The sequence below is a fragment of the Chloracidobacterium sp. D genome (assembly GCF_018304685.1).
In the GTDB taxonomy this organism is placed as follows: domain Bacteria; phylum Acidobacteriota; class Blastocatellia; order Chloracidobacteriales; family Chloracidobacteriaceae; genus Chloracidobacterium; species Chloracidobacterium thermophilum.
Window position 1 is genome coordinate 57672 of sequence record NZ_CP072634.1, and the last position, 42329, is coordinate 100000.

General features: G+C 61.4%; 36 protein-coding genes (2 of these 36 cut by a window edge). 25 read left to right on the top strand and 11 right to left on the bottom strand.

The genetic code is table 11. From position 1 onward, the window contains the following. The 6 genes in view from cas10 to J8C01_RS00245 are tightly spaced (at most 8 nt apart) and all read left to right on the top strand, a layout consistent with a single transcriptional unit that may run on beyond the window. Positions 1 to 358, top strand: the final stretch of a protein-coding gene (cas10, locus tag J8C01_RS00220) for a type III-B CRISPR-associated protein Cas10/Cmr2 (protein ID WP_211431987.1). It extends 2267 nt beyond the left edge of the window; the window shows 358 of its 2625 coding nt (coding positions 2268-2625); its start codon lies beyond the left edge, outside the window; it ends in the stop codon at positions 356 to 358. An 8-nt stretch (positions 359 to 366) separates the two neighbouring features. After that, positions 367 to 1485: a type III-B CRISPR module-associated protein Cmr3 gene (cmr3, locus tag J8C01_RS00225; RefSeq protein ID WP_211431988.1), complete on the top strand. Its 1119-nt coding sequence runs from the start codon at positions 367 to 369 to the stop codon at positions 1483 to 1485. Then, positions 1478 to 2404, top strand: coding sequence for a type III-B CRISPR module RAMP protein Cmr4 (cmr4, locus tag J8C01_RS00230; RefSeq protein WP_211431989.1), 927 nt, complete (start codon positions 1478 to 1480; stop codon positions 2402 to 2404). The genes cmr3 and cmr4 overlap by 8 nt, the downstream gene beginning before the upstream one ends. A gap of 5 nt (positions 2405 to 2409) precedes the next feature. Next, positions 2410 to 2811: a type III-B CRISPR module-associated protein Cmr5 gene (gene cmr5 / locus J8C01_RS00235; RefSeq protein WP_211431990.1), complete on the top strand. Its 402-nt coding sequence runs from the start codon at positions 2410 to 2412 to the stop codon at positions 2809 to 2811. Beyond that, entirely contained in the window at positions 2808 to 5192 is a 2385-nt protein-coding gene (gene cmr6, locus J8C01_RS00240; protein WP_211431991.1) for a type III-B CRISPR module RAMP protein Cmr6, read from the top strand. The genes cmr5 and cmr6 overlap by 4 nt, the downstream gene beginning before the upstream one ends. Continuing rightward, a complete protein-coding gene (locus J8C01_RS00245; protein ID WP_211431992.1) occupies positions 5189 to 6337 on the top strand; it encodes a putative CRISPR-associated protein in 1149 nt (382 codons plus the stop codon). The genes cmr6 and J8C01_RS00245 overlap by 4 nt, the downstream gene beginning before the upstream one ends. A gap of 96 nt (positions 6338 to 6433) precedes the next feature. On the opposite strand, the gene J8C01_RS00250 is transcribed toward J8C01_RS00245, so the two are convergent. Then, complete coding sequence (locus J8C01_RS00250) at positions 6434 to 7582, bottom strand: collagen-like protein (protein ID WP_211431993.1); 1149 nt, start codon at positions 7580 to 7582, stop codon at positions 6434 to 6436. A 276-nt stretch (positions 7583 to 7858) separates the two neighbouring features. Between J8C01_RS00250 and J8C01_RS00255 the strand changes: the two genes are divergently transcribed. The 7 genes from J8C01_RS00255 to J8C01_RS00285 all read left to right on the top strand — a co-directional run bounded on the left by J8C01_RS00255 (position 7859) and on the right by J8C01_RS00285 (position 17008). Further along, entirely contained in the window at positions 7859 to 8809 is a 951-nt protein-coding gene (locus tag J8C01_RS00255) for a hypothetical protein (RefSeq protein ID WP_211431994.1), read from the top strand. After that, complete coding sequence (gene alr, locus J8C01_RS00260) at positions 8793 to 10022, top strand: alanine racemase (protein ID WP_211431995.1); 1230 nt, start codon at positions 8793 to 8795, stop codon at positions 10020 to 10022. The genes J8C01_RS00255 and alr overlap by 17 nt, the downstream gene beginning before the upstream one ends. Before the next feature lie 15 nt (positions 10023 to 10037). Further along, positions 10038 to 13028 carry a POTRA domain-containing protein gene (locus J8C01_RS00265; RefSeq protein ID WP_081464606.1) on the top strand — a complete coding sequence of 997 codons (2991 nt, stop codon included), beginning with the start codon at positions 10038 to 10040 and terminating at the stop codon, positions 13026 to 13028. Between the two features lie 508 nt (positions 13029 to 13536). After that, positions 13537 to 14070, top strand: a complete 534-nt coding sequence (locus J8C01_RS00270) for a hypothetical protein (protein ID WP_211431996.1) — start codon at positions 13537 to 13539, stop codon at positions 14068 to 14070. A gap of 105 nt (positions 14071 to 14175) precedes the next feature. Next, complete coding sequence (yvcK, locus tag J8C01_RS00275) at positions 14176 to 15306, top strand: gluconeogenesis factor YvcK family protein (protein ID WP_211431997.1); 1131 nt, start codon at positions 14176 to 14178, stop codon at positions 15304 to 15306. A 169-nt stretch (positions 15307 to 15475) separates the two neighbouring features. Beyond that, entirely contained in the window at positions 15476 to 16549 is a 1074-nt protein-coding gene (locus J8C01_RS00280; protein ID WP_148263864.1) for a dipeptidase, read from the top strand. Between the two features lie 39 nt (positions 16550 to 16588). Next, positions 16589 to 17008 (top strand): cobalamin B12-binding domain-containing protein, encoded by a 420-nt coding sequence (locus J8C01_RS00285; RefSeq protein WP_014098577.1) that lies wholly within the window; start codon positions 16589 to 16591, stop codon positions 17006 to 17008. A 25-nt stretch (positions 17009 to 17033) separates the two neighbouring features. Here J8C01_RS00285 and aroB read toward each other — a convergent pair whose 3' ends face one another. From aroB to J8C01_RS00305, 4 genes are all read right to left on the bottom strand, one after another. Continuing rightward, positions 17034 to 18221: a 3-dehydroquinate synthase gene (gene aroB, locus J8C01_RS00290; protein WP_211431998.1), complete on the bottom strand. Its 1188-nt coding sequence runs from the start codon at positions 18219 to 18221 to the stop codon at positions 17034 to 17036. Beyond that, the gene (locus J8C01_RS00295; protein ID WP_211431999.1) at positions 18221 to 19102 is read right to left on the bottom strand and encodes a hypothetical protein; all 882 of its coding nucleotides are present in this window, start codon (positions 19100 to 19102) and stop codon (positions 18221 to 18223) included. Before J8C01_RS00295 ends, aroB begins: the two co-directional genes overlap by 1 nt. Positions 19103 to 19113: 11 nt before the next feature. Next, positions 19114 to 21168, bottom strand: a complete 2055-nt coding sequence (locus tag J8C01_RS00300) for an alpha/beta hydrolase family protein (protein WP_211432000.1) — start codon at positions 21166 to 21168, stop codon at positions 19114 to 19116. Positions 21169 to 21530: 362 nt separating this feature from the next. Further along, entirely contained in the window at positions 21531 to 21797 is a 267-nt protein-coding gene (locus J8C01_RS00305) for a hypothetical protein (RefSeq protein ID WP_014098581.1), read from the bottom strand. Between the two features lie 66 nt (positions 21798 to 21863). Between J8C01_RS00305 and mqnB the strand changes: the two genes are divergently transcribed. Continuing rightward, positions 21864 to 22595: a futalosine hydrolase gene (mqnB, locus tag J8C01_RS00310; RefSeq protein WP_211432001.1), complete on the top strand. Its 732-nt coding sequence runs from the start codon at positions 21864 to 21866 to the stop codon at positions 22593 to 22595. Here the strand turns inward: mqnB and J8C01_RS00315 are convergent. Further along, positions 22549 to 23538: a glycerophosphodiester phosphodiesterase family protein gene (locus J8C01_RS00315; protein ID WP_187288387.1), complete on the bottom strand. Its 990-nt coding sequence runs from the start codon at positions 23536 to 23538 to the stop codon at positions 22549 to 22551. The genes mqnB and J8C01_RS00315 overlap by 47 nt on opposite strands. Positions 23539 to 23788: 250 nt before the next feature. Between J8C01_RS00315 and phoU the strand changes: the two genes are divergently transcribed. The 3 genes from phoU (at position 23789) to J8C01_RS00330 (ending at position 26412) form a co-directional block, all read left to right on the top strand. Beyond that, positions 23789 to 24532, top strand: a complete 744-nt coding sequence (phoU, locus tag J8C01_RS00320; protein WP_014098584.1) for a phosphate signaling complex protein PhoU — start codon at positions 23789 to 23791, stop codon at positions 24530 to 24532. Then, complete coding sequence (locus J8C01_RS00325; protein ID WP_014098585.1) at positions 24532 to 25251, top strand: response regulator transcription factor; 720 nt, start codon at positions 24532 to 24534, stop codon at positions 25249 to 25251. The genes phoU and J8C01_RS00325 overlap by 1 nt, the downstream gene beginning before the upstream one ends. 66 nt (positions 25252 to 25317) lie before the next feature. Then, entirely contained in the window at positions 25318 to 26412 is a 1095-nt protein-coding gene (locus J8C01_RS00330) for a sensor histidine kinase (protein WP_211432002.1), read from the top strand. Positions 26413 to 26461: 49 nt separating this feature from the next. Here the strand turns inward: J8C01_RS00330 and J8C01_RS00335 are convergent, their stop codons facing one another. The 4 genes from J8C01_RS00335 to pyrR form a co-directional block, all read right to left on the bottom strand. After that, positions 26462 to 27652, bottom strand: a complete 1191-nt coding sequence (locus J8C01_RS00335) for a type IV pilus twitching motility protein PilT (RefSeq protein WP_211432003.1) — start codon at positions 27650 to 27652, stop codon at positions 26462 to 26464. Between the two features lie 30 nt (positions 27653 to 27682). Next, the gene (locus J8C01_RS00340; protein ID WP_014098588.1) at positions 27683 to 28606 is read right to left on the bottom strand and encodes a PfkB family carbohydrate kinase; all 924 of its coding nucleotides are present in this window, start codon (positions 28604 to 28606) and stop codon (positions 27683 to 27685) included. A 177-nt stretch (positions 28607 to 28783) separates the two neighbouring features. Continuing rightward, the gene (locus J8C01_RS00345) at positions 28784 to 29707 is read right to left on the bottom strand and encodes an aspartate carbamoyltransferase catalytic subunit (RefSeq protein WP_014098589.1); all 924 of its coding nucleotides are present in this window, start codon (positions 29705 to 29707) and stop codon (positions 28784 to 28786) included. A 9-nt stretch (positions 29708 to 29716) separates the two neighbouring features. Beyond that, a complete protein-coding gene (gene pyrR, locus J8C01_RS00350) occupies positions 29717 to 30289 on the bottom strand; it encodes a bifunctional pyr operon transcriptional regulator/uracil phosphoribosyltransferase PyrR (RefSeq protein ID WP_211422280.1) in 573 nt (190 codons plus the stop codon). A gap of 159 nt (positions 30290 to 30448) precedes the next feature. Between pyrR and hisS the strand changes: the two genes are divergently transcribed. The 8 genes from hisS (at position 30449) to J8C01_RS00390 (ending at position 41044) form a co-directional block, all read left to right on the top strand. Further along, on the top strand, positions 30449 to 31753 hold the full coding sequence (gene hisS / locus J8C01_RS00355; RefSeq protein WP_211432004.1) for a histidine--tRNA ligase: 1305 nt from the start codon (positions 30449 to 30451) through the stop codon (positions 31751 to 31753). A gap of 18 nt (positions 31754 to 31771) precedes the next feature. Further along, complete coding sequence (locus J8C01_RS00360; protein WP_211432005.1) at positions 31772 to 33784, top strand: monovalent cation:proton antiporter family protein; 2013 nt, start codon at positions 31772 to 31774, stop codon at positions 33782 to 33784. Beyond that, positions 33781 to 34392, top strand: a complete 612-nt coding sequence (locus tag J8C01_RS00365; RefSeq protein ID WP_211432006.1) for a CDP-alcohol phosphatidyltransferase family protein — start codon at positions 33781 to 33783, stop codon at positions 34390 to 34392. Before J8C01_RS00360 ends, J8C01_RS00365 begins: the two co-directional genes overlap by 4 nt. Beyond that, positions 34389 to 35681: an AI-2E family transporter gene (locus tag J8C01_RS00370; protein WP_211432007.1), complete on the top strand. Its 1293-nt coding sequence runs from the start codon at positions 34389 to 34391 to the stop codon at positions 35679 to 35681. The genes J8C01_RS00365 and J8C01_RS00370 overlap by 4 nt, the downstream gene beginning before the upstream one ends. A gap of 90 nt (positions 35682 to 35771) precedes the next feature. Beyond that, positions 35772 to 36311, top strand: coding sequence for a DUF4149 domain-containing protein (locus J8C01_RS00375; protein WP_211432008.1), 540 nt, complete (start codon positions 35772 to 35774; stop codon positions 36309 to 36311). A gap of 39 nt (positions 36312 to 36350) precedes the next feature. Beyond that, positions 36351 to 39410, top strand: coding sequence for an FHA domain-containing protein (locus J8C01_RS00380; RefSeq protein WP_211432009.1), 3060 nt, complete (start codon positions 36351 to 36353; stop codon positions 39408 to 39410). Beyond that, positions 39407 to 40033 carry a hypothetical protein gene (locus J8C01_RS00385; protein WP_211432010.1) on the top strand — a complete coding sequence of 209 codons (627 nt, stop codon included), beginning with the start codon at positions 39407 to 39409 and terminating at the stop codon, positions 40031 to 40033. The genes J8C01_RS00380 and J8C01_RS00385 overlap by 4 nt, the downstream gene beginning before the upstream one ends. A gap of 294 nt (positions 40034 to 40327) precedes the next feature. Further along, positions 40328 to 41044, top strand: coding sequence for a hypothetical protein (locus J8C01_RS00390; protein ID WP_211432011.1), 717 nt, complete (start codon positions 40328 to 40330; stop codon positions 41042 to 41044). Here J8C01_RS00390 and bshC read toward each other — a convergent pair. Next, on the bottom strand, positions 40962 to 42329 hold the 3' portion of the coding sequence (gene bshC / locus J8C01_RS00395; RefSeq protein ID WP_211432012.1) for a bacillithiol biosynthesis cysteine-adding enzyme BshC. Its footprint extends 219 nt past the window's final position; the window shows 1368 of its 1587 coding nt (coding positions 220-1587); its start codon lies beyond the right edge, outside the window; the stop codon is at positions 40962 to 40964. The genes J8C01_RS00390 and bshC overlap by 83 nt on opposite strands.

Sequence of the window (42329 nt, forward strand, 5' to 3'; positions counted from 1 at the left end):
GTCGGGCGAGCACACAACAGCCATCTGTCCGTGGGGCTTTGTCCCGGTGGTGACGAAGTGGAAACAGGCGTTTCTTGCCGGGGCTTCGGATCGGTGGGCCTATCACCTGTACGCCGGGCGGCATACGCTGGCCGCCCTTCCCAGGGAAGCCATCCAGGCGGAGATACGGCGGCAGTTGGGGCGGGCGGAAAAGCCAATTCTCCCGCCTGATGCGCTCGTTGCGGATTTTGAGGCCTTCACGAATGCAAAGGTCGCTTCAGGGAGCCGCCCGCGTTTTGCTTCGGTCGGAGAGGCGCTCGGGCATTTTCTCACGCTCTGCCATACGGCGTCGTTTATGGCGCGTGGGGGAAGGGAATGAACGGGGCGATGAAGACCGTCGGCTTGTGCCTAGAAGCACTTGATGTGCTTTTTTTCCGCGACGGGCGGCCCTTCATGGACGGCACCGAGCAGATGCTCAGCGGTTTGCCGCTCCCGCAAACCCTGGCCGGAGCCATCTGCACGGCGCTCATGCAGGCTGCCAGCTGCGACTTCGGCCGGTTACGGCACGCGCTGGAAGAAGGAAAGCCGTTTGCCGAAGCCGTACGCGAAGCTTGCAGCGCGGAGGCGCACTGGATCGGTGCGTTGGCCGTACGTGGCCCCTGGCTGGCCCGGTGGGACAAAAACCCCGCCACGCCATGCGAAGTGCTCGTGCCGGCGCCGGCAACGCTGCACCGGGCCAAAGGGAAAGCCGGCGGCCAACAGCTTTTTGCCCTGGCCCCTCTGCAGGAAGAACTCCCCGGCTGGCACCCTGTGCCGGAAGAGCAACGGCGTCCGCTGTGGCTCAAAGAAGCGGTCGTCACCGAGCCGGTCGAAGGCTATCTGACGCCCGCTGGGCTGTTCCACTTTCTCGAAGGCAAACCGGTTTCTGCTACGGAAGTTGTCCCGGCAGGCGATTTGTTCGGACTGGATTACCGCATCGGCATCGGCATTTCGCCCGAACGCCTGGTCAGTGAGGAGTCGCAAATTTACGGGCGTGGTTTTCTGGCGCTGAAGCAGGGTGTGTTTCTCTATGCCGAAGTGTGCCTGCCGGACGACGCGCCGGCGGGCGCGCTGGATACGTTGACAACCCTGGCTTTTGGGGGCGAAAGCCGCCACGTGCTGTGCCACCGGCTGAAAGAACCCTTTGCCTGGCCGCGTGAAGTCCCTTCCACAGAAGGGCAGAAGCCGCTGGTACTGCTGACGACCCCGTGTGTGTTTGCGCACGGCTGGAAGCCAGAGGCGTTCACCGGCCGCCTGGCGGCCGCTGCCGTGTCCGGTTCAGTCGCGTTTTCCGGCTGGGACCTGGCGCGCGGCGGGCCCAAACCTACGCGCTTTGCCGTCCCGGCCGGAAGTGTCTATTTCCTGAATGACCCGCTGGGCCAGGGGCCGCCCTCGCTGGCTGAAACGGACGACGACCGCCGGCAGGGGTGGGGATGTTATGTGACAGGAGTGTGGGAGTATGTCTGAACCCGTAGCTGCCAACGCGAACGCCACTTTGCAGCGCGCCGCCGCCCTGCTGTTTATCCATGCCCAGACGAGCCTGCATCCCGGCTCGGGCACCGCTCTGGGCACTGTGGATTTGCCCGTGCAACGCGAACGCCACACGCAGTGGCCGGTCATTCCTGGCTCCACGCTCAAGGGCATTGTGCGCGATGCCTGCCGCCGGGCTGCCGGCAACAACGGCGATCTGTTCGCCGTCTTTGGCCCGGAAACGGCTGAGGCCGGCAAGCACGCCGGGGCGCTGAGCCTGACCGATGCGCGCATCCTGGCTTTTCCGGTACGTTCCCTGCGGGGCGTCTTTGCCTGGGTGACGTGCCCGGCCGTACTCGAACGGCTTCAGCGCGATCTGAAACTGGCTGACCTGGGCAACGCCGGCTTCAGGCTGCCGGCTGAACCGGGGAAAGACAAAGCCCTGTGCCATGCCGACAGCCCCCTGCTGGTTGGCGGCAAACAGTTGGTGCTGGAAGAGTTCGAGTTTGAACGCACGGGCGATGCCAATGATCTGACGGACTGGCTTGCCGTGCGGGCCGTAGCTGACGAGGCAACGCAAAAGCGGCTGCGAAGCCATCTGGTCGTGCTGCACGACGACGACTTCACGCATTTTGTCCGCCATGCCACCGAGGTCGTGGCCCGCGTCGGCCTCGATTACGAACGCAAGACGGTCAAGGAAGGCGCGCTGTTTTACGAGGAGTTCCTGCCGGCAGAAACGCTGTTTTATGCCGTGGTGCTGGCCAGCGCCAGTCGCCGCAACGGCCACAGCCAGTCAGCCGGCGACGTTCTGGCGTACGTACAGCGCCATACCCCGCCCTACCTGCAAATCGGGGGCGATGAAACCATTGGCAAGGGACTCTGCGCCGTGCGGCTGGTCAACGGAAAGGAGGCGTGAGGCTTATGGCAAGTCAACCAACACTTGACCAGCGCCGCGCCAGCCACGCCTGGGAAGCTGTGCAGCGCGCAAAGCAGAAGCAGGGGCCGCACCAAAAGCAGGAACCCAAAAAGTTCGGCGGACAGGCCAAAAAACTGCCCGTCCGCATCATGACGGCCGGGTTGGGGCAGGCGCTGGCGTTTCTGAAAGCCAAAGGTTATGCGCCGGGACTGCTCGCCGAACTCACCGACTGGGTCAACCAGCGGATGCCACCCCAGGCAAACGAACCAAAAGACCTGCTGGAGCGCATCATCGAAGGCAATGCCGATGTTCTGCGGCGGGCAACCGATGAAGTGCTCGCCTATCTCCTGTGGCTCAACCGCTTTGCCGAAGCCGAAGGACTGACAGAAGAAACAGAAGCGTCATGACCCAGCAGCTTGTTTTGCCCAAAAGCACATTCGAGCTATTCAAGCTTATCACGAGCACCCAGGTTCAGCATCCGGGCCTGCAACTCGACAAGTACAGCGTTCCGGGCAATCAGGAGGCACAAAAAAGCGCTCTGGAGGGGGTATGCCGTGTTCCCGGTGATTCGTCACTGCTCACAGAGCTGCTGGCGCGTCGGCAGGCTATGTTGAAGGCTCTGCCGGGCGGAAGCTGGTTTGACTGTACGACAACGGGCCCTTTGACGCTGCATCTGGCGCGGGCGGCGGCGCTGGAAAACGCCGGTATCTGTCTGCATCCGATCTACGGCTTTGCCTACCTGCCCGGCAGCGGCCTCAAAGGGCTGGCGCGCGCCTACGCTGAAACCGTCTGGTTGCCGGCGCAGTCTGACCAGCCGGCTGCCTGGCGGCAGATTGAGGATGTCTTTGGCTGGGCCCCCAACCCGGACCGTCGCCAACAGATTGCGAACAGCCATCATCCGGCCGCCGTCCGGCATCAGGACGACACCGACCCGGACTCCCCGGAGGTCAAGGCCGCATGTGGCAACGTTGTTTTTCACGACGCCTGGCCGGAATGCTGGCCCAGGCTGGTGGTGGACATCGTCAACAACCACCATTCCGGGTACTACCAGGAAACTCATCAACATCCGCCGGGCGACTGGGAAGACCCGGTACCCGTGTACTTTCTGGCGGTTGCGCCGGGTGTGACGTTTACCTTTCCGTTGAGCAAGCGCCACCACAATGTTTCGGATGACCTTCTGGAACTGGCTCGGACGTGGCTCCTAGGCGGGCTGTGTCATCTTGGTGCCGGTGCCAAGACCAACACCGGCTACGGGGCATTCAAGCCGGTGGAAGATGCATTGCTGTCGCTTCCGGGTGACAGGCTGGCCACCTTTGAGACCGAGCTGAAACTAACCTCGCCGGCCTTTCTGGCCGGAGCCAATCAGCAGCGCGAAGATTGTGACCTTCGCCCGGCGACGCTACGCGGCCTGCTCCGCTGGTGGTGGCGCACCATGCACGCCGGCGTGGTGGATGTCGCCACCCTGCGCACTCTGGAAGCTGCCATCTGGGGGGATACCAAAGGCGGTGCAGCGGTGCGGCTGGTTGTGGAGCGGGTTGCCAGCCCCAATCCACAGCTTTACAACAAGAGAGACCTAGCAAACTTCGACAACCGGAAAAAGGAATCTGAGTACGGTATTCCCGAAGCCAACCCGGAAAAGACCACGCAGGGCCTGTGGTATCTCTCCTATGGAATGGACGAGTCCAGCCGCGAAGGGGAGAGAAAGCAGCGCCACTGGCTTGAACCGGGTGCAACCTGGCGGTTGCGGCTGGTAGCCCGTCCAACCCACTTTGTTGAGCCGGTGAAAACAGGGCAGAAAGCAAACCGCCAGGCAGACAAAGCCCAGCCGGTCAAGCACACAGCCAGGCCCATAACGGCCGACGAGGCACTGGAGCAGGCCAAAGCGGCCCTGTGGCTGCTGTGCCACTTTGGTGGCGTCGGCTCAAAGGCACGCAAGGGATTTGGCTCGCTTCAGGCAACCCAACTGGCCGATGGATACAGGCTGGAAACCTGCCAACAAGCTGCAAAACGCTTGCGCGAAAAGTTAGGCCTGGTAGCCAGGCTTAACCCGGATGCCATTGACCTGGGCCAAATGCTGGGCCCGGTTGAAGTTGATTTTTCCTGGCCGGATGTCTGGAGCGTACTCGACCAGGTGGGGTTTGCCTGTCAGGCGTTTGCCAAAAAGTACAAGCATAAGCTGGAGAAGAAAGCCCTGGGGTTGCCCCGCCGGATTGGCCCACCCGTGCAGGGGAGCTTCACCCCCCGCCCGCCCGTCAAAGATCGGCATGCTTCGCCGGTGCACATTCACCTTGCCCCCCGTAAGGACGGCAAGGAAGGCTGGACGGTGCGCATCGTGGCCTTTCCATCGGCATACCTCCCAGACCTCAAGACCAGCCGGGAATTCCTGACAGAGTTTCTCAAAGATGTTGAAAGTGACCTGAGACGGCGCGCCGGCTTGTCACCACCAGGGGTACAGAGGCCAGCATCTTCCAGTCCGGCAGTGGGGATCACGTCTGCACCGAGCGTGCCCAAGTCGAAAGAAAGGGTCAAAGCGGTTCTTCTGGAGGAGAAGACCAAGAAAGGTGGCTGGAAGGCACGCCATGAAGACAGCGGCCGCTCCGGCTACATTGTCAACAGTCAAGACGTGCCAAGTGACAAGCAGCCCGGTGACGTTGTGGAGTTGCTCGTGTACTCACCTGAAGAACCAAGTTTTCTTTGGCCGACTGAAGAAGAAGAACAACGCGCCCAAAAGGCCAAGGATAAAAAGAAACAACTCCCCGGCAGTCAGCCCAAAGGAGGTCGTCGGTGAACAAGCCAAGCATTCTGATCTGTACCGTCGGCACGAGTCTGTTTCAGCCCAACCTGGAAGCCTTGAAGAGGGAACTGGCCAACAACGGCATCAAGCCAGAATACCGGCCCCTGGCCGAAGCCTACCAACGCGGTGACTGGCCGGGAGTTGCCAAAGCCCTGCGCCCTTTGCCGGCCAGTGACCGGGTGTGCGGCGCCGAAATCAACTCCATTGCCAGCCTGGTTGAGAAGGAATACATCCCGGCGGACTGTGGGCTGTTTTTTCTTCACTCCAGCACGGACAAGGGGCGCGACATCGCAGCTATTCTCAAGGATTACTACCTGGACAAGGGGCATGCGCCGGTGGAGACCGTCGAAGTGGAAGACTTGCAGGACGAAGACCCCAAGCGGTTCCGTACCAAGGGGTTGCGCAACCTGGCGCGGAGCGTCTGCCGCATCGTCCGGGAACGTTCAGCCGCAGCCTGCGCCATCAATGCCACCGGCGGCTACAAGGCGCAGATAGCCGTTGCCGTACTGCTCGGCCAGGCTCTGGGCATTCCGGTGTTTTACAAGCACGAACTCTTCAGCGAAATCATCGCCTTTCCGCCCCTGCCCGTGGCCTTTGACTTCGAGGTGTGGATGCGTGCCAGCGGCATGCTGTACGACCTGGAACGGACATCCGATCCCGTTCCGGCATCCACCTATGCCGAGGAATGGCAGGAAACATACGAGAGCCTGGTTGAACGGGTCCCGATTGACGGGCAGGACTACTTGGAGCTGTCGCCGGTCGGGCAGATTTTTCACGAGACCTTTCGCGAACGCTTCCGTACCGACCGCAGCCAAGTGCTGCCCCCCAAGGCGTTGCAAAAGCATCCGCCCCGGCTGGAAAAAGGTGCCGGCTGGCCCGGGGAGCACCCGGAAGTGGAAGCCTTCATGAAGAAGGTGACGGATGAAGTTGAGCAGGTCGTACAGTGTGCAACCTTCTACTTCGACCCCGACCTGCCCCAGCGCACGCGCTTTCGCTGCGGCGCGAAGGGCATCGAAGGGATATATTCCGACGGACGGTTTACGGTCAAATTCCGCGTCGAGAGCACGGCCAAAACCCCCGGCGAGCAGGCGGCGGTTGTCGCCAGCCTCAACGAATGGCTGAGTCGCAGGCAGACTTGATGCACTGGTGGTTCGTGGTTGGCTGCGATGCCCAGTCACGATGGGACTGAGCGGCGGAGACGAAACAGCAGGTTGTAACGGGTTCATGCGCCGCGATTACCAGCAGCCGGCATCGGCCGTGGAGACCAATATCCAGGTCAACCCGCCATCATACGAAGCATAAAAAGCCCAGTAATACTCGGTGCAGCCGCCGCCGTCACCGCCATTGGTGCGGAACACATAGGCATTGCCGGGCTGCGCATTGCACGGTGTTGTGTACGTAAGTTCTTGGGTGGCATCACCACCTCGCTTTCCGTCGCCACCGCCCACCCCATCTGTGCCATCCTGGCCTTTTGCCCCGTTTACTCCTGGCTTCCCGTTCGGACCATTTGTACAGTTACCAGCGTCTCCATCTGCCCCGGCCTGGCCATTATCGCCTGTTTTCCCTGGCTTGCTGGCCGGTTCAGAATCTCCCGGCCTACCACTTCGGTCATCACCCTGTTGTTCCCGTCGAACGCTGTCCCGCCCCTGCTGCGCTTGCTCGGCGGGCCTGTCTTGGTACCCCTGTCCGCTGGTGTCAAACACGACGCGCCCGACGGACGCCTCGGTAAAGCAAATCGGTGTTGCATGGAAAAGGAAGACAGGGTGGTTCATCCGAATGACGAGTGTTTTTCCTTCCACAACAACAGACCGTGCGATGATGACGGTCTCTTCGTCAACTTCCACCCGCTCTGGCGCCACCACGGTATCAGCGACATACACCCCTCCAATCCGATTACCCAGCCGCACCGTTGCCCGAAAGTGGGACGTTCTCATCAACTCCTGGTGCAGAGCCGGATACCAGAGATTCTGCTGAAGCAGCAAAAAAGGCCGAGATGTCACCCCCTCTCGCTGAAGGCGAGCCGCGACCCTTTGAAAGATGACGGCCTGATGGGCTTTGACCGCCTGATAACTCATTCTCCCGCTGGTTTTCCAGAACTCCGCAACTTCAGTTGGCGTTGGTGGTAGCCCCTGTTCTGCCTGACGGCGCAGGACGGCCATGTACTTGACCGGCGGAGATGATTCCGGCGACGCTTGAGACTGCCGCATGCTGTCGGGCGCTTGTCCGAAAGCAAAGTTGAAAGCCGTACCAAAAAGCACCAGGGCCATCCACGCCCAACGGTGACGCAGGCAAAAGCCGGCAGACCACATGGCAAAACCTCCTTGAATAAAATGTGGCGGCTGCGTAGCACAGCTTTGCGAAAAAAGGCAAAATGCTTTTCCCACAAGACCTGTGGTGTTTGTTGAACGTCAGTTTGTCGCTGCCGGTGAGGCCAGGATTCCGTATGGAGCGCGCCGCGCCGTCCCCGGCCAGGAGGCGGCAGTCGTGGTGACGCTCAATGAGTGGCTGCATCGAGTCCGCAGTTGACGCCCGGCCGTCATTTCTGCTAACTCGTAGCGTACATTACAAACTAATGTGCTTGTTCCAGGTCGAGTCCATCGGTTCACCGCCCCGCTACCCTTCAACCGTTGGTGAGCCGAAATTTCACAGAAGGTGCTGACATGTCACTTACCTCCCTTCGCCTGGCATCGGTCCGCTCCCTGACCGGTCTTGCCCTTACCGCCGTCGTGGCCGTCAGCGGCCTTGCCCGTGCACAGAATCCGGCTGAAACCACAGTGCCGCGCTTGGTAATGTCTGAAGCCATGCGCGTGTGCGCCGGCTACATCGGCGAGCCTGCCCCAGAAGACCTCCAAATTGTTGGAAGTGAAAAAGAAGCCTACGTCCGTGAGTTCTCGCAGGGTGATCTGGTGTATATCAACCGGGGACGTGATGCGAACCTGCAAACCGGCGCTGAGTACCAGATTGTACGCAACATCGGTCCGGTTTACGACCCTGCTGACCGGCGGCGCAAGCTGGGAACACTCGTGCAGGAGTTGGGGGTGCTCCGCATCACTGAAGTACGCGACACCTCGGCAACCGGGGAAATCACGTTGATCTGCACCGGCACGGTCAACCTGGGGGATGTCCTCATCCCCTACGAGCGGCGGCCGATTCCAACCGTGCGTCCATACCGTCCGCTCTCGGTTGTTGGCGCCCCGACCGGACGCGCAACAGGGCAGATTCTGGCCGGGCAGCTTGGTCGGGAACAGCTCGCGCGCAACGATGTGGTGTACATCAACCTTGGAGCGGACAACGGCATCAAGGTTGGCGACTACCTGACGGTCTATCGCCCACTGGGTAGTGACCCGATTACACGTTTTCGGGATGACAAGATTGGACAGTCTCGCAGTAATGGTTTTTCGAGCGAGCGTTTCCGTACCCGTGACAACTCGTCGCTGGCTTCTTCACAGAAGGGCTACCCGCAGGTAGCAGAACGGACGCCCCGCAATGAACTGCCACGGACACTCGTGGGTGAGATTGTGATTGTCCGTACGGAGGCCAATACTGCAGTCGGGGTGCTGACCCGTACGACCCGTGAAGCTGTTGTCGGAGACCGTGTCGAGCTGCAATGAAGGGGAGCTGGGTATCACGGATGCCTCGTCTCCCCACCTTTCAGCCTGGGCTGAAATAGACCTCGCGCGGCTTCTACAAAACTACCGGTGGCTCAGGCGGCGCGCTGGCGTGCCAGTTATGGCCATGGTCAAAGCCAATGCCTACGGCCATGGCCTGCTGCCGGTGGCAACCTTTCTTCAGGACGTTGTCCGGGCTGACTGGTTCGGCGTGGCCACAACGGAAGAGGGCGTGGCTCTGCGCCGGGCTGGGATTACCCGCCCCATTCTCGTCCTGGGCGGTTTCTGGTTTGGGCAGGAAGCCGCCATTGTTCACTATGATCTGGCCACAACGCTGCCTGACCCGGACTACCTGCCGGTCCTGGAACAGGCCGCTTCCCAAGCCGGGCGGACGGTGGCCGTCCATCTCGAAATAGACACCGGAATTGGTCGTCTGGGGCTGTCGCCTGACCAGTTCACCACCGTCTTGGAGCGCCTCAAAGCCTGCCCGCACCTCCGCTTGGACGGCCTGATGACACACTTTGCTTCGGCTGACCTTCCGGAGCATGCCGATTTCACACGCGACCAGATACGACGCCACGCACTGGCGGTGCAGCAGGCGCGGGCGGCCGGATGGACGCCGCGCTACATCCACCTGGCCAACAGCGCTGGTTTGCATGCTTTTCTGCCGGAGGCGGCAGGGAATTTGGTCCGCTTGGGCGGATTGCTGTACGGTATTGCTGGAGATGCTCTGTCTCCGGCGTTTCCGCCGCCGCCAACCCAGCCGGTACTGTCGCTCCACGCGCGCATTCTGGGGCTGAAGACCGTTCCGCCCGGCACACCGCTTGGTTACGGCTGCACCTTTGTCACGCGCCGTCCCACGCGGGTGGCCACCGTCCCGCTGGGCTACGGCGATGGACTGCACCGCATCCAGTCCAACCGCGGCCAGGTGATTGTGCGCGGCCGGAAAGTGCCTATCATCGGGCGCGTCAGCATGGATGTGACTATGCTGGATGTCACCGACGTGCCGGATGTGGCCTTAGGCAACGTGGCGACATTCATTGGCAGCCAAGGGGAGACAACCATCACGGCGGAGGAATACGCAGCCGTGATGGGCAGTATTGCCCTTGAAGCCACAACGGCGCTGACGGCGCGCGTGCCCCGCTGCTATCGTGCGGCAGCCATGTCTTCCGCGCCGGGCGGGCGTGAAGATACACCGGCGTCTGCCTGCAAGTAGCGCGGCACGGAAACCATGACCCATAATCGCACCCCGATGTTGGCGTGGGAACGAAAGACAGAAGCCGGTCCGTACCTGACCGGGATAGTGCCACCTTGGAGGCAACGCCAACCAAACCCAACCAAACTGGAGCTGTGGCGGCTGCATTGGCTGGTTGTGGGGCTGTGGTTTGCCCTTGCCGGTATAGCGGCTGGCGCGCAGAACATACTGCCCTCGGTACAGAGCGCTAGTGTTCTCGATCCGCTGCGTCCCCCGGTCGGCCGTCTGGATGGACGTACCATCACCCGCCTCACCATTGAGGTCGAGGCGGGGTTTACCCCGGAGCCGTCCCTGGTGGAAATCGTCGGTTTGCAGGTCGGTGAACTCTTGACTGCAGCCCGGCTGCGGTCAGCGCTCGTGCGGTTACACCGTTCGGGGCGCGTCGCCAATGCCGAGGTGTTCACAACCCCCGAAGGAGCCGATGGGGTTTGGGTCCGGTTTGTCATTGCCCGCCAGCTCCGGGTTGCCGAAGTTGTCTTCGAGGGCGATACCATCTTTCCTGTGGAAGAACTCCTGCCACGGCTGCCGGCCCTGGAACGGGGGAGCAAAATCACAGCGCGCGTCCTCAGCGAGAGTGAGGAAATTCTGCGCCGGTTGTACCGCGAGCGCGGCTATTTCCAGGCTTCCATCCGGGCGCGCCTCTCGCCGCCAAACGATGCGGCCCGGGTGCGCGTCACCTTTGTCGTTACGCCGGGGCCGCGGGCCCTTATTGGTGCTTGGCAGATTGACGGAAACCTGAAAATTCCACCTGGTGACTTTGACGCCAAAATCATCCAGCACCCGGTGGGGACGCCCTACGCGATAGATTTTGTCCAGTCCGACCTCCAACGCATTCGCGCTTTGCACGTGGCGCGTGGCTACCTTGATCCGCGCATCAGCGAACCGCGCATCACCTATGATCCGGCCACTAACCGGGTTGCGGTTGCGGTCACAATCACCTCGGGTCCGGCCGTCACGGTCAATGTCACCGGGTTTGAGCTGCGCCGTGAAGAACAGCGCCGCATCCTGCCGGTGCTCCGTGATGGTGGTCTTGATGACTTCACCCTGGAAGACGGGGCCCGCCAGTTGCTCCTCACCCTGCAAAGGCGGGGCTATTTCTTTGCCGAAGTCGAGTGGTCGCGGCAGCGCCGGGTGGATGAAGACCGGGTTATTGTGACCTACACCATCGAGCCGAATCGCCGCTACCGCGTGCAGGAGGTGCGCATTGTGGGGACGGATATTCTGGCGTACCGCGATGTTGCCGGCGACTTCCAGACCCGCCCGGCATCCATTATTCCACCTTCGCGCGGCCTGGTCACCGAAGACACCTTGGCGCGGGATGCCGAGGTAATTCTGCGCGACCTGCGCAACGCCGGATATTTGCAGGCTCAGGTGGTGGAACGGCGGATTGGCACCGGGCTGAGCGATGAAGCCCTCACGGTGTTGTTCCAGGTGGAGCCCGGGCCGCAGGCGCACGTGGCTGACATCCGCCTGGAGGGCAATCAGCTTCTCGAAGCGGAACGGCTCAAACAGGTCTTGAAACTGGAAGCTGGTGAGGTGGTCACGCAGGAGCGGGTACGCGCCGACCTGGAGCGCCTCACGGCACTTTACCTCAGCGAAGGATTTGCCGAAGTGCGGATTCGGCAGGAACTCGAAGAAACCAATGGCGATCCGGCACAGGTAAGCCTCGTGTATGAAATCGAGGAAGGGCGGCGCTTTACGGTCAACCGGGTCATCATCGGCACGCGCGGACGAACCTCGGAGCAAACCCTGCGCCGCTTCCTTGCCATCCGGCCGGGAGAACGCCTGCGGCGCGACAAGCTGAATCAGGCCGAACAGGCGCTCTATGCGACGGGGGCGTTTCGGCAGGTATTGCTTCAGACGCCTTATGTCCGGGCGACGGGGCCCGCCGATGCGTTGGCGGATGTGACCTTGGATGTCATTGAGGCAAAGCCGTACACCTTGGCCTACGGGTTTGGCTACCAGACCAACGACGGCCCGCGCGGCTCCTTTGAGCTGTCGAATGCCAATATGTTCGGTCGGCTGGAAGTCGGCAGCTTCATTGTCCGCCTCAGCCGGCGGGAGCAGTTGGCGCAGGTTTCCTATCAGTTTCCGCGCTTCAACCTGCCACGGGTCACCACCCTGACGGATGGCGTCACCGCGCCAATTCTCATATCGGGACTGTTTCAACGGCAGGCGCGGGTCAGCTTTACGGCCCAGCGCCTGGTGGCGCTCATTCAGTCGGAACTCCGTTTTGATGCGCAAAGCGCCCTGATTTTCCGCTACCGGTTACAGAATGTGCGGGTACTCGATCTGCGCGTGACAAACCCTCCGCTCCAGCGTGCGGATCAGCCCCTGAATCTGGGGACGCTTTCTGCCACGTATGTCCGTGACACACGGGATGTGCCCCTCGATGCCACACGCGGTTCCTTCATCTCCGCCGACTTGACCGTGGCCACTCCGCGCATCGGCGGTTCCGAGCGGTTTCTGCGGTTTCTGGGGCAGGCCCAGGGCTACCGTCGTGTCACAGAGCGGTCGCCGGTCATCCTGGCCGGCAGGCTGCAAGTTGGCCTGGCGCAGCCTTATGGCGGCACCCAGGCCCTTCCGATCAGTGAACGCTTTTTCTCCGGCGGCCCGACAACCCTGCGCGGGCTGGGTTTTGAGCAGGCCGGCCCGCGCGATCCCGTCACCGATGCGCCGGTTGGGGGTAATGCCCTGATTGCCGCCACCGGGGAAGTGCGCTTTCCCCTGTTGCAAAACCTGGAAGGGGCCGTTTTCTACGATGTTGGCAACGTCTTTGCACGTGTTTCAGACATTGGTGTGGGATCGCTGACCAACAGTTTGGGTGGGGGCTTTCGGATCAAAACGCCCTTGGGACCCCTGCGGGTGGATGCCGCCTACCTCATCGATCCGCCGTTTTTTGTCGCCACACCCAATCGGCGGCTGACCAACTTCCAAGTGCATGTCACCTTTGGTCAGGCGTTCTGAGACGTGGCCGGCTGTCCTTGGCGTTTTGGTAAGTTGCTTGACGAAAGACAACGGACTGAGCTACCATGGCTGGATAAAAACGTTACTCTTATCAAAGTGCTATCTTGACAATCTTTTCGGTCTGTGGGAGGTCTTGCGAATGGCTCTATCTGTTTCCGGTTCAAAGTCTTCACGCAAACTCACAGCGAGTGCTCCGCTCCCAACCCAAGACACGCCACCGACCGCTCCCTCCCGGACGCCGGCAGCGCGTGCCAAGTCCAGTCGTCGCACCTCCGAATCAGCCTCTTCCACACCTTTCGCCATTGATTCGCCCACTACGACGACCGAGGTCAACACCACCAGGAAAGCAGGCCGGAAAAGATCGTCTGCGGCGTCTCCCGTGGCAGAGTCACCAGTAAGTCCGCTCTCCACGCAACCGGATACAGGTTCCGTTGCCACCAAAACCACAGCCAAAACGCACACCGCCAAGTCCCGTCCGGCTGAAGTAGGGATGTCAAAGGCCAGGTCTGTGGAAACCAGCACCAGTCAGGCTGTGGAAGCGGTGGTCAAGGCTGTCCGGGAAGTGACCTCGAAAGCGTCGGCGCGCAGCCAGTCGGCAGCCCCGGTGCGCAAGGATGTCCATCCCACAGCGGAATCCAAAACTTCCAAGGCGTCAGGTTCGGCAGAGTCCGCCGCCGTGAAAGCCGAGACGGTGAAAGCGGCCAAAACCGCCTCGGCGACGACACCAAAAACGGCAGAGCTGCCCGCCCCGGCCGCAGCTTCATCCAGTAAGACAGCCAAGTCCAAAGCCCAAAAGACTCCACCCCCACCCGCGCCAGTGATTTCCAGTCCGGTGTCTTCTTCCGTGCGGCGGAACCGCGAGCGTGAGGCCCTGAACCTCTACACCACGGCCATGGAGTCATTCAAACAAAACGACTACGACCGGGCACGGGATGTCCTTCAACTTCTGCTGAGTGACTTCGTGCTGGAAAGCGAAATTGCTAACCGGGCGCGGGTCTTCCTGAAGATTTGCGAACAAAAACTGCAACCAACTGTGCTATGAACCGGTAACAGAAGACCGTAATTCCCCTGGCCGGCGGAAGTCGTCGGTCAGGAGGAAGTGGCTGGTTGTCTTTTCTGTTGCCAGATGGGGCGGTTCATTGCACGTATGGCTGCTACTACAGCTTCTTCTGCTTCCCGACAATTTCAATCACCTATCAAGTGTGTTGCCATTGGAGGAGGGACGGGACTGGCTACCCTGCTGCGGGGGCTGAAACGTCATGTCATTGACGATGGCATCCGCCTGCCCGGCCAGTGTATTGAAAGTCTGACGGCTGTGGTCACTGTGACTGATGACGGGGGCAGTTCCGGGCGTCTCCGGGAGGAGTTCCAGATATTGCCGCCGGGCGACATCCGCAACTGCCTGGTGGCGCTTTCGGAAGATGAGCGGCTTTTGGCGCGGCTGTTTCAGTACCGCTTCCCCGGACAGGGCAGCGTGCGGGGGCACAGTTTCGGGAATCTGTTTCTGGCGGCACTGACAGGGATCACGGGTGATTTCGTCGAAGCCATCCGGTTGTGCAGTGAGGTGCTGGCCATCAAGGGCAAGATCGTGCCGTCCACCACGGCTGATGTCACTCTGGTGGCCGAACTCGACGATGGCTTCATCGTACGCGGGGAATCAAAAATCAGCGCCGCCGGTGGGCGCATTCAGAGCGTTGCTCTTGATCCGCCCGACTGCAACCCGCTGCCCGAAACGCTGGCTTCCATTGCGGAAGCTGACCTCATCACGCTCGGGCCGGGCTCGCTGTTTACCAGTGTCATTCCCAACCTGCTGGTGACGGGCATGACCGAGGCCATTGCCGCGTCCAAGGCACTGAAGGTCTATGTCTGCAATCTCATGACCCAGCCCGGTGAGACAACCGATTTCTCCATTGCCGACCATGTCGCCACCCTGCTGGATGCCCTGGCCCCGGCGACGCTGGATGCCGTCATTGTCAATCACGGCCGGATTTCGGCAGCAGCCCAGGCCCGCTACCGCCTCGAAGGTTCGCGGCCGCTCACCGGACGGTCAGCCATCCGGCGGCTGAACGTACCACCACCAACGGCGCGGGTGGCTACCGACAAGTTTCTCGTGTTTGACCACCATCGGATTCCGGTCATGACGGCCAATCTCGTCGAAGAAACAGAGGTTGTCCGCCACGCACCAGACAAGCTGGCGCGGGTCGTCTTGGAGGTCTATGCCCGCCGTCTGCCCTCCAGTCAGCGCAAGCCCAACCTGCTGCGACTCGTGGCGCGCTGACCGCACGGCTGTCCTGAACAAAGCAGTGCCAACTTCAGCCATAACCAAACCACCGGACGTTCGCCCTGCCCGCCAGCGCACTTGGGGAAGGCGTCTGGCTGTGACTGGTGGGGGCCTGCTGCTCGCGGGGGCTGCCTTGATCTGGTTGCCGGAAATCGCGGAGCGCAACATGAACGGCATTGCCGCGACAACCCGGAAAGACCCTTCCCCACGCGCGCAGGCACTGCATGCCCGGCTGTTCATTGCCGATCTGCACGCCGACACACTGTTGTGGAACCGTGACCTGCTACAGCGTGGGACGCGCGGCCACGTGGACCTGCCCCGTTTGCAGGAAGGCAATGTGGCGCTCCAGGCGTTTACCATCGTCACCAAAGCGCCGCGTGGGATGAACAATGAGCGGACGGATGGCAACCGCTTCAACCTCGTTGCCGCCCTAAGTGTCGTGCAACTCTGGCCGCCCAAAACCTGGACGAGCCTGACCGAGCGGGCGCTGTACCAGTGCCGTCGGCTGGAAGAAGCTGCCGCCCGCTCCGGTGGAGCGTTGGTCATCATTCGCAGCCGGGATGAGTTGCGTGATTTCCTGGCCCGCCGCACCTCGAATCCGAAACTGGTTGGGGCTTTTCTGGGGGTTGAAGGGGCCCATGCCCTGGATGGCGATCTGTCCAATCTGGACCGCCTCTATGCCGCCGGTGTACGCATGATGGCCCCGACGCACTTTTTCGATAACGAAATCGGCGGCTCCGCCCACGGACTCGTCAAAGGCGGACTGACGGAGATGGGACGGGAGCTGATTCGGCGCATGGAGCAAAAGGGCATGATTGTGGACCTGGCCCATGCATCACCAGCCGTGATGGATGAAGTGCTGGCAATGGCGACACGCCCTGTGGTCATTTCCCATACCGGCGTCCGTGGGACGTGCGGTGGCTTGCGCAACATCACGGACGACCAACTGCGGGCGGTGGCGCGCACGGGCGGCGTTGTCGGGATTGGATATTTCTTTGCCGCCGTCTGCGGCCAGGATGCCCGCTCCATTGCCCGCGCCATGCGCTATGCTGCCAATGTGGCCGGAGTTGAGCACGTCGCCCTTGGGTCGGATTACGATGGGGCCGTCAGCGTACCCTTCGACACGGCGCACCTGGCGGAAATCACCGATGCTTTGCTTGAAGAAGGATTTTCAGAAGCCGAGATTGCCCTCATGATGGGTGGGAACGTCCAGCGGGTGTTGCTGGCGGCACTTCCCTGACTGTGACCGGGCAAGCCCGGTCGAAAGAAGTTGGAGACTATGACCGAACGACGCCTTCGTATTCTGATTGCCAAGCCCGGACTTGACGGCCACGACCGTGGAGCCAAGGTCATCGCGCGCGCCTTGCGCGACGCCGGAATGGAAGTTATCTACACGGGCTTGCGTCAAACCCCGGAGCAAATTGTGGCCGCCGCCGTTCAGGAGGACGTGGATGCCATCGGCGTGTCCATTCTCTCCGGCGCGCACATGACGCTATTCCCGCGCATTCTGGAGCTGATGCGCGAGCAGGGGATTGCCGATATTCCCCTCTTCGGCGGTGGCATCATCCCCGATGAAGACATTCCCAAGCTCAAAGCCGCCGGCGTGGATGAAATCTTCACACCGGGCGCGACGCTGGATGCTATCATTGCCTACATCCAGAAACGTGTGGGCAAGACATCGGAAGTGGCGGCTTCCTGAACGGCTTTCCGCGCCCTTCCGGTTTTCAGCTTTCAGCCTTTGGCGTTGGTTGGTCTGCCGGCCGGCGTCGTGAAAATCTGGCGAGGGTATCAGTCAGCACGGCTGAAAGCACCTCTTCCACCGAACCACAGTATTCCTCAGCCCAACCGATGCGGGACGGCAGGATGAAGCGAAGCCGTCCCTGGGAAACTTTTTTGTCGTGCCGGAGCGCTTCCAGCAGAGCCGCAACGGTGATGCCGTCTGTGCCCGGCATCCGCCCGACCCGCCGCACGAGCTGCTCCAGCCGCTGTGCCTCATCCGGGGTGAGCTTTCCCAGACGGACGGCTATCTGACAGGCGGCCACCATGCCAATTCCGACGGCCTCCCCGTGGCGAAACCGCCGGTAGCGCGTCACGGCTTCCAGCGCGTGCCCGACCGTGTGACCGAAGTTGAGCACCTTGCGCTCGCCGGTCTCCCGTTCATCCCGCGCGACAATCGCCGCCTTGATCCGGCAGCAGTCAGCAACGACTGCCGCCAGCCAGTCCCACGGCAGTGGTTGGTTCAGGGCAAGCGGCAACCGGGCTTCGAGCCGGGCAAAAAGGTCGGCGTCCCGGATGACGCCGTACTTGATGGCCTCGTGCCAACCGGCATTCCATTCGCGGCGCGGAAGTGTGGTCAGGGTTTCCAGGTCGGCGACAACCAGGGCCGGTTGGTGAAAGGCGCCGATGAGATTCTTCCCGGCCCGGTGGTTGATGCCGGTTTTGCCGCCCACGGCGCTGTCAATCATTGCCAGCAGGGTCGTAGGAAGCTGAACGAACGCCAGGCCGCGCAGGTACGTCGCAGCGGCAAAGCCGGTGATGTCGCCCACGACACCACCCCCCAGCGCCACGAGCAGGTCCCGGCGCTCTATCTGCCGGGCAACGCAAAAATCCCAAATCTGCGCCACCGTGCGCAGCGTCTTGTACCGCTCGCCATCGGGAATCAGACACAGGTGGGGATGGAAGCCCGCCGCCGCGACACTTTCCACCACGGCCGCAGCGTAGTGCCGGGCCACCTTGGGATTGGAGACAATAACGACAGCACAGGGATGGTCCCCAAAGGTCTGGCGCAGCGTCTGCCCAAGGGAGCGATACCTTCCGGTTTCTATCCGAATGGCATACTGCCCGCCCGCGTGCGTCACCGGTACGGTGACAGCCCTGAGGACGGGGGGATGCCGGTCTGTCGCCTCGGCCATCACGCTGCACCGCCGGGTTTTTTCTTCATCTGCTGGAGGACCAGATTGCGTACCTGGGCAGGAACGGTCGGGTCGTTGCTGAGTTCCTTGAGTTGGGCTGGTGTGAGCGTGCCCACGAGCGTCACGGCGCGTCCCAGCGGCAGCATCCGGTTGCGCAACAGCGCCATTTTGACGTAGTTGCGATTCGCCCACCGGGCCGTATCGGCAATGAGCACAACGACGTGCTGATGGGAGGCTTTCCACACGGCTGTGGAAACTGTGCTTTCCGTCAAAAACGGATTGGTGAGCACCGCCCGGACGACATCCGCACTGGCATCGTTGAGCATCTGGGGCAGGAGCCGGCCGCCATTGCCACGCCGGGCCAGGGTGATTTTCTGCCCCAGGGGAAGGCTTTGGTACTGCTGCAAAATGGCGTTTTCCGCCGCTGTTTTGATCTCCATCGGCAGTGCCGGTGTGATAAGTACCGTGACCAGGTCGAAAAGAAAGAGATTTGGAATAAGGCGCAGCCCGGCCGAAGCCGGCAGTTTGGGATTGAGCACGAGCAGGCGCCGCAGACGGTGACTTTCCTGTACGCGCCGGTCGCCGGCCATCCGGCGCAGGACTTCGTGCGAGACATCGCGCCGGCGGGCAATAATGGTCAGTTCTTCCTCGCCCGTGGCTTCATTGTCGAGCAGGGCATTGAGCACCTCATCCGTCGCATCGAAGGCCAGTTCAAGGCGTTCTTCAGGCGTCCCACTGCGCGCCCGCTGGACGCGCCGCAGCAGGTCCAGTTGGGCCAGCCGGGCCTGCCGGGCTGCCATTTCCTCCGCGCTGATCTCAGGCGGTGTGTCCTCTGCCCCTTCACGCTCGTCTGGGCGCTCGTCCTCACGTTCATCCGGCATGGCGCCTCCCCCTACTGGACGGTTTCAGGTTTGAGGTAGGTAGCGAACCACTCGTGAACCGTTTTGTACCAGAGTTCGCTGTTTTGTGGCTTCAGAATCCAGTGCCCCTCGTCCGGGAAGTAGAGCAGGCGGGAGGGGACACCGCGCCGTTGCAGGGCCGTAAAAAGCTGCAAGCCTTCACCAATGGGCACGCGGTAATCCAGCTCGCCGTGGATGACCAGCGTCGGGGTGGCAAAGTTTTTGGCCAACCGGTGTGGCGACCATTTTTCGTAGAGTTCGGGATTGTCCCACGGATTGCCCTTGAACTCCCACTCGGTAAACCACAGTTCTTCCGTTGCGCCGTACATGCTGGTGAGGTTGTACACCCCGGCGTGCGAGACAAAGGCCTTGAACCGCTTGTCCGTGTTGTGTCCGAGCATCCAGTTGACCATGTAACCGCCATAGCTTCCGCCGGCGGCCCCGATGCGGTCGGCGTCCACGTAGCCCAGACCGATGACGTGTTCAACGCCCTTCAGCAAATCCACATAGACCTTGCCGCCCCAGTCGCCGCTGATTTCATCGGTAAAGCGTTGGCCGTAGCCGGTCGAACCACGCGGATTGACCATGACGACAACGTAGCCCGGCGCGGCAAAAAGCTGTGCATTCCAGCGGAAACTCCAGCCGTTTGACCACGCACCCTGCGGGCCGCCGTGGATGAGCAGAATCATCGGATATTTTTTGCCCTCGGTAAATTGGGGCGGCTTGACGATGAAGGCGTGGATGCGCGTTTCGTCCGCGCCGGTAAACCAGGTTTCTTCCACTTTACCAAAGGCAATTTCCTGCAAAAAAGCTTCATTGACTTGGGTGAGCTGTTTGGGGGCGCCGCCCGTGGTGGTGACGGCAAAGATTTCATTCGGGCGCGTCAGCGTGGATTGGGTGAAGTAGAGCGTCTTGCCGTCAGGGGCGACGGAGAGGTTGCCGTTCTGGCCCTGTTCCACAAGTGTCCGTACGTCATTGCCGGCCAGCGTCAGGGTGAAGATGGGAACCTGCCCACGCTGGTCGCCGGTCAGAAACAGGGTTTGGCTGTCGGGCGACCACGCCAGCTCATCGAAGGAAATATCCACCTTGTCGCTCAGGCGGCGTAGCTTGCCGGTGGCACGCTCATACAGGATGACCTGCTTTTTGTCCGACTCGAACATGGCCCGTTCCTGCGAAAGCCAGGCGAGGTACTTTCCGTCGGGTGAGTAGCGGGGGTGGGTATCCGAGCCGGGGCTGATAGAAATGCGCTTCGGCTCGCCGCCGTCCAGCGGGACGATGAAGATGTCGTTGTTGGTGCTGATGGCTTCGTCGCGGTCGGTATTGCGCGCAAAGGCCAGTTCCCTGCCATCCGGCGAAACGTCGTAATCCCGTCCGCCGAGGCTGAACGGCGGGGCATCATAGTCGCCCGGCGTCAGGTCTTTGGCCGCGCCGCCTTCCACCGGCACGACGAAAATATGGGTTCGGCGTCCCTCCTTGAAGCTGTCCCAGTGGCGGTACAGCAGCCGGTCGGCAATCTTGGCTTTGACCTTGCTGGCTTCGGCAGCGGCATACTTGCGGCGGTTGCAGTCTTCATCCGGGCATTCGGGATAGACTTCGGCGACAAAGATGAGGTGGCGGCCGTCGGCCGTCCAGAGAACGCCGGAAACGTTGGTGAAGAAATCCGTGACTTTGCGGGGTTCGCCGCCGTCGCGGCGGACCGTCCAGATTTGGGCCTTGCCGTCGCGGTTGGAGACAAAGGCGATGGTCTGGCTGTCGGGCGACCAGCAGGGATCAGTGACAGAACGGGGGCCGGAGGTGAGTTGGCGGGCTTCGCCGCCGCTGACCGGCATGACCCAGAGATCGTACTGGACGCGGTTGGCAGCCTTGTCCGTAACGCCTTGGGTGTAAGCCAGATACTTTCCATCGGGTGAGACCACGGCCACAGCCAGGCGTCGAAACTTCATCTGGTCGTCAAAGGTCATCGGACGGGGGGCGGCCAGCGCCACGCCGAGCGTCACACTCCAGGCAACGAGCGCCCGGACCAGTCCAGACAGAACATAGCGTCGCATGTCGGAAAACAGGCTCCCAAAGGTAAGGATGGAATGAGCAGGAGAAATACAGTCTAGTCTGCCAGTATCGAAGCTGTCACGAAGGGCAGCGTATCCGCAGCAAGTCACTGTTAAATGGCAGCGGACTTATGAGAGCTACGCCTGCCACGGGTTGAAGGCGTGGAAGATGGTGAATATCGCGTGGTTGCTACGTCTTGCCGGTGGTTAGGGAAGGCTCCCTGGCGCAATGCCAGGCCCGGAAGCGCAGGCGGAGGCCGATTTCAGCCCGGAAAAGCTACCGGGACGAACCTTGTGCTTTCCGGTACGGGGGAAAGCATCCGGTCCGTCCCCCAGTGAAGGTCGGATGGCTAAGGCTGGATCGGTTATGATGAGCAGCCCTCGGTGTGGGCTTCCAGAACACGCAACAGGCGTTGCCGGTGATGAATAACCGCCTGACGCGCCCGCCGGAAGTCTTCCAGAGCCTGTTGGTCGGAGGATTTGGCGCGCAGCCGCCGGAGGGCTTCGCTGGCAGCAGTGCGGGCGCGGACGACTTCCCGCATGAGTCGGTCGAGCATCTGCACGGTGTTACCGCCGAGCTGTTCTTCGAGCGCCTTAATACGCGGGTTCTTCTTGGACGCAGCTTTACCCATGACATCACCTCACGAACCAGTTTGAAGTTTCGTTTGATTGAACTCTCACGCTGAAGGTTGGAAAAAGTGCCCGAAAGTTTCCGGTTTTCCCCCCTGCTTGTGGTGGCGGCTGTGGCCCTTGAAATCCAGGATGCCCTGTCCGACTGGCCGCACCTGCCCCGAACGTCTTTCCCGGTTGGAGAAATGATCACGGTCAGCCCGCGCATCCGGGTGCTGATGACCGGCGTCGGGGCCATACGTGCTGCCGCTGCAACCGCTTTGGCGCTCCAGAGCCAGCCCTGGGCGGCGCTGCTCCATGTTGGGGTTGGGGGCGCTTATCCGGCGTCCGGTCTTCCGGTGGGCGCGCTGGTGATGGCTGCCAGTGAATGCGACCCCCAGGCTGGCATCCTGACTCCCGATGGCTACCGGGATTTAGGCGGTCTGGGATTTCCGCTCACGACGGATTTTCCCAACCGCATCGTGTTTGACAGCCCTTGGGCGGACTGGGTGGCGCAGCAGGTGGCGCCGGCCCCACGGCTGCCCTTTGCAACCGTCCAGTGTTGCTCTGGAACGAACGCGGCCGCGGAGATGATGGCGTCCCGCGCTGGGGCTGCCGTTGAAAATATGGAAGGGCTGGCCGTGGCCTGGACGGCCGGCCGGTTCGGTGTCCCCTATGCCGCTTTGCGCGCCATCAGCAACCTGACTGGAGACCGTGACCGCCAGCAGTGGAACCTGCCGATGGCCCGGGCGGTTTTGGCCCGGGCCGTCCGTGCTATTTTGGCTGCGGTGAACGTGGAAAACGGTCGGGATTGTTCGTAAACACGGCGTCCACGTCCCGTTCGTAGAGAAAGTGCCGCATTTCAGCTTCCACGTCGGGAAACGCGCCGGTGGCGTTGGACTTGAACGTGTACAGCGTCACGGACAGGCCCGCGGCCCGCGCCCAGCGCACCACCTCCGGCGTCTGGAGAACGATCTGTTTGGAAGGGCTGACGCCCTCGGCAAAGCGTCGAATCCGGCGCATCCCGGCCGGTGAAATCCAGTCGCCGGGTGCTTCATCGTCAATCAGGAAGACCAGCGGCAACCGGCAGCCCAGCCGGCGCAGGCGACGCAGGCTTTCGGCTTCAAACGACTGGACGATGACTGGGGTACGTGGGTCAGCGCCGGGGCGGTCAAGCTGGTTTTTTCTGAGAACATCAAGCAGGGCCCGGGGCATGTCAAAGCCCAGGGCAGCATACTTCGCCGGGCTTTTCATTTCCGGGTAAATCCCGGCCCGCCCCCGCACCGTGTCAATCATTTCCTGAAACGTCGGGATTTGCTCGCCGGCAAACTGTGGGCCAAACCAGCTTCCGGCATCGAGCCGTTTGAGTTCCTCCAGGGTGAAATCCACTACGGGCCAGACCCGCCGGGTTTGTCCGTCAACCGTTTCCAGCCGCGCCCGGTCGGGATACACCGTGCGGACATTGGTCGTGCGCTCCAAGGTTGTATCGTGCAGGCACACCAGCACGCCGTCTTTGGTCAATTGCAAGTCCGGCTCAACGTAATCAGCTCCCTGATCGATTGCCAGGCGATAGGCGGCCAGGGTGTGCTCCGGGGCGTAGGCCGAAGCGCCCCGGTGGGCAATGTTGATCTTGCGGCCGCGCGGATACTGTCCGCAACCGGGCTGCGAAAAACCGGGCAGGATGACGCCGGCGAGTATCCACGGCAGAAGCATCCAAGTGACGGGCGTGCGGGCAAAGGGTGTCCGAAAAAATGAAGGCGGCATCGGTTTTTCTCCAAAAATGCGAATTTCGGGGCAGGCATGGCCGCGGCAATCCATGGTGACGAAAAGTGTCTTCGTCCGAATTTACGGCTGTGTTACATTGGCGTAATGGGCGCTTTTTAGGCTGACCGGTGAGCGAAGTTCTGAAAAAACAAGCTTTTGGTTGGCACACATGGCGATACGGCGTCCCCGTGGAGATGGATATGTGTCCCGTGCGGGGAAAAGATGGAGCGTCCAGAGGAGGTACGAAAAAATGGATGCCTTTGCCTTGGACGCACGGGTGCGGGGGTTGCGCGACAAGGTGCTGCTGCTGGGTGGGCAGGCGGAAGACTCGCTTTCGCGCGCGCTCGGCGCGCTCATCCGGCGTAACTCCGCGCTGGCCGAGCAGGTCATCCGCGACGACGATACCATTGACTCAGTGGAGTCCGAGATTGATGAAATGTGCGCCGACCTGCTCATCCAGGCAGCGCAGCTTGGTCCGGCCGATTTGCGGTTTGTGATCGGCGTGCTCCGCACGACGCCTATGATCGAGCGCATTGCCGATCATGCCGTCAATATCGCGCGCCACGCGCTCCGCCTCAACGACGAGCCGGAGCTGAAACCTTATGTGGCGCTGCCCCAGATGGGGACGCTGGTGCAGAAAATGCTGACCGACGCTCTCGATGCCCTGACCTGGAGCAATGCGGCCAAGGCGCGCCAGACGATTCGGTTTGACGACAAAGTGGATGTCCTCTACCGCCGTCTCTTTGCCGAGTTGACAGCCTTTATGGTCAAGGACTCCAGCGCCGTTGTACGGGCGGCCGAACTGTTGTTTGTCATCAAACACTTGGAACGCATTGCCGATTACGCCACCAACATCTGCGAGCAGGTGGTTTATCTGGCCGAGGGCCGCGCCATCAAGCATACCGCCGACGCCTGGCAGTCCGATGATGCCAGCCACGCCGCCAGTGGAGAGCACATCGCTGGGGAAACTGCACAAAAGGAGACGCCTGATTGATGAAACGCAACATTGTCATCATTGAGGATGATGCCGACATTGCCCAGTCCATTCGTTACAACCTGGAGCAGGAAGGGTCATTTCACGTCACCATCACAACTACGGGGGAAGCCGGTCTCCGCACGGTTCTGGAGCATCCGCCAAGCCTCATTCTGCTCGACCTCAACCTGCCCCTGATGAATGGGTTTGAAATCTGCCGGCGTCTGCGCCGCGAAGAAGCCACGGCCCAGGTGCCGATCATCATGCTGACGGCGCGGACGGACGAAACCGACAAAATTCACGGGCTGGGACTGGGGGCGGATGATTACGTAACCAAGCCGTTCAGCGTGCGCGAACTGATGGCGCGCATCAACGCCGTCCTGCGCCGAACGGAAGGCAATCCGTCCTCTGTTTATGACGACGGGACGCTGTTTATTGACTACAACCATTTCATCGTCCGCTGTCAGGGGCAGGAAATCAACATGACCCGCAAGGAGTTTGCGCTGCTCAAGCTTCTGGCCCAGAGCAAGGGCCGGGTGCTCACGCGGGAATACCTGTTAGACCGGGTGTGGGGCATTGACTACGATGGGGAGACACGCACCCTCGATGTCCACATCCGGCGCGTACGTCAGAAGCTCGGCATTGATGGTTACATCGAAACGGCCGTCGGGATCGGCTACCGCTTCGTGGAAGCCGGCAAGCAGGCGGCCAAGCTCCCAAAACCTTCCGAGAAACCGTAAGGCGTCCACCGCCGCCCGGTCATCCGGGGTGACGGGCCGACACTTTGCTCCACGCCGTGACATCCCATGAGTTTTCGTCTCGATCAGTATTCACAGCCATTGCTCGAAGCCGTGCTCGGTTCACTGCGGGAGGGCATCCTCGTCATTGACCGGCAGACGGAGGTGGTGCTTTACAACCAGGCCGCCATTGACATTTTCAACCTCTCGCCGGTGATGACCGGGCCGCTCCGCCTGATTGACATCACCCGAAACAAAGCCATTCACGACGGCTTTCACCAGGTGTTGGAAGAAGGCCGCCCCTTTGACGCCAATCTGGAGATTTTCGGCGTTCAGGAACGCACCTTCAGTTTTCGGGCCACACCGCTCATCATGCCTTCGGCGCACGAGGTGGTCGGGGCAATTGGGGTCTTTTTTGATGTCACGCAACTGGTGCGTCTCGAACGGGTGCGCCGGGAGTTTTTTGCCAATCTGTCTCACGAACTGCGTACGCCGCTGACTTCGATTCTGGCCTACGTCGAAACCCTGCTCAACGGGGCGCTCTACGACAACGAAAACAATCTCCAGTTTTTACGCATCATCAACAAGCATGCGACCCGCATGCAGAATCTGGTGCGCGACATTGCCGATCTGTCAGCCATCGAAGCCGGGGAGTTCAAGCTCGAACCGGTGACCATTGACCTCAAGGCGTTCGTGGACAATCTCTCCGTTCTGGTGCTGCCCGAAGCCACGGCCCGCCAAGTGACGTTTCGGAACGACGTGCCGCCTGGGATTCAGGTCCAGGCGGACCCGCAGGCGCTGGAGCAGATTCTGATGAATCTCATCATCAACGCCGTCAAATTCAACCGGCCGGGCGGGGAAGTGGTCGTGACGGCCAGCTTTGAGAGTGACGTGCGCACGCTGATTGCCGTCCGGGACACCGGAATCGGCATCGAGGCCAAGCACCTCGGCCGCATCTTTGAACGCCTCTACCGGGTGGACAAGTCCCGCTCACAGGAAGTCGGCGGCACGGGGCTGGGATTGGCCATCGTCAAGCATCTGGTCCTGAACCATGGCGGCGACGTTTCGGTGGACAGCACGCCGGGCGTCGGGTCGGAATTCCGCGTCCGACTGCCGCGCCCGATGACACCAACCTCGGTCGTGTTTCCGGCGACCACGGGCTGACCTTGTTTGGGGATGGTGTGGCTTTTCCGAAACCTTTGCCAAGGGAATTTCAGAACCGGCTGATGGGCGGCATGGCCGGCGGATTTGGCGACAGGCTGAGATCGCCAGCGCGCGTCGTAATGCGCTTTTCCATCTCCTCACGGGCTTGGTCGGCCGTGGTCTGGATGCCTTTTGTCCGCAGCACGAACTCATCGCGGTTGCTGGCGCCAGCCAGAGCCTGTTCGTAGGAGATCAAGCCCCGGTTGAGCAGGTCGTGGAGGGACTGATCAAAGGTCTGCATGCCGTACTGCGATGTGCCTTGGGCAATCGCATCGCGGATATGGGGGGTTTTTTCCTGATTGATGATGCAGTCGCGGATGTAAGCCGTCGAAATCATCACCTCGACGGCCGGCACTCGTCCTGTCCCGTCCTTGTTGCGGACGAGGCGCTGGGAAATCACCGCTTTGAGCACCGAAGCAAGCTGGAGCCGAATCGCCTGCTGTTGATGCGGCGGGAAGATGGACACAATGCGCGTGATGGTTTCCGTGGCATCCAGCGTGTGGAGCGTGGACAGCACCAGGTGCCCGGTCTCGGCGGCCGTCAGCGCCGTCTCGATGGTTTCCTGGTCGCGCATTTCGCCCACGAGAATGACATCCGGGTCCTGGCGCAGGGCCCCGCGCAGGGCTTCCTGAAAGCTGCGGGTATCCACGTCCACTTCGCGCTGGTTGACGAACGAGCGCCGGTCGCGGTGGAGAAACTCAATGGGGTCTTCAATCGTGATGATGTGATCGGTGCGGTTGCGATTGATGCAGTCAATGATAGCGGCCAGCGTCGTGGATTTGCCGGAGCCGGTTGTTCCTGTCACCAGGACGAGTCCGCGCCGTTCCTCGGCAATTTTTTCGATGACCGGCGGAAGTTGCAGTTCGGAGACACTGCGGATAGTCATCGGAATGACGCGAAACACCATGCCGACCGCGCCGCGCTGCTGAAAGACGTTGCACCGGAACCGTCCCAGACCGGACACGCCATAGGCAATGTCCACCTCGCAGGCGTCCTTGAAACGCTGCTTCTGGCGGTTGTTCATGATGCTGAAGGCCATGGCGAGGGTATCTTCAGGCGACAGACGCGGCACGTCCACCAGCGGCATCAGTTCGCCGTTGACCCGAATGAAGGGGTGGCTGCCAGCCTTGATGTGCAGGTCTGATGCGCCCTTGGAACAAGCCAGCGCCAGAAGGGTGTCAATGGTCAGTGGGGGTTGCATAGCGAAGCCCTCCCAAATGCAGCTCGTCTTTCAGAAGCTGTGCTCGATACCGTCAAAATACGTCATGGTTTTGAATTGCCGGTAGCGTTCATTGATTTCCTCGCGGGTCAGCGCCAGCAGCCGTTCCGTGCCGAAGGCTTCGATGGTGAACGACGCCATGACGGAACCGTAAATCATGGCCTTGCGGAGCGAGTCCTCATCCAGACGGCTGCCCGTCGCCGCCAGATAGCCCATCACGCCCCCGGCGAACGTATCGCCAGCGCCCGTCGGGTCCACGACGTTTTCTTGGGGAAAGCCGGGAATGGCAAAGAAGGAGTCCTCTCCGAAGAGGGTCGCGCCGTACTCGCCGCGTTTGATGATGAGCCGCTTCGGGCCAAGCGCCATAATGGCTTTGGCAGCGCGAATGACGTTGGGATCGCGGGCCAGTTGGCGCGCTTCCTCGTCGTTGATGATGAGCAGGTCAACACACCGGAGCGTTTCACGCAGTTCGTTCGGCGTGCCCTGTATCCAGAAGTCCATGGTGTCCATCGCCGTCAGCCGGGCGCGGCTCTGCTGCCGGACATCCCGTTGCAGCGATGGGTGGGCGTTGCCGAGAAACAGGTAGGGAATTTCCTGCTGGGCCGGCGAAATCCGGGGCTGGAAGTCCGCAAACACATTGAGTTGGGTGTCAAGCGTCGTGCGGGTGTTGAAGTCATAGCCATATTCGCCCGTCCAGCGAAAACTTTTGCCGTCCTTGCGCCGCTCAAGCCCGGACAGGTCAATGCCCCGCGCATCGAAGATGCGTTCGTGTTCGGCCGTGAAGTCGTTGCCGACAATCCCGACGATGCTGACCTGGGTGAAAAATGAGGCGGCGATGGCAAAGTATGTTGCCGCACCAGCCAGGATATTTGCCCGTTCATCAAAGGGGGTCTTGACGTGGTCGAAGGCAACGGTGCCCACAACGAGAATGCTCATGATGGCTGGTTCGTTCCTGAAGCCTGGGTTGGGAAAATCTTCACGTCTGAGAATGAAGAAAAGTCCATCTGAAAAGCAAGCCTGAAAATGTGTTGCCCAAAGGCTGGACCCTGGCCGGACGAGCCTCCGGCTGCCAGCGCCAATCCATTCGCCTCCGTCTGTTGCAGCGGGCTGTTTTTATTGGCTCAGCAGCCACTCCAGCAGCGCCATGCGCACGGCGACGCCGTGCGTGACCTGCGTCTGAATGACGGACTGCACGCCGTCGGCCACATCGGAAGCAATTTCGACTTCCCGGTTGATGGGTCCCGGATGGAGCACGATGGCCTCGGGTTTGGCCCAGGCCAGTCGCTCGCGGGTGAGTCCGAAGTGGGTGAAGTATTCGCCCAGGGAAGGGAAAAAAGCGCCGTCGAGGCGTTCCTGCTGAATGCGCAGCACCATAACGGCATCGGCATCGGCAATGGCGGCGCGCAGGGTATCGGCAACGCACACCGTGCCGGGCCAGCCAGCGGCAAACTGCTCAATGCCCGGTGCCCGCAGCGTACGCGGCCCGCCCAGCCGCACGTGGGCACCCATCATGGCAAGGAGCCGGACGTTCGAGCGCGCGACGCGGCTGTGCCGGATGTCGCCCAGAATGGCAATCTGAAGGCCGGCAAGGCGACCGAAGTGGCGACGCAGCGTAAAGGCATCCAGCAGGGCCTGGGTCGGATGTTCATGCTCTCCGTCTCCGGCATTGATGACGTGCGCCCGTGAGAAGCGGGCCATGAAGTGCGGGACGCCGGCCACGGCATGCCGGACCACAACCACATCCGGCTGCATTGCGTCGAGGGTCAGAATGGTGTCGCGCAGGGTTTCGCCCTTGGCCAGACTCGACATGCCGACGACGATATTGACGACTTTCAAGCCAAGCCGTTTGGCGGCCAGCTCGAAGGACGTACGGGTGCGGGTCGAAGCCTCTGAAAACAATGTCACCAGGTGCTTGCCCTGCCACCGGGTGCGGGTTGCTTCCGGGACGGTCGTCAGAGGCAAAAACCGTTCGGCGCTGTCGAGCAGTTCCGTCACCAGGTTTGGTGACAGGTCGGCCGTATCGAGAAAGTCTTTCACGGGCGTTTTTCAGACAGCCGGCTCACTGCCGGAAGTGGGTGCCGGCTCGACAATGAGCACCTGTTCCGCGCCATCAATGTCGGAGACCATGACCTTGACGATTTCCGTGGCTTTGGTCGGGATGCGTTCACCAACGAAGTCGGCATGGATGGGGACTTCGCGGTGTCCGCGGTCAATGAGCACAGCCAACTGCACGCGCCGTGGCCGGCCCAGGTCAAACAGGGCATCGAGGGCCGCGCGGATGGTGCGTCCCGTGTAAAGCACATCATCCACGATGACCACCGTCATGGAGGCGAGATCATCCGGCATCGCCGTGGCGTTGATGACCGGCTTTGGCGCAACCAGCGACAGGTCATCCCGGTAGAGGGTGATGTCAAGTACGCCGAGCTGCGGGCGCGCGCCTTCCAGCTTCTCGATGGCATCGGCAATCCGTTCGGCCAGCGGAACGCCGCGCCGCCGAATGCCGGCTATCACAAGGTTGTTCACGCCACGATTGCGTTCGACAATTTCCGAAGCCATCCGCGCCAGGGCGCGCTGCATGGCGGCCGCATCCATCAGGCGGACTTTTTCGATGAACTCCATGGCTCACCATCCGGTCACAAAAGAGTTTGGGCAGGGAACAAAGCCTGGCGCGCGTTCCGCGCCGGACGCCGGTGCGGCCCCTGCTTGTAACATGACGCCGACCGGGGACGAAAGCGCCGGACGGTTTTCATCCGCTACCGGCTGGTTTAGATTCGAGCCATGATACGCACTGCCTCTTATACCCGCGATTTGCTCCCGGCAGCTTTGTCCAACGACCGGGATGCGTCGGCGTTCATCCATCGGTTTCAGTTCGTCGAAGACCTCGCCCGTGAGTGGTTCCGCCGCTACGGCTTCCAAGAAATTCGGACGCCCATCTTTGAGCGAACGGAACTGTTCACCCGTGGCGTCGGGTCGGAGACCGACATCGTGACGAAGGAAATGTACACCTGGCGCGACCGCGCCGGAGAGGATGGCGAGGGGGAAAGCCTGACCCTGCGCCCGGAAAGCACCGCGCCGGTGGCGCGGGCCTACATCCAGCACCAGATGTGGCAGCGGGCGGAGACAGTGCGCCTGTACTACATCGGGCCGCAGTTCCGCCGGGAACGGGGGCAGCGCGGCCGTTTCCGGCAGTTTTTCCAGATTGGGGCGGAAGTGCTGGGCGCAAGTGACCATCCGGCGCTCGATGCCGAGGGGATCGAGCTGGTGATGGGCCTGCTGACGGAAGCCGGCATTCCCTACCTTGAACTGCGCCTCAATACGGTGGGCAACGCGGCCGGTCGGGCGCGGTTCGTTGCGGCCATCCGTGAAGCCCTCGCACCCCGCGCGCATGAACTTTCGGAAGATTCCCGGCGGCGGCTTGAAACCAATCCTCTGCGGATTCTGGACTCCAAAGCCGAGCAGGATCAGCCGTTGATTGCGGCGCTGCCGCCCATCTATGACGTGCTCGACGAAGGGTGTCGCGCGCACTTCGACGCCGTTCGACGTTACTTGGACGCTGCCGGCATCCCGTATGTCGTGGATGCCCGGCTGGTACGGGGGCTGGACTACTATACGCAAACGGTCTTTGAGGTTGTCTCCCATGCGCCGTCCATTGGGGCCCAGAACGCGCTGGCCGGCGGCGGTCGCTATGACGGGTTGGTGGAAACCCTGGGCGGCCCGCCGACGAAAGGGTTTGGATTTGCGTTGGGGTTGGATCGCGTTGTGCTGGCGATGCCGGAGCACCGGGCCCCGGAGCCGCAGCCGGAGCTGTTTGTGATTTATCTGGGCGCGTCGGCGCTGGAGCCGGCGCTGCACGCTGTACGGCAGGCGCGGCGTGCCGGCGTGGCCGCCCTGTTTGAGCCGACGCCGCGCAGTCTCAAGAGCGCCCTGCGGCTGGCGAACAAGTATGGCGCACGCTTTGCCCTGCTGCTGGGAGAGGCGGAACTGGCCAGCGGGCAGTGGGTGCTACGCGATCTGGCGCGCGCCGAACAGACCGCTGTTCCGGCCGAAACGTGGCTGCAACATCTTCTCGCCAGGCGCGGATAACGCCTGGGTTGACGACCTATGCACATCGAGATTCCTGTGCTGCGGGATATTGTCCTGCTGCTGCTGGCTTCACTGCCCATTGTTTTCGTCTGTGGACGGCTGCGGCTGCCGACCATCATCGGCTACATGCTGACCGGGGTGGTCATTGGCCCGTCTGGGTTGGGCGTCATTGGTGATGTGCATGCCGTCGAGACGCTGGCCGAAATCGGCGTCGTGTTGTTGCTGTTCACGATTGGGCTGGAATTCTCGCTTGAAAAGCTGCTGGCCATGCAGCGGGTCGTGTTTCTGGGTGGCGGGATGCAGGTTGGCGTGACGATTGTCGCCGCCATGCTGCTGGCCCACTGGGGCGTTGGTTTGGCGTGGCCATCGGCCATTTTCGTTGGCTTTCTCGTGGCGCTTTCCAGCACGGCGATTGTTCTCAAGACCTACGTGGACCGGGCTGAGTCCGACACGCCGCACGGGCGGATGGCGATTGGCATTTTGCTGTTTCAGGACCTGTGCATCGTCCCGATGATGTTGTTTCTGCCGCTGCTGTCGGGGCAGCGGACGGCCAACCTCTGGTACATCCTGAAAACCCTGGGGCTGGCTGCTGGGTCTGTGTTGCTCATCATGCTGCTGGCGCGGCGTGTCTTTCCCTTTCTGCTGCAGTGGCTGGTGACGCTGCGCAGCCGGGAGGTGTTTGTGAGTTTTGCCGTGCTGGCCTGTCTGGGAACGGCCTGGCTTACGTCCCAGGCCGGATTGTCGCTGGCGCTCGGCGCATTCATTGCCGGGGTGGTGCTGTCGGAGTCGGAGTACAGCCACCAGATCGTGGCAGACATCCTTCCGTTTCGGGACATCTTCAACGGCATCTTTTTTGTGTCCATCGGGATGCTGCTGTCGCTGGAGGTTCTGACGACGACCTGGCCGGTGGTGCTCGGGTTGGTGGCGCTCATTGTGGTGGGCAAAACGCTGCTGGCATTTGCGGCCGTCAAGGCGTTGGGTCGCACGCCGCGCGTGGCTTTGATGGCGGCTCTGGGCATCGCCCAGATTGGGGAGTTTTCGTTCGTCCTGCTCAAGGTGGGAGCTGAGGCCGGTCTGCTGGAAGGTGCGGCTTACCAAACCTTCCTGGCGGCTTCGATTCTGACGATGCTGGCCACGCCGTTTCTCATTGGTCTGGCTCCGGCGCTTGGCTACCAGGCTGGCCGGTGGACCGGCATTGCTGACACCCCGGACACGGGAGCGGCGGAACTGCCTCCGGTGAGCGGACACGTCATCATCGCCGGGTATGGTCTCAACGGGCGCAATCTGGCGCGGGTTCTCCGGGCGGCAGGCATTCCCTACCGCATCATTGAACTCAACATCGAATCCATCCGGGCTGGTAGAAAGCAGGGCGAACCCATTCTTTATGGCGACGGAACCCGCCGTGAGGTGCTGCATGCGGCCCGGATCGAGGCGGCCCGCGTGCTGGTCGTCGCCATTTCGGATGCCACGGCCACCCGGCGCATTGCGGCGCTGGCGCGTGAGATGAACCCCAATCTGCACATCATCGTGCGGACGCGCTTCGTCTCGGAGATGAACGGCCTCTATGCCTTGGGTGTCCAGCAGGTCATTCCTGAAGAGTTCGAGACGAGTCTGGAGATTTTTGCCCGCGTGTTGCGCGAGTATGGGCTGTCGCGGCAGTACATTCAGCAGCAGGTGGAGATGATTCGCCGCGAGGGCTACCGCCTGCTCGACGCCGACTGCCCGGAGCGGACGACGTTGATTACCGAGCTGGCGACAGTTATCGAGAACGCGACGACGCTTGCCCTGCGCCTGCCGCCCGAAGGGCTGGCGATTGGTAAATCCCTGCGCGAGCTGGCCTTGCGTCCAACCTTTGGGGTGACGGTGGTGGCTGTGCAGCGGGGCGCGGAAACGACGGTCAATCCCGATGCCGATTTCGTACTCGAAGCCGGCGATGTCCTGGTGTTGCTGGGGCGTCCCGAAAAGCTGGAAAGCGCCACAGCGTATCTGACCGGCCAGGCGTCCCTGGTCGAGGGAGAGCGAGTGCCTTGAGGTCACGCGCACCGTCCGATGAGCACTACCGTGACATTCTGACCATTCCCAATCTCATCACCCTGTTGCGCATTCTGCTGGTGCCAGTGTTTGTGGTGTGTTTTCTGCGGGGCTGGTTCTGGTGGGCGACGGCGGCGTTTGCACTGGCCGGGCTGTCGGATGCGGTGGATGGCTGGTTGGCGCGGCAGCTTCAGGCGGAGAGTCAGCTTGGGCAGGCGCTGGACCCGATTGCCGACAAGCTGCTGATGCTGTCGAGCTATATCGTGATGGCGATTCCTTCCGAAACCAACCGGCCGATTCCCTGGTGGCTTTCCGGGGTGGTCATCGGGCGTGATGTCGGGATTGTGCTGACGGCAGCCATCATTGCGCAGGTCACGGGCTTTCGGGACTTCAAGCCATCGCTGCCGGGCAAGGTGAGTACGTTTTGCCAGGTGGCGCTCATCGTTGTGTATCTCATCGCGCAGGTGTGGGCAGTGGTGCATCCACTGCTGCCGGGGTGTGTGGCCGTTGTTTTTGGGATGACGGTGTATTCCGGGTTGCACTACATTTGGTTCGTCACACGTGAAGTCCGGGAATTTCGCCGCCGCACGGGGGACTCCCTGCCATGACCGAGTTGCCATCAGTTGCCAGACCAGACGAAGCTTCCGGGCGCGCACCGGTGCCGCCAGCGGTAGGTTGGCGGCAGTTGCGCTGGGCGCGTTGGTTTCCGTCGTTGGCGGCGCTGTTGGTTGTGCTGGCATCCTGGGGGCTGCTTTCCGGGCTGCTGGCGCATTTGTCGTACATTTTCCAGCCGGTTTTCGTGCCGCTGCTCATTTCCGGCGCGCTGGCTTACCTCATCAAGCCGCTGGCGGACTGGCTCGACCACGTCGGGAAGCGGTGGGTGCGCTCTGCCGGTGTTCGGCACACGCTGGCGGTTTTGACGGCCATGCTGGTGGCTGTCATGGGGCTGGTACTGGCGCTGTTTGTTGTCATTCCGAGCCTGGCCGCGCAACTGACCCAAGCGGCCAAAAAGCTCCCGGCCGGTTACCAGCGATTTATGGCGATGGCGCAGCCCGTTCTGGAAGGTCTCCAGCAACGTTACCCCAGGCAGTATGAGCAGGTTGTCGGGAGCATTCGGGAGCGCATTGCCGATCCGGCCTCCCTGGTGGAGCCGGTGCTGGTGGGGTTGAGCACGACGTTTTCCAATGTCATCGGCGTGGTGACAAGTCTTGTCAACCTGCTGCTCATTCCTTTTTTTGTGTACTACATCCTGAAGGATGCCGGTCATCTGGAGCGCCGCCTGCTGACTCTGGTGCCAGCGCGCCACCGGGCAACGGCCAACGATGTATTGACCAAGGTTGATCTGGCGCTGGGCAATTTCGTGCGTGGGCAGCTTATCGTGTGTTTTTCGATGAGTGTGTTGTACGTGGTGGGTTTCAGCCTGCTCGGTGTTCCGTCAGCTTTGTCGCTGGGCTTCCTGTCCGGGTTTGGGCATCTCATTCCCTACATTGGAACGTTTCTGGCTGGCGTGCTGACCTGTACGCTGGCTCTGTCGGATGCGCCCTCCCTCCTGCAGCTTGGCCTGGTGATAGGTGTTTACGTCATTGTGCAGAGCACTGAGAGCTTTTACCTGACGCCGTTTGTGTTGGGCGAGCGGTTGGATTTGCATCCTTTCCTGGTAATTGTGGGGCTGCTGGTGGGGCATCATCTGTTCGGCATTCTGGGGGTGGTTCTGACGGTGCCGTTCCTGGCAGTTGGGAAAGTGCTGGTTGGGGTGACGGTGGAGTATTACGAGCGTTCGGATTTCTACCGCTACGGGGCAGCACTGCCGCCTTCGGTTCCGGCGTCGTCGGACGAGGTGGCAGGCGAGGCATCAACCGAGGTGTCGTCCATGGCAGCCACGACTTCGGCTTCATAAAATCTGAACCAGACACGAGCGCTTTTTATGACACCAACCCTGCCCGTTCTCGAATCCTCACCTAAGACTGTCCGGGAATCGGCTCACCCTGTGTCCAGCCGGTGGCAGACGTGGGTGGACAGTCTGTTGGGCATCAGTCAGTGGCTGGTCTTGGCATTGTGGCTGGGGGCCATGGTCTTTTTCAGTGCGGCAGTGGCGCCGAGCGCCTTTGGCGTGCTGCCCACACGCTACCTGGCCGGGACGTTGGTCAACAGCGTCTTGGGCAAGCTGGAGTGGTGGGGGCTGGTCTGCGGCGTGCTGCTCACTGGCATCCAGGCGGCTCAGGTCATCCGTGCCGGAAAACTCACAACCTGGGCCGGCCGCCTTGCCGTGGGGCTGCCCGTGCTGATGACAGTCGTCGTTGCCATCTCGAAATTCGTGGTTTCGGCCAGATTGGCGGCGATTCGCCGGGCGCTGGGGAGCGAGCTGGAACAACTGCCCCTCGATGATCCGACACGCCTGACCTTCGCTGCCTGGCATCAGTATTCAGTGTGGCTGATGGGTTTCAACATTCTGGCGGCCGTCGCGCTTGTCGTTGTGCACCACTTGTGGCTGGCACCCACAACATCCACGGTTGCACGCGACGCCTGACACGCCACTTGCCCTATCTACAGACCGGGCTGGGAGACCATGAACCTGGTGTTGACATATCTCACCGGTCGCCGTGCTGGTGAGCAGGTTGTTGTGGCAGACGCCGATTTTTTCATCGGGCGCGATCCGGCGGAATGCCGCTTGTGTTTTGATGACCAGGAACAGGGAGTTTCACGGCGGCACGCCAAGGTCACCTGGCAGAATGGCGTCTTGACGATTGCCGATGCCGGAAGCACCTACGGCACATTTGTCAACGGCCAGCAGATTCAGGGGCCGATGCCGCTGGGTGTCGGAGCCATCATCCAGTTGGGGAAAGGCGGCCCCTGTCTGCGCGTCGAACGCTTCGACGCCGCACCAGAAGCTGCAACCCTGCCGCCGGTACAGGCTGCGCCGGCACGCCCGTCCCCGTCAGTGACCGGCTCCAACCTTGGAGCTGATTTCGGGAAAGCCGACCCTGAGAAAACCAATGGTGGGTGGTCCTGGCCCCAACGGCCCGATGCCGGGCCTGCCATGACCAAGCCCTACCTTGAGTTGCTCAACGCCGGGGTGCCACGCCGGATTGTGTTGACAGAGCCGGTGATCACGATTGGGCACGATCAGGGGAACACCATTGCGCTTGACCAACGACAGTTTCCAACCGTTTCGCGGCAGCATGCCATCATCGAGCGCCAGGGGGATACGTACTTTATCCGCGACCTCGGATCGTTCAACGGGACGCTCGTCAATGGCTACCGGATTGCTGCCCCGGCTCCACTTCAGCCGGGCGCACTCATCGAGATTGGTGTTGGTGGAGCGCAGTTTCGCTTCGTTGCACCGGAAACGGCTCCGGTGGTGTCGTCAACCGGCGAGCACACGGTGTCCCTGGCTTCATCGCGCGGAGTGCGTCTGGCCACGCCGCAAAAGGCGACGGAAGCCAGGAACTTCGTGACGCGCAAACACTTTGCGCAGGGCAAGACACCTGGACGGCTGACGGTGGGGCGGGCGCCGGAAAATGACATCCAGCTTGATCTGCTCCAGATTTCCAAACAGCACGCCGTCTTTGGGCGGGATGCCCAGGGGTGGACGCTGGAAGACCTCAAGAGCACCAATGGCGTCTATGTCAACGGCCGCCGGATTACCCGGTGCCGGCTGCGCGCAACGGATGTCATCCAGATTGGCCCGTTTCTCTTTCGGCTCGAACCCGAAGGCATTGCGGTTTTTGATACACGCAGCCGCGCCCGGATTGACGTCTTTGACCTGACCAGGGAAGTGCCCAACCGCCACGGGACAGGCACGGTGCGGTTGCTCGACCGGGTCCGGCTTTCCATTCCGGCCAACGAGTTCGTGGGTTTGCTGGGGCCTTCGGGAGCCGGCAAATCCACGCTCATGGATGCGCTCAACGGCATGCGTCCGGCCGAGCAGGGCGTTGTGCTGGTCAACGGGTTGAACCTGTACGAAAACATTGACTGCTTCAAGCAATCCATCGGGTACGTCCCACAGGATGACATCATTCACCGCGAACTGACCGTTGAGCGGACGCTGTACTACGTCGCCCGGATGCGCCTTTCATCCGATACGAGTGATGAGGAAATCGAGCGCATCCTGACTGAGGTGCTCGATGTGACGGGGCTGACCACGCGCCGCAAGGTTCCGGTGGGGCAACTCTCCGGCGGCCAGCGCAAGCGCGTCTCCATTGCCGTTGAACTCGTGACGCAGCCCGGCATCATTTTTCTCGATGAGCCGACTTCGGGACTCGACCCGGCCACGGAAGAAAAAATCATGCATCTGTTCCGGCAGATTGCTTCGGGCGGGCACTCCGTCATCCTGACGACGCACGCGATGGAGAACGTCCGGCTGTTTGACAAGATCGTGGTTCTCATGCGTGGGCGGCTGGTGTGGTTTGGCCCGCCGTCCGAAGCTCTGGCCTACTTTGGCATTACTAGCATCAAGGAACTCTTTGACACGCTGGGCGATCCGAACAGCGACGAAGTCGCCATCGGTTGGCAGCGGAAATATGAACAGTCCGATGCCTATCGGAAGTACGTCCATGAGCCGCTGGCGGAACTTGCCCGGAAACCGCTGGCGAGCAAGCGCCCTGCCAAAAGCCGTCTGACTTTTCTGCGCAGCCTGGATCAGATGCTTGTGCTTTCGGCGCGTTATGCGCGCGTCATACTGGCCGACCGGCTCAACCTGGCCATCCTGTTTGGACAGGCACCCATCATTGCGCTGCTGACCGGGCTGGCGGTCGGTCACGACTGGGCGCGGGATTTTCCCTACTTCGTACTGGCACTGTCGGCCATCTGGTTTGGATGCTCAAACGCAGCGCGGGAAATCGTCAAGGAAATGAGCATTTACCGGCGGGAACGGATGGTCAACCTGGGCATCGTTCCCTATGTTGGCTCCAAGCTGGTGGTGCTGACCCTGGTTGGCCTGGTGCAGGTTGTCCTGCTCTATGGGGTGATGGCGGCTGTGGAGTCCGTGCCTGGGTCGCCGTTGCTTGTCCTCCCATACCTGATGCTCTCGCACCTGGTGGGCATTGCCATGGGACTGTTGATCTCAGCCCTGGTACAGACCTCGGAGATGGCGACGAGCCTTGTGCCGCTGGTTCTCATTCCACAGATTTTGTTTGGTGGTTTGCTGCTTCCCAACGAGGGACTGGCCAAGGGCATGAGTCTGGCGATGCCGGCAATGTGGTCCTATGACGCGCTCAAGCGGATTGGCGTCAGGCAGGGCGGACTGGGGGTGTTGCGTGGGGTAGGCGGGGAAGATGATCCCAGTGGTGAAATCGGGCGCATCAAGCAGCAGAACCAGCAGGCCATTGACGATTTCAAGGAACAGCTTGAAGCCTACCGGAAGCGGCAGCAGCAGCGACTGGATGAATACAAAAACGACCTGGAGGGCTTCCTGCGGACAGGTGGTGTGCGACCGGAGATGCCCAAGCCGGAAAAAGCGCCGGAAGCGCCGCGCATTGAATATCCGCCCGAAGACAAGTCGCGTTTCGTCGGCTTTCTCAATGATTTTGGCAGCTTGCTGCTCGATGTCGGGGTGCTGATGGGGATGTTCCTGACCCTGCTTTTCCTGACGATGCTGGTGCTGCGCAGCAAGGACATTCTCGGATGAATGGCAGGGAAAGCGTCACTGGTGATGTACCAGCGAAGATCGGGCAGTGGAGTCTGGTGCGTCACCCGCTGACCTGGATTCTGCTGGCTTACACGGCCTTGGGGCTGGGGTTGCTTGCGCCGTATCAGTTTCAAATCAACCCGGACGGCATTGCCTACCTCGACATTGCGGAAAAGTACGCGCGCGGTGACGTATGGGGCGCCGTCAATGCGTACTGGAGTCCGCTCATCTCATGGCTGACAGCCGGGTTACGTCTTTTGGGATTACCGCCACAGGTGGCCATCAAGCTGGTGTTGCTGACGGGTGGAGCCGTGGCGCTGGGAGGAGTGTGGCGGCTTCTGGGGGACTGTCCCGTGTGGATGCGGGCGGTGGCGACCGCCGGGGCAATTCCGCTCACGGTGTACCACGCCCTGCACGTGATTACGCCGGACCTACTCGTGGCGACGGTGCTGGTGTGGTACGCGGCGTGGTTGGTGGAGGGGAGGCTGGATGTCCGGGCGTCGGTGTGGGGTGGGTTTTTGGTGGTACTTGGGTATTTTGCGAAGGCGTTTGCGCTGCCGTTTTGCTTGGTTCATCTGTGTGGGTGGCGGTTGTTGGAGGAGCGGCAGGTGGGGTGGCGTTAGCGGTTGTGGTCACTGGTGGTGAGTCTTGGGGTGGCGGGTTGTGTGAGTGCTATCTGGATGGTTGCCCTGAAGGCAAAGTACGGCGTGTGGATGTCTGGCTCGGCAGGAAGGATTACGTATGCTTGGGCAGGGCCGCGGATGAACTGCGTACATCCTTTCATCAATCCAAGAGAAATGAGGTTCCTTGCTCCTATGGAAGCAGGGGATACGAGTTTTTGGACTGATCCCACATCCTTACCTATCCAGCCGTGGAGCCCGTTTGAGTCGTTTGAGTACGCTCATTATCAGGTCTTCATGACGATTTTTCGCTTGCGCGTCACTGCCTTTGCATACAGCCGTGAGTATTCCTGGCTAACCTTACCCATTGTGCTTGGCATGATGGTTGGGGTTTGGTTTGTTTCTGCGCTGCGGCGGCGTTTTGGTGTGCTGCTTTCAGGTATCCTGCTCTATGTCGCCGGCCACGCAGCAGTTTATGTCGAGGCGCGGCATCTGCTACCGCTGGCTTACTGGGTGCTCGTCGCCGGGGCGTGGTTGGTGTGGTTGACCGGATTCCAGTTTAAAGTTCCCAGGAAGCTACACTTTGTCCTGCTTTTGTTTGTGATAGGAACCTTTACTTGGCATCCAGCAAGAGCTTTAGCAAGAGATGCTTTGCGGAAGGATGGTGCGTTTGAGTCCTACCGGGAAGTGCACCGGCAGGCCCAAGCGATGCGTGCCCAGCTTGGCGTTCAGGGGCGGATTGCGTCCAACCGGGAGTGGCATCAGTCCTTGTACCTGACCTGGTTTCTGCGTGGGCAATACTACGGTGTCGCCCCGGCTCAGGCAGACCCGGAAGAAGTGGCACGGATGCTGACTGATTACAAAGTGGACTACTACTTCGCGTGGTCAGACGGGAGTGGAGCCTTCCCGGAGGTACGCTGGGGAGAGGAAATTACCGGGGGGCAGGACCCGCTGCTTCGGATTTATCGGGCCCGGCCGGGGCCGGTGAAAGCCACTGGTGGTCAGACGTACTGAAATCAAGCTGGTGGTAAATGTGCGTCAAAAGCTGCGACCCGTATTTGACGAGGAAACTCAGAATGTTGAGGACTCGTTCCTGGGGTTTGCCAAAGGGGGCAAGGGCAGCCGTGGCCCGCTCGAGCTGGCGTAGCAGCGTGGCGTGGCGCTGGGCCTGGTTGATCAGAAAGCGCTGTTCGAGGCCGTTGAGCTGGTAAAAGATTTTTTCCCGCCCGCGTTCAAGTGCTTCGGCCAGAGACGGGTCACTTTCGTGCAGGGACTGTTTGAGGCGGTCGAGTTCTGCCTCAAACGTCGCTTTCACTTCCCGGAAGCAGTCAAGTGTTTTGGTATCAGCAAGTTTTGTCATCGCCTGGCGGGCGAGTTCCTGTGTCCCAAGCAAAACGGATGCTGGCGTGAGGCCAAGTTTATCGAGCGTCTTCGCATGGCGACTTTCAAGCAGCGTCACACTGGCGCGCGCCCAACGGGCCGGCGCGTGAATTCCGAGATAGTCGTAGATAACTTGGGATTGACTCAGGTACTGCATTTCGGCTGGTCCGACGACCTGGGCCACGGTCGGGAACAGAACGTCTTGGAGAACCGGTCGCAGGAGTGCGCTGGGCGTCAGGCGCAGTGGTTCTTGGCGGAGAATGTGGACCAAATCCAGTGTGGTGTAGGTCTTCTCCGGTGCTGACTTGAGCCGGAAGCGGTTTCCATCGTGGAGCAAGGCTGTGCGGCTGCCGTCCACTTCGAGGAACAGGGTCGTTGAAGTCGGGCTGACTTTGACCTGTGGCTGTCGTCCGTTGGATGCGTACCGTTGCGCCTGCTCTACAAGCCGGGCAATCAGCTCTGGAGTTTGGTGGATGACCGCCTCCATCACGGGTTGTGTCAGTCGGCGCAGGTGTTCGTCGCGCGGGTCAACGAGGATGACGCCAAACGGCGCGAAGAGGTGGTGAAGCCAGCGGGCAAAGGCGTCACACCAGGCGCTTCCCAGAGCATAGGTTGCCGACAGTTTCTGGCACAGGTCAGCCGTGAATTCCGTACGGGGCAGGGCGGCTTCCAGTTGCTGGAGCGTGGCTTCGACCTGGCCATCGAGGAGGATGGCACCGACAGATGGCTGTCCGGGCGGACGTGTTGGATAGGTCAGGGTGAGCGGACTTCCATTGGCGTCGAGAATGGTGGTGTGCCGGACTTCTTCAAAATCGTGGTCTTCAGAGGCAATCCAGAAAACCGGCACGGCCGGGCAGCCCTGGGTTTCGAGTGCCTGGGCCAGATGGATCGTCGTGAGGATTTTCCACACTGTCAGGGC

What these genes read in the sequence shown, in the direction of transcription:
- J8C01_RS00305 (WP_014098581.1), bottom strand. Translation starts at nt 21,797, where the DNA reads ATGGGTAAAGCTGCGTCCAAGAAGAACCCGCGTATTAAGGCGCTCGAA.
- J8C01_RS00255 (WP_211431994.1), top strand. Translation starts at nt 7,859, where the DNA reads ATGTCACTTACCTCCCTTCGCCTGGCATCGGTCCGCTCCCTGACCGGT.
- J8C01_RS00385 (WP_211432010.1), top strand. Translation starts at nt 39,407, where the DNA reads ATGAATGGCAGGGAAAGCGTCACTGGTGATGTACCAGCGAAGATCGGG.
- aroB (WP_211431998.1), bottom strand. Translation starts at nt 18,221, where the DNA reads ATGGCCGAGGCGACAGACCGGCATCCCCCCGTCCTCAGGGCTGTCACC.
- J8C01_RS00285 (WP_014098577.1), top strand. Translation starts at nt 16,589, where the DNA reads ATGACCGAACGACGCCTTCGTATTCTGATTGCCAAGCCCGGACTTGAC.
- J8C01_RS00340 (WP_014098588.1), bottom strand. Translation starts at nt 28,606, where the DNA reads ATGAGCATTCTCGTTGTGGGCACCGTTGCCTTCGACCACGTCAAGACC.
- pyrR (WP_211422280.1), bottom strand. Translation starts at nt 30,289, where the DNA reads ATGGAGTTCATCGAAAAAGTCCGCCTGATGGATGCGGCCGCCATGCAG.
- J8C01_RS00295 (WP_211431999.1), bottom strand. Translation starts at nt 19,102, where the DNA reads ATGCCGGATGAACGTGAGGACGAGCGCCCAGACGAGCGTGAAGGGGCA.
- cmr5 (WP_211431990.1), top strand. Translation starts at nt 2,410, where the DNA reads ATGGCAAGTCAACCAACACTTGACCAGCGCCGCGCCAGCCACGCCTGG.
- cmr4 (WP_211431989.1), top strand. Translation starts at nt 1,478, where the DNA reads ATGTCTGAACCCGTAGCTGCCAACGCGAACGCCACTTTGCAGCGCGCC.
- cmr3 (WP_211431988.1), top strand. Translation starts at nt 367, where the DNA reads ATGAAGACCGTCGGCTTGTGCCTAGAAGCACTTGATGTGCTTTTTTTC.
- yvcK (WP_211431997.1), top strand. Translation starts at nt 14,176, where the DNA reads ATGGCTGCTACTACAGCTTCTTCTGCTTCCCGACAATTTCAATCACCT.
- J8C01_RS00315 (WP_187288387.1), bottom strand. Translation starts at nt 23,538, where the DNA reads ATGCCGCCTTCATTTTTTCGGACACCCTTTGCCCGCACGCCCGTCACT.
- J8C01_RS00325 (WP_014098585.1), top strand. Translation starts at nt 24,532, where the DNA reads ATGAAACGCAACATTGTCATCATTGAGGATGATGCCGACATTGCCCAG.
- J8C01_RS00280 (WP_148263864.1), top strand. Translation starts at nt 15,476, where the DNA reads ATGAACGGCATTGCCGCGACAACCCGGAAAGACCCTTCCCCACGCGCG.
- J8C01_RS00330 (WP_211432002.1), top strand. Translation starts at nt 25,318, where the DNA reads ATGAGTTTTCGTCTCGATCAGTATTCACAGCCATTGCTCGAAGCCGTG.
- J8C01_RS00300 (WP_211432000.1), bottom strand. Translation starts at nt 21,168, where the DNA reads ATGCGACGCTATGTTCTGTCTGGACTGGTCCGGGCGCTCGTTGCCTGG.
- J8C01_RS00265 (WP_081464606.1), top strand. Translation starts at nt 10,038, where the DNA reads ATGACCCATAATCGCACCCCGATGTTGGCGTGGGAACGAAAGACAGAA.
- J8C01_RS00380 (WP_211432009.1), top strand. Translation starts at nt 36,351, where the DNA reads ATGAACCTGGTGTTGACATATCTCACCGGTCGCCGTGCTGGTGAGCAG.
- J8C01_RS00370 (WP_211432007.1), top strand. Translation starts at nt 34,389, where the DNA reads ATGACCGAGTTGCCATCAGTTGCCAGACCAGACGAAGCTTCCGGGCGC.
- cmr6 (WP_211431991.1), top strand. Translation starts at nt 2,808, where the DNA reads ATGACCCAGCAGCTTGTTTTGCCCAAAAGCACATTCGAGCTATTCAAG.
- phoU (WP_014098584.1), top strand. Translation starts at nt 23,789, where the DNA reads ATGGATGCCTTTGCCTTGGACGCACGGGTGCGGGGGTTGCGCGACAAG.
- J8C01_RS00335 (WP_211432003.1), bottom strand. Translation starts at nt 27,652, where the DNA reads ATGCAACCCCCACTGACCATTGACACCCTTCTGGCGCTGGCTTGTTCC.
- J8C01_RS00390 (WP_211432011.1), top strand. Translation starts at nt 40,328, where the DNA reads ATGACGATTTTTCGCTTGCGCGTCACTGCCTTTGCATACAGCCGTGAG.
- J8C01_RS00360 (WP_211432005.1), top strand. Translation starts at nt 31,772, where the DNA reads ATGCACATCGAGATTCCTGTGCTGCGGGATATTGTCCTGCTGCTGCTG.
- hisS (WP_211432004.1), top strand. Translation starts at nt 30,449, where the DNA reads ATGATACGCACTGCCTCTTATACCCGCGATTTGCTCCCGGCAGCTTTG.